This window comes from Streptomyces sp. NPDC085524, assembly GCF_044541755.1.
Lineage (GTDB): Bacteria > Actinomycetota > Actinomycetes > Streptomycetales > Streptomycetaceae > Streptomyces.
On record NZ_JBITTH010000029.1, the window covers coordinates 57,672 to 108,429 of the forward strand.

Annotated in this window: 45 protein-coding genes and 7 pseudogenes (1 of these 52 running past the window's edge); 21 read left to right on the forward strand and 31 right to left on the reverse strand. The window is 69.4% G+C overall.

The features are described 5' to 3' along the window. Positions 1 to 791, reverse strand: the start of a protein-coding gene (locus ACIGFK_RS34115; RefSeq protein ID WP_400054944.1) for a polymorphic toxin-type HINT domain-containing protein. It extends 6,817 nt beyond the left edge of the window; only the first 791 of its 7,608 coding nucleotides appear in the window; it begins with the start codon at positions 789 to 791; its stop codon lies off the left edge, out of view. Between the two features lie 571 nt (positions 792 to 1,362). Between ACIGFK_RS34115 and ACIGFK_RS34120 the strand changes: the two genes are divergently transcribed. Continuing rightward, complete coding sequence (locus tag ACIGFK_RS34120) at positions 1,363 to 4,386, forward strand: DNRLRE domain-containing protein (RefSeq protein WP_400054946.1); 3,024 nt, start codon at positions 1,363 to 1,365, stop codon at positions 4,384 to 4,386. 107 nt (positions 4,387 to 4,493) lie between these two features. On the opposite strand, the gene ACIGFK_RS34125 is transcribed toward ACIGFK_RS34120, so the two are convergent. Then, the gene (locus ACIGFK_RS34125) at positions 4,494 to 5,021 is read right to left on the reverse strand and encodes a hypothetical protein (RefSeq protein ID WP_376659042.1); all 528 of its coding nucleotides are present in this window, start codon (positions 5,019 to 5,021) and stop codon (positions 4,494 to 4,496) included. Between the two features lie 19 nt (positions 5,022 to 5,040). Then, entirely contained in the window at positions 5,041 to 6,213 is a 1,173-nt protein-coding gene (locus ACIGFK_RS34130) for a NucA/NucB deoxyribonuclease domain-containing protein (RefSeq protein ID WP_400054948.1), read from the reverse strand. A 96-nt stretch (positions 6,214 to 6,309) separates the two neighbouring features. Here ACIGFK_RS34130 and ACIGFK_RS34135 point away from each other — a divergent pair, with 96 nt between their 5' ends. Then, positions 6,310 to 7,143 (forward strand): hypothetical protein, encoded by an 834-nt coding sequence (locus ACIGFK_RS34135; RefSeq protein WP_400054950.1) that lies wholly within the window; start codon positions 6,310 to 6,312, stop codon positions 7,141 to 7,143. 155 nt (positions 7,144 to 7,298) lie between these two features. On the opposite strand, the gene ACIGFK_RS34140 is transcribed toward ACIGFK_RS34135, so the two are convergent. Beyond that, positions 7,299 to 8,228: an ADP-ribosylglycohydrolase family protein gene (locus ACIGFK_RS34140; RefSeq protein ID WP_400054951.1), complete on the reverse strand. Its 930-nt coding sequence runs from the start codon at positions 8,226 to 8,228 to the stop codon at positions 7,299 to 7,301. Between the two features lie 480 nt (positions 8,229 to 8,708). Here ACIGFK_RS34140 and ACIGFK_RS34145 point away from each other — a divergent pair, with 480 nt between their 5' ends. Both ACIGFK_RS34145 and ACIGFK_RS34150 read left to right on the forward strand, forming a co-directional pair. Next, positions 8,709 to 8,945 (forward strand): hypothetical protein, encoded by a 237-nt coding sequence (locus tag ACIGFK_RS34145; RefSeq protein ID WP_376659039.1) that lies wholly within the window; start codon positions 8,709 to 8,711, stop codon positions 8,943 to 8,945. 40 nt (positions 8,946 to 8,985) lie between these two features. After that, complete coding sequence (locus ACIGFK_RS34150) at positions 8,986 to 10,134, forward strand: NAD-dependent epimerase/dehydratase family protein (RefSeq protein ID WP_400054953.1); 1,149 nt, start codon at positions 8,986 to 8,988, stop codon at positions 10,132 to 10,134. On the opposite strand, the gene ACIGFK_RS34155 is transcribed toward ACIGFK_RS34150, so the two are convergent. Beyond that, positions 10,131 to 11,015: a glycosyltransferase family 2 protein gene (locus ACIGFK_RS34155; RefSeq protein WP_400054955.1), complete on the reverse strand. Its 885-nt coding sequence runs from the start codon at positions 11,013 to 11,015 to the stop codon at positions 10,131 to 10,133. The genes ACIGFK_RS34150 and ACIGFK_RS34155 overlap by 4 nt on opposite strands. Before the next feature lie 106 nt (positions 11,016 to 11,121). On the opposite strand from ACIGFK_RS34155, the gene ACIGFK_RS34160 reads away from it, so the two are divergent. Then, complete coding sequence (locus ACIGFK_RS34160; protein WP_376659036.1) at positions 11,122 to 11,370, forward strand: hypothetical protein; 249 nt, start codon at positions 11,122 to 11,124, stop codon at positions 11,368 to 11,370. Positions 11,371 to 11,512: 142 nt separating this feature from the next. Here the strand turns inward: ACIGFK_RS34160 and ACIGFK_RS34165 are convergent, their stop codons facing one another. Then, positions 11,513 to 12,343 carry an NAD(P)/FAD-dependent oxidoreductase gene (locus ACIGFK_RS34165; RefSeq protein ID WP_400054957.1) on the reverse strand — a complete coding sequence of 277 codons (831 nt, stop codon included), beginning with the start codon at positions 12,341 to 12,343 and terminating at the stop codon, positions 11,513 to 11,515. A 6-nt stretch (positions 12,344 to 12,349) separates the two neighbouring features. Further along, the gene (locus ACIGFK_RS34170; RefSeq protein ID WP_400054958.1) at positions 12,350 to 12,769 is read right to left on the reverse strand and encodes an arsenate reductase ArsC; all 420 of its coding nucleotides are present in this window, start codon (positions 12,767 to 12,769) and stop codon (positions 12,350 to 12,352) included. 78 nt (positions 12,770 to 12,847) lie between these two features. Here ACIGFK_RS34170 and ACIGFK_RS34175 point away from each other — a divergent pair, with 78 nt between their 5' ends. Genes ACIGFK_RS34175 through ACIGFK_RS34190 form a run of 4 tightly spaced genes read left to right on the forward strand, consistent with a single transcriptional unit; the run spans position 12,848 to position 15,618 of the window. Further along, on the forward strand, positions 12,848 to 13,162 hold the full coding sequence (locus ACIGFK_RS34175) for an ArsR/SmtB family transcription factor (protein ID WP_376661845.1): 315 nt from the start codon (positions 12,848 to 12,850) through the stop codon (positions 13,160 to 13,162). 51 nt (positions 13,163 to 13,213) lie between these two features. Continuing rightward, positions 13,214 to 13,999 (forward strand): aquaporin, encoded by a 786-nt coding sequence (locus ACIGFK_RS34180; protein ID WP_400054960.1) that lies wholly within the window; start codon positions 13,214 to 13,216, stop codon positions 13,997 to 13,999. Next, positions 13,996 to 15,036: an ArsO family NAD(P)H-dependent flavin-containing monooxygenase gene (locus ACIGFK_RS34185; protein ID WP_400054962.1), complete on the forward strand. Its 1,041-nt coding sequence runs from the start codon at positions 13,996 to 13,998 to the stop codon at positions 15,034 to 15,036. Before ACIGFK_RS34180 ends, ACIGFK_RS34185 begins: the two co-directional genes overlap by 4 nt. Positions 15,037 to 15,087: 51 nt before the next feature. Next, on the forward strand, positions 15,088 to 15,618 hold the full coding sequence (locus tag ACIGFK_RS34190; protein ID WP_400054964.1) for a DinB family protein: 531 nt from the start codon (positions 15,088 to 15,090) through the stop codon (positions 15,616 to 15,618). Here the strand turns inward: ACIGFK_RS34190 and ACIGFK_RS34195 are convergent. The 3 genes from ACIGFK_RS34195 to ACIGFK_RS34205 all read right to left on the reverse strand — a co-directional run bounded on the left by ACIGFK_RS34195 (position 15,611) and on the right by ACIGFK_RS34205 (position 16,859). Further along, entirely contained in the window at positions 15,611 to 16,111 is a 501-nt protein-coding gene (locus ACIGFK_RS34195) for a GNAT family N-acetyltransferase (RefSeq protein ID WP_376661841.1), read from the reverse strand. The two genes, ACIGFK_RS34190 and ACIGFK_RS34195, sit on opposite strands and share 8 nt — an antisense overlap. Continuing rightward, positions 16,101 to 16,412, reverse strand: a complete 312-nt coding sequence (locus tag ACIGFK_RS34200; RefSeq protein ID WP_386472140.1) for an ArsR/SmtB family transcription factor — start codon at positions 16,410 to 16,412, stop codon at positions 16,101 to 16,103. The genes ACIGFK_RS34195 and ACIGFK_RS34200 overlap by 11 nt, the downstream gene beginning before the upstream one ends. An 81-nt stretch (positions 16,413 to 16,493) precedes the next feature. Further along, positions 16,494 to 16,859, reverse strand: coding sequence for an ArsR/SmtB family transcription factor (locus ACIGFK_RS34205; RefSeq protein WP_400054966.1), 366 nt, complete (start codon positions 16,857 to 16,859; stop codon positions 16,494 to 16,496). 185 nt (positions 16,860 to 17,044) lie between these two features. Here ACIGFK_RS34205 and ACIGFK_RS34210 point away from each other — a divergent pair. Next, a pseudogene (locus ACIGFK_RS34210) lies at positions 17,045 to 17,341 on the forward strand (flavoprotein); the annotation flags it as partial. A 25-nt stretch (positions 17,342 to 17,366) separates the two neighbouring features. Further along, a complete protein-coding gene (locus ACIGFK_RS34215; protein WP_400054968.1) occupies positions 17,367 to 18,320 on the forward strand; it encodes an MFS transporter in 954 nt (317 codons plus the stop codon). A 603-nt stretch (positions 18,321 to 18,923) separates the two neighbouring features. Here the strand turns inward: ACIGFK_RS34215 and ACIGFK_RS34220 are convergent. Then, positions 18,924 to 19,325: a VOC family protein gene (locus ACIGFK_RS34220; RefSeq protein ID WP_386472133.1), complete on the reverse strand. Its 402-nt coding sequence runs from the start codon at positions 19,323 to 19,325 to the stop codon at positions 18,924 to 18,926. Positions 19,326 to 19,434: 109 nt separating this feature from the next. Here ACIGFK_RS34220 and ACIGFK_RS34225 point away from each other — a divergent pair, with 109 nt between their 5' ends. Next, positions 19,435 to 20,313 (forward strand): sigma-70 family RNA polymerase sigma factor, encoded by an 879-nt coding sequence (locus ACIGFK_RS34225; protein ID WP_400054970.1) that lies wholly within the window; start codon positions 19,435 to 19,437, stop codon positions 20,311 to 20,313. A 628-nt stretch (positions 20,314 to 20,941) separates the two neighbouring features. On the opposite strand, the gene ACIGFK_RS34230 is transcribed toward ACIGFK_RS34225, so the two are convergent. From ACIGFK_RS34230 to ACIGFK_RS34240, 3 genes and pseudogenes are all read right to left on the reverse strand, one after another. Beyond that, on the reverse strand, positions 20,942 to 21,103 hold the full coding sequence (locus tag ACIGFK_RS34230; RefSeq protein ID WP_376661419.1) for a hydrophobic protein: 162 nt from the start codon (positions 21,101 to 21,103) through the stop codon (positions 20,942 to 20,944). 155 nt (positions 21,104 to 21,258) lie between these two features. Further along, positions 21,259 to 22,089: pseudogene (locus ACIGFK_RS34235) on the reverse strand (IS256 family transposase); the annotation flags it as partial. A gap of 85 nt (positions 22,090 to 22,174) precedes the next feature. After that, positions 22,175 to 22,345 carry a hypothetical protein gene (locus ACIGFK_RS34240; RefSeq protein ID WP_400055004.1) on the reverse strand — a complete coding sequence of 57 codons (171 nt, stop codon included), beginning with the start codon at positions 22,343 to 22,345 and terminating at the stop codon, positions 22,175 to 22,177. An 86-nt stretch (positions 22,346 to 22,431) separates the two neighbouring features. On the opposite strand from ACIGFK_RS34240, the gene tpg reads away from it, so the two are divergent. Then, on the forward strand, positions 22,432 to 22,983 hold the full coding sequence (gene tpg / locus ACIGFK_RS34245) for a telomere-protecting terminal protein Tpg (RefSeq protein WP_400054972.1): 552 nt from the start codon (positions 22,432 to 22,434) through the stop codon (positions 22,981 to 22,983). A gap of 147 nt (positions 22,984 to 23,130) precedes the next feature. On the opposite strand, the gene ACIGFK_RS34250 is transcribed toward tpg, so the two are convergent. Continuing rightward, positions 23,131 to 23,949, reverse strand: a complete 819-nt coding sequence (locus ACIGFK_RS34250; RefSeq protein WP_400054973.1) for a class I SAM-dependent methyltransferase — start codon at positions 23,947 to 23,949, stop codon at positions 23,131 to 23,133. Positions 23,950 to 24,564: 615 nt separating this feature from the next. Between ACIGFK_RS34250 and ACIGFK_RS34255 the strand changes: the two genes are divergently transcribed. Beyond that, a complete protein-coding gene (locus ACIGFK_RS34255; RefSeq protein ID WP_400054975.1) occupies positions 24,565 to 24,909 on the forward strand; it encodes a S26 family signal peptidase in 345 nt (114 codons plus the stop codon). A gap of 1,069 nt (positions 24,910 to 25,978) precedes the next feature. On the opposite strand, the gene ACIGFK_RS34260 is transcribed toward ACIGFK_RS34255, so the two are convergent. The 8 genes and pseudogenes from ACIGFK_RS34260 to ACIGFK_RS34295 form a co-directional block, all read right to left on the reverse strand. After that, positions 25,979 to 27,088 carry an alpha/beta hydrolase gene (locus ACIGFK_RS34260; RefSeq protein ID WP_376661425.1) on the reverse strand — a complete coding sequence of 370 codons (1,110 nt, stop codon included), beginning with the start codon at positions 27,086 to 27,088 and terminating at the stop codon, positions 25,979 to 25,981. 509 nt (positions 27,089 to 27,597) lie between these two features. After that, positions 27,598 to 27,927, reverse strand: coding sequence for a hypothetical protein (locus tag ACIGFK_RS34265; RefSeq protein ID WP_400054977.1), 330 nt, complete (start codon positions 27,925 to 27,927; stop codon positions 27,598 to 27,600). Between the two features lie 501 nt (positions 27,928 to 28,428). Continuing rightward, positions 28,429 to 29,177 (reverse strand): annotated as a pseudogene (locus ACIGFK_RS34270) (transposase family protein). Between the two features lie 40 nt (positions 29,178 to 29,217). Further along, positions 29,218 to 29,910, reverse strand: a complete 693-nt coding sequence (locus tag ACIGFK_RS34275) for an SMI1/KNR4 family protein (RefSeq protein WP_400054979.1) — start codon at positions 29,908 to 29,910, stop codon at positions 29,218 to 29,220. A 523-nt stretch (positions 29,911 to 30,433) separates the two neighbouring features. Then, entirely contained in the window at positions 30,434 to 30,862 is a 429-nt protein-coding gene (locus ACIGFK_RS34280; protein ID WP_376662265.1) for a DUF4240 domain-containing protein, read from the reverse strand. Positions 30,863 to 30,906: 44 nt separating this feature from the next. Continuing rightward, positions 30,907 to 32,523, reverse strand: a complete 1,617-nt coding sequence (locus ACIGFK_RS34285) for an ISL3 family transposase (RefSeq protein ID WP_400054981.1) — start codon at positions 32,521 to 32,523, stop codon at positions 30,907 to 30,909. A 154-nt stretch (positions 32,524 to 32,677) separates the two neighbouring features. Continuing rightward, a complete protein-coding gene (locus ACIGFK_RS34290) occupies positions 32,678 to 32,977 on the reverse strand; it encodes a hypothetical protein (protein WP_400054983.1) in 300 nt (99 codons plus the stop codon). A gap of 422 nt (positions 32,978 to 33,399) precedes the next feature. Next, positions 33,400 to 33,891, reverse strand: a complete 492-nt coding sequence (locus ACIGFK_RS34295) for a hypothetical protein (protein ID WP_400054985.1) — start codon at positions 33,889 to 33,891, stop codon at positions 33,400 to 33,402. A 415-nt stretch (positions 33,892 to 34,306) separates the two neighbouring features. Here ACIGFK_RS34295 and ACIGFK_RS34300 point away from each other — a divergent pair. Beyond that, a pseudogene (locus ACIGFK_RS34300) lies at positions 34,307 to 34,636 on the forward strand (IS5/IS1182 family transposase); the annotation flags it as partial. 568 nt (positions 34,637 to 35,204) lie between these two features. Here ACIGFK_RS34300 and ACIGFK_RS34305 read toward each other — a convergent pair. The 3 genes and pseudogenes from ACIGFK_RS34305 to ACIGFK_RS34315 form a co-directional block, all read right to left on the reverse strand. After that, entirely contained in the window at positions 35,205 to 35,441 is a 237-nt protein-coding gene (locus ACIGFK_RS34305; protein ID WP_376660567.1) for a hypothetical protein, read from the reverse strand. 609 nt (positions 35,442 to 36,050) lie between these two features. Beyond that, a pseudogene (locus ACIGFK_RS34310) lies at positions 36,051 to 36,261 on the reverse strand (alkyl hydroperoxide reductase); the annotation flags it as partial. A gap of 441 nt (positions 36,262 to 36,702) precedes the next feature. Then, complete coding sequence (locus ACIGFK_RS34315) at positions 36,703 to 37,131, reverse strand: TraG/TraD/VirD4 family protein (RefSeq protein WP_386468399.1); 429 nt, start codon at positions 37,129 to 37,131, stop codon at positions 36,703 to 36,705. A gap of 154 nt (positions 37,132 to 37,285) precedes the next feature. Here ACIGFK_RS34315 and ACIGFK_RS34320 point away from each other — a divergent pair. From ACIGFK_RS34320 to ACIGFK_RS34335, 4 genes and pseudogenes are all read left to right on the forward strand, one after another. Then, positions 37,286 to 38,620 (forward strand): annotated as a pseudogene (locus tag ACIGFK_RS34320) (RHS repeat domain-containing protein); the annotation flags it as partial. 3 nt (positions 38,621 to 38,623) lie between these two features. Further along, the gene (locus ACIGFK_RS34325) at positions 38,624 to 39,145 is read left to right on the forward strand and encodes a hypothetical protein (RefSeq protein ID WP_400054987.1); all 522 of its coding nucleotides are present in this window, start codon (positions 38,624 to 38,626) and stop codon (positions 39,143 to 39,145) included. A gap of 803 nt (positions 39,146 to 39,948) precedes the next feature. Beyond that, on the forward strand, positions 39,949 to 43,284 hold the full coding sequence (locus ACIGFK_RS34330) for a DEAD/DEAH box helicase (RefSeq protein ID WP_400054989.1): 3,336 nt from the start codon (positions 39,949 to 39,951) through the stop codon (positions 43,282 to 43,284). 300 nt (positions 43,285 to 43,584) lie between these two features. After that, entirely contained in the window at positions 43,585 to 44,934 is a 1,350-nt protein-coding gene (locus ACIGFK_RS34335) for a hypothetical protein (RefSeq protein ID WP_400054991.1), read from the forward strand. 627 nt (positions 44,935 to 45,561) lie between these two features. Here the strand turns inward: ACIGFK_RS34335 and ACIGFK_RS34340 are convergent. Continuing rightward, a pseudogene (locus tag ACIGFK_RS34340) lies at positions 45,562 to 45,765 on the reverse strand (phosphoadenosine phosphosulfate reductase family protein); the annotation flags it as partial. Between the two features lie 256 nt (positions 45,766 to 46,021). Between ACIGFK_RS34340 and ACIGFK_RS34345 the strand changes: the two are divergent. Then, the gene (locus tag ACIGFK_RS34345) at positions 46,022 to 46,840 is read left to right on the forward strand and encodes a barstar family protein (RefSeq protein WP_376660562.1); all 819 of its coding nucleotides are present in this window, start codon (positions 46,022 to 46,024) and stop codon (positions 46,838 to 46,840) included. Between the two features lie 35 nt (positions 46,841 to 46,875). Here ACIGFK_RS34345 and ACIGFK_RS34350 read toward each other — a convergent pair whose 3' ends face one another. Further along, entirely contained in the window at positions 46,876 to 47,103 is a 228-nt protein-coding gene (locus ACIGFK_RS34350) for a recombinase (RefSeq protein WP_376660561.1), read from the reverse strand. Between the two features lie 101 nt (positions 47,104 to 47,204). Between ACIGFK_RS34350 and ACIGFK_RS34355 the strand changes: the two genes are divergently transcribed. After that, positions 47,205 to 47,762, forward strand: a complete 558-nt coding sequence (locus ACIGFK_RS34355; protein WP_400054994.1) for an SMI1/KNR4 family protein — start codon at positions 47,205 to 47,207, stop codon at positions 47,760 to 47,762. Positions 47,763 to 47,815: 53 nt separating this feature from the next. Here the strand turns inward: ACIGFK_RS34355 and ACIGFK_RS34360 are convergent, their stop codons facing one another. The 3 genes from ACIGFK_RS34360 to ACIGFK_RS34370 all read right to left on the reverse strand — a co-directional run bounded on the left by ACIGFK_RS34360 (position 47,816) and on the right by ACIGFK_RS34370 (position 50,655). Then, positions 47,816 to 49,093: a site-specific integrase gene (locus ACIGFK_RS34360; RefSeq protein ID WP_400054995.1), complete on the reverse strand. Its 1,278-nt coding sequence runs from the start codon at positions 49,091 to 49,093 to the stop codon at positions 47,816 to 47,818. Beyond that, entirely contained in the window at positions 49,093 to 49,623 is a 531-nt protein-coding gene (locus tag ACIGFK_RS34365) for a hypothetical protein (RefSeq protein WP_400054996.1), read from the reverse strand. The genes ACIGFK_RS34360 and ACIGFK_RS34365 overlap by 1 nt, the downstream gene beginning before the upstream one ends. A 72-nt stretch (positions 49,624 to 49,695) precedes the next feature. After that, positions 49,696 to 50,655 (reverse strand): tyrosine-type recombinase/integrase, encoded by a 960-nt coding sequence (locus ACIGFK_RS34370; RefSeq protein WP_400054998.1) that lies wholly within the window; start codon positions 50,653 to 50,655, stop codon positions 49,696 to 49,698. Positions 50,656 to 50,758 lie beyond the last annotated feature (103 nt).

The following is a 50,758-nucleotide window of genomic DNA, read 5'->3' on the forward strand; positions in this document are numbered from 1 at the left end:
CCAGCTCCCGACGCACCGTCGGAGGCAACCAGCACCGCCGGCCCGCTGCCGGCCGACATGGTGGTCATGCCCTGAACGGTCGCGGGAGCCGGAACGATGGTGGCGATGGCCCTCTTCTCGCCCGGAACGTTGGAGCTGGGAACGTCCTGGGAGACGGCACACTCAGGCGCAGTCGGAGTGTCGAGGAAGCAGGCGGGGAACTGGCGCAGCTTCAGGCGTGAGGACCACTGCGTGCCGTACAGGTCCTCGAACTTCGAGTAGTCCAGCGCGACGTCGACCGGATTTACTGCGTCGGCCGGAGGCGTGATCGTGATGATCGCACCGTCAATGCCTGCGGCCTCCGTCTTGGCGCGGTCCGAAACCGCTGCAGACCAGGTCCCTGACGGAGGAGTACCCGTGTCCTTGACCTTGCCGATGCTGACCGGCAGCGCACCGACCTGGGTGAACTCAACCCCGGAGGTAGCCGTCAGCGGCACGCTCTCGAAGCCGCCGGCGGGTGTCGCCACATAGGTCGGCTTGTAGGCCTCGAGCGGCGTTGGTGCCGCACCGTCCCAGCCGACCAGTTGGGCGGAGGCAGTCTTGTTGAGCTCTGCCTTCTCGTTGTCTTGAAGGTTGGGCAGGGTGACGCCTGAGCGGTCGCCTGGTGGCGCGGCCCAGGCTTGGACGGGAAGTAGAGATGCGACCAGCATCACGGAAAGCGTGATGCCGGTGCGCCCGGCGAGGCGCGCGCGTTTCGCACGCGCCTTTCTGGTTCCGGGCAGGCGGAAATTGTTCGCCGAGAACGGCGACATGTGGACCCCCCACGCTCTGCCGCCGCGGGCCGAAGGCGCACGGCCGGCAGGAAACTGACAATTAGCCAGCTGATTGTGCCGCCGAAACCACAGAAAACCTACGGTTCCGATATTCGGTGTGGTCTTTATCACTTTACTCGCTGCGTAGGGTGGGGCAATCAGTGCAAACCGTGGAGAACTGGCTGGTCAGAGCGTGGACGCCGGATCCGGCATGTCACTGGGATGGTTCATGCTCAACTGGCACCCGTGTGCGCGGAATCGCGTACGGGAGCGGGCTTTTCACGTCTTCCGGCCAGCGGCCGAAACTATTTGTGAGTACCGAGGGCTGCTCTAGCTGTATGCCCGAGGGGGGAGAAGTACGCCTGTGTCTGTCAGTGAATCCGTGGAAGAAAGCCCACCAACAGAAGCCTCTGAAAGAGAAGTTGCCGTTGTCCCGGCAGCGCGGTGGTTCAAACGGCGCCGGACACTGGGCGCCCTCGCCGTCCTTCTCGCAGTAGCCGTCGCTGTCCCGGTGGGCGTACATGTCATCGGCGGCGGGAAGCCGCAGGCCCGTCCGGGCGAGAAGGCCCCCGTGGCTGAGCGGGAGGCGCGGCGTCTGGCCGAGGAGTCCGGCAAGGAGGTCGAGGTCACCGCCGCGCGCAGCGCGAACACCACGACGTGGGCCCGACCTGACGGAACGTTCCGCAAGCAGATCTTCAGCGCGGCCTTCCGCGCCAAGGTCGACGGCCAGTGGAAGCCGATCGACACCACCCTGCACCGGGTGGAAGGCGGCTATGCGGCCAAGGCCGTCAACGGCCGCGTCGTCTTCAGCGCCGGAACGAAAAAGCAGGCCACCGGCGGCGGGGAGCGCTCCTCACGCTCCGTCACCCGGGTGGCGCTGAAGCAGGATGTGCCCGGTGAGGTGTGGACCGAGCTGGTCCGGCTGAACACCGATGGCCACGAGATGGTGGTCAGCTGGCCGGGCACCTTGCCGGAGCCGCTCATCGACGGGCCGCGCGCCCTGTACGAGAACGTGCGCCCGGGCATCGACCTGGTGATGACGGCTCAGGACGGCGGCTACTCGCACCTGCTGGTCGTGAAGGACAAGCAGGCCGCAGCCGACCCCCTGCTCGCCGAGCTGAAGTACCGTCTCGCATCCCCAGACCTGGCTTTCCAGCTCGATGCCGAGTCGGGCGCGGTCAGCGCCCGTGACGCGGCAGGTGAGGAAGTGGCCGGATCGCCCTCACCGCTGATGTGGGACTCCAGCGGCAAGGTCGCCACCACCGACGACGAGCCGGCCTGGAAGCCGAGCGAGGCTGCCACCAACCACCCGACGCTGGGGCTGGCCGGACTGGCGGGTGCCGAAGGCGCCCGGCTGAAGGTCGCCAAGGCTGCCCTGGCCGACAACACACTCTCTCTGACCCCGGACGGCTCCTGGCTCAACGCCGCGGACACGGCGTACCCGGTCTTCATCGACCCCTCGTTCAAGGGCCACAAGCGCTCCTGGACCCTGCTCTACAAGACCGAGGGCAACTCCAGCTTCTACAACGGGCAGAACTACAACGCGAGCGGCACGAACGAGGCCCGCGTCGGATACGAGTCCACCACCGGTGGCACATCCCGTTCCATCTTCAACTTCGACTTCGGCAGCGAACTCCACGGCACCGTCATCAACACAGCCACCGTCCGGGCGCTGCAGACCTACTCGTGGTCCTGCTCCCAGAAGGCGATGGACATCTACTCGACGCCGTACATCACCTCGTCGAGCACGTGGAACAACACGACCGACTACTGGAACCGCAAGGTCGCAACCGAGTACGCCGGGTACGGCTACAACAGCTCCTGCCCGGACAACTGGATCGCCACCGACATCAAGGGCATCGTCTCCGAGGCCGCGACCAACCGCTGGGGCGCCCTCTCCCTGGGCTTCGCCGCGCCGAACGAGTCGGACTCGTACTACTGGAAGAAGCTCATCGCCAACGGTGAGACCGCCCCGTACATCGAGATCACCTACAACACCCCGCCCGACACCCCCGTCGCGGCGAACATGCAGACGTTCCCCGGCGGCCCGTGCCTGACCACCAGCCCCGGCACCAGCATCGGCAAAACCAACGTCACCTTCCAGGTCAAGGGCACCGACCGCGACAGCAACCTCAAGCAGATCCGCGTCGAAGTCTCGGACGCAGCGACCGGGCAGCTCGTCTACCACGAATGGCTCGACGTCAACAGTGACGGGGTGATCAACAAGGAGATCCCCTGGGACTACTTCACGTCCGGCAAGAAGTACTACTGGCTCGCCAAGACCGTCGACTGGGACGGCGCGGCATCTCCCGGCAGCGGGCCCATGGACTCCGGAGGCGGCGGCTGGTGCACCTTCACCGTCGACCACACCGTCCCGCCCAACCCCACCGTCAGCTCGAAGGACTTCCCGGCACCCGGCCCCAACTACTCCGACTGGAGCGTGAAGGAAGCCAGTACACCCGGCCAGGCGATCAACATCAGCGGCAACGGCGCCAATGCCACGGACATCCGCGAGTACCAGTGGAGCCTGAACCGCCCCACCTACGACCAGAAGGCCGTCCCCTCCAGCGGTGACCAGGCCACCATCAGCCTCCAGGTCGACATCTCCGGCCCCAACGTCCTCTACGCCCGCACCGTCAACAAAGCCGGCAACATCTCCACCGCCACCGAATACCCCTTCTACGTCCGCCCTCGTACCGGCCTCGACACGCCCGGTGACGTCACGGGCGACGGACACCCCGACATCCTCGCCATCGACAAGGACGGCAACCTGCGCACCTACGCAGGCGATGCCACCGGCGACACCGACGCCTTCATCCCCGGCGCGGTCAGGGACGGCGTTCCCGTGGAACCCGGCTACTGGAAGGCCCCGGCGGGCGGAATGCCCGCGCTCATCGGACACTCCACCGACTGGTTCCCCGGCGACGGCCTCACCGACCTCATCGCCCGCATGCCCGACGGGAAGATGTACGTCTACCCGGGCACCGGCACCGGCCAGTTCGACGTCGGCCGCCGCATGGAAATCCTGCTGCCCGCAGGCGCCCCCGACCCGTCGAGGCTGACACAGATCGTGGTCACCGAAGACGTCACCGGGGACGGGCTGCCCGAGATGTTCGCGCTCGTGGACGACGGCGCAACGTTCTGGGCGTTCACCGGCTACACCGGAGCCAGCTTCACCAGCATCAAGAAGGTCGGCTACACCGGATGGGCCAAGCGTGACCTCGTCGGAATCCGCGACATCTCCGGCGACGGGACCCCCGACCTGATCTTCCGCGACGACTCCATGCCCAGCCGCGGCCTCGCCCTGCGCAAGGGCAAGCCGGACCCCAACGGAGGCCTGGACATCGACTCCCTCGCCACGGCAGCCGCGTCCAACGGCGGCGTGGACATCACCTACGCCACCACCTACTGGAGCCGAGCCGAACTCCCCAAGGTCCTCGGTACACCCGACGCGAACGGAGACGGCATCCCCGACATCTGGACCGTGAGCGCCAACGGAAACCAGTACCTGTTCCCGGGCACGGCCACTTCGATGCCCGGCATGCCTTCCGGCGTCGACGAAGACAGCTGGAACACCTTCCTCACCATCGGATAGCACACACGAGACAAAGAGCCGGCGCTCGGCGGGGAACCTCCCCGCCGGGCGCCGGCCGTTGAAGCTGAAGCCACGGGCCCGTCTGGTCCGGTGGCGCGGCCCAAGGACTATTCGTCGTCGTCCTCCGGCTCGGATTCCCTGACGAACCACAGGTCGAGGGTGTACTGCTCAGCAGCGGGGCACTGCTCCCAGGACTCGCCGATCCGCTCCGGGCTCCATTGCTCCTCGGCGGCACGCCGGATGGACGTGGCGTGGTAGGCGGCTGTTGCCGTTCGCCCGGTCCAGGCGGCGTGGCCCTCGTAGACGCCGGGGCGCGGCAGATTCATCTCTCCAGCCGGCCCGTAGGTGAGCTGGTTGACGACGAGCAGCCCGGTCTCCGACTCCAAGGACACCGCAGTGGTGCCTTCGGCTTCTGCCGGGGGCTCCTGCGGGGTGTCCCAGATCCTGAGGGTGACGCGTACCTCGATGTCGCTCTGGAGGCTGTGGAGGTAGAGGTGGTAGCCGTTTCCGGCTACCACCCGGGTCCTCGACTCCAGCAGCGCATCGTCGTCGCCGAGGTAGGCGTCGGAGTCGTACACCTCCACGATCCCGCGATCCGGTTGGGCCATGGTGCTGTACTCGGCGATGAGAGGCATGGGTGGTCTCCGTCGTTGGTCAGGGGTTGATCTTCACGTAGAAGGCGTCACCGTCGAGGACGCGGTTCAGGGTGAACATGTCGTTGAGACGATTGCCGCCCGTCTCGTTGTCGGTTCCCTCGATGAGCCGGGCGGAGAATCGTTTGCCCGGGGCGGCAGCGCCTTCCTTGGTCGAGGCGAAGGGGTACTCATCGCATTGGAGCTTCGTCCCGCTGTAGTCCCCCCAGACGTCGTTGCACGTGGCGATCGCGTTCTTGCGGTTCTTCTTCTGCTCGGCCTTGTCGACGAGGCGGTGCAGGGGTTCGGTGGCTCCGGGCACGGTCTTGCCGGCCCAGGAGGGGAAGGTGCGCTCGGGAAGCTGCTGGGCGTCGAGGATGTGCCGGGCGCTCTGGTCGACGGCAGGGTCCTTGAGACTCATCACGAGTTCGACACGGGCTTCGGTGAACACGGTGCCCTTGTGCTTGCCGGCGGTCGGCCCGGCGTAGTCGAAACGCACGCTGGAGTAGGCCATGACGGGATCCGTCCAGGGCACTGCGGTGGGTGAGGACACCCGCATGTCCAGGCTGATCATCCCGGAGACGATCTGAGTGTTGACCGGATCGAGCTTCCCGGTGTCGGGCGAGGTGTAGTTGAGCTGCCAGAACGGTTTGGCAGTCCACTGCGCGATGTTCTCGCTGCGGGTGGTGACGGCCGGTTTGGCCATCTGAGGGTTGGGGCCGCTGGCCGAGGCATTGATCGTATGGCTGAAGTTCTGCTCGATCATCCACGTCGTGGGGTTCTCACCGGCGACGGCTTTGGTGCGGATGTTCTCGATGCTGCTGGTGTAGTCGACACGGCGGGATCCGTCGTAGGAGAAGCCGAGGATCCACAGGTCGAACCAGAGTTCGCCTTTCAGGCGGCGCTTGTCGTCCACGAGCTTGAGGTACACGGGCTGGTGGACGCACGTCTCGAAGCGGCTTGACCCAGCCCTGCGCATGTTCGCCTCCGGGCGCACGGCGCACTCCGTGCGCAGGTCCTTCTCCTGCTGCACGACTGCGGCCCTGGCGGTCAGACCGACGAGCAGAATCGTTTCTGCGTTGACTGGACCGGCTGTTCCGAGGCCGGCTGCAAGCATGAGCACGGTGGACAGGATCACCGTCGCGGTGCGGCGCCGACGAGGTCGGCCGGGCAGGGGCGGCCGAACGTCAGGCACGAATGGCTCCTCGGCTATGGGCGGAGCGGCGGTGGTCAGGATCGGCACAGCTGCCCCCAGCAGGCGTCGCGGAGTCGGCCGGTGCCGGCCGAGTAGGTGGCACGGAAGCCTGGAAGGTCAGACCGCGCCAAGGCCTACGACGACCTGGCCGAGGCGATCACGGGCGCGCAGCGGGACCTGAACAGCGCCCTGGACTACGCCCGCGGCCGCGACCTGAAGGTCGACAACAGCGGCCGGGTCCAGCTGTCCCACCCCGTCATGGTGCCGCAGGGCAGTACCGAGCACCTCGAACCGGCCAACCACGCACAGGGGATCATCGCCGACGCCCTGCGCAAGGCCACCCAGGCCGACACAAACACAGCGCGCACCCTGCGCACGATCGAGGGCCTGACCGCCGTCTCCGACCCGAAGCTGGCCGAGGAGGCCCTGACGCCCGGGTCCCCGCTCGCCGTCGCCCTGGCTCTGGCGGGCGGTACGGACGACCCCCTGAGCGGCTGCGGTCAGGCCGGGGGCGACCGGGGCCCGAAACCGTTGACGCCGATGCCGAGCCAGGTACCGGCCGGTCCCGAATACGCGACGGTCGACGACGTGGTCGCCGCCCTGGCCAAGGGCGGCTTCGACTGCAAGGTGACGGTGCGCAACGTGGACGCGTACGGGTCGAACGCCACCTGCGAGGTGCAGCACCGCGGAGCGACCGTCTCCAACCAGATCTCGCTGCTGAGCACGGCCCGCTTCAGCAGGGACGAGGTCGGCGACGGCATCGCGGTGGCGCGCCGGACGTACGGCCAGACCATCGTCGCCGCCGGCAACTGGTTCATCTGGGTGCGGCTCGCGGTCTACGCCCACGGCATGGCCGCGGCGCTGCCGGGTTCCGTGGTTCTGGAGCCACTCGGGGATCCGGCGCAGGGGGCAGGCCGGGCGGGACCGTAGCGGTCGGATCACCGGCCGCTGCCTGCCCCAGCCGTGTCCTGGGACCACCAGCCGTACGTCCGGCGCGCCACCGCGATGCCATCGCTGACGTCGTCGACGGAGAACGGACCGGTCTCGGCGCAATCGCCGAGCGACCGGCGCCGCCGAGACCCGGTTCAGCCTCCGAGGCGGTGTGCAAGGTAGAGGAGATCTGCCAGGTACAGCACCCGTCCCTCGAATCCCGGGAGCGGGACGTGCAGAGGCACGGTCCAATGGGCGGGGATTGCGTCCAGCCCGTAGTACGCGCCCGCAAGTCCTCCGGTCACCGCAGCGACGGTGTCCGTGTCACCGCCGAGGTCGATCGCCAGGCGTATCGCGTCCTCGAAGCTGTGCGTGGTACGCAGGGCCCAGACGGCGGAGCCCAGACAGGGCCAGACGGCGCCGTTGAACTCGGTCGCCTGATCGGGGTGCCAGTCGGGCGCGAGGACCGTGGCGTAGCGATCGCGGTGGTCGGGATGGACCAGGGCCAAGATGTCCGGGAGCGCGGAGAGGGGGTCAGTGTCCTGGAGCGTGACACGGATGAGTTCGTGGAAGATCGCGGTGCCCTCCCAGGCCGCGCGGTCGCCGTGGGTGAGGGCGGCGATGCGGCGGGCCGCGTCCATGGTGGCTTCCTGGCCGACGGACGCGAAGTGGACCGCGGAGGTCGATGCCCGCATCAAGGAGCCATTTCCCGCTGCTCGCTGATTGACCTGGAAATGGACCACGGCGGCGAGGTCCCAGGGCATGCCGTTGGTCAGGACGTCTTCGGTCTGCAAGCCGATGTCCTTGGGTTCTGATGCCGCCCACCGCTGGAAGCGCGCGAAGATGTCCGGCAGGTCCAGTCCGCCCCGCTCCAGAAGGGACTCGGCGACCAGGACGGCCATCTGCGTGTCGTCAGTGGCCTCGCCGGGATCCCAGCCACCGCCTCCGCACATCTCACCACCGGCACCGGGCGCGGGAAACCGCGCGGAGAACGCTCCCTGAGGCCCGAACTCGAAGGGGCCGCCCAGGGCGTCACCCACCGCCGAGCCGACTACCGCGCCGGCGACCCGCTGAATCCGCTTCATTCGCTCAGGCTATCCGTGCCCCGACCACCAGCGCGCGGCACTATTCCTCTGCAGCTCACCGAACCATCGGCAGCGAACCGTCTCTGCGCCGCGCATCGCCCCCTGGGACCGTCCCCGCGTGCGCGGGGAAGCAGCGCGATAGGTCCGCTCCTCGCGACCGACGCGGGGGACCGTCCCCGCGTGCGCGGGGAGCAGGCTTTGTGACCTGGGACTCTAGCCGGGCTGCAGACTGTTTCCGAGCACTTCCATGGAATCCGGCATTCCAGATAAATCCCTCAGGCGGGACACCACGAGTGAGCAAGGCCCGCGTCCCGGACCGCACAACACTCAAGACCACTGTCCATCTACGCTGCCGAGCGCCATCCTGAAGCACCCACCCTTCCTGCACGGCTTCCGCCCCACCGACGCCACCATTTGGCAGCCCGTCGGCAGGAACGGGACCGGCACCACCGGCCGGACCGGCGCCGGGGACCACCGGCCATGAACACATCCGAAGACGCAGCCATTTGCTTCGGCCCCGAAGCACATCCGCTGCTGGGCCGCCTGGTCCGCGACATCGCTTCCGGCACCGAGGGGCGGCTGATGGCCGTCGTCCTCGAGGAAGTCGCCACCCACTCGGGCCCGCGGTGGACCCGCCGCGCCTACGTCCGCCCCGCAGTCGGCGGCATCGAGCTCGCGACCGCCGTGGCCAACGTCCGGCCCGACGCTGCCGCCTGAGTCGTTCCGCACGCGGGAGGACGAGCGCCGAACCCCCGCAGTGCAGAGCCCACTGCCGCCCAACCCCTCCCCCGGAGGCATCGAGTACGACCGTTCCCCCCTCGCCGCCCTGACCGGCTCCACCGTGCTCGTCACCGGCGGCGCGGGGCTCATCGGCTCCCGCATCACCGCCCGGCTGCGCGCGCTCGGCGCCCGCCCCATCTCCCTGTGCAGCATGGACGCGTACCCCGCGCACGTGTACGCCGACTTCTTCGACGTCGACCCCACCGACCCCGACGTGGTCACCGGCGACATCCGCGACGCGCCGCTCGTCCGCAAGCTCGTCGCGGAGTGCGACTACGTCGTCCACGCGGCGGCCCTCGCGGACGTTGCGGCCTGCACCCGCGAGCCACTCGCCGCCATCGACACCAACATCGCCGGCACCCAGGCGGTCCTGGACACCGTCGCCGCCAGTACCCGGATCCGCCGTCTGGTGTTCGTGTCGTCGGCCAGCGTCTACGGCGACGGCAGCCCCGAGGAGGCCCACAGCCAGGAGCTGCTGACCATGCGCCAGCTGCTGGAGGCCGTCCATGGACGCATCCCGCCCCAGTTCCGCGAGGACGACCGCATGCGGCCGGTGTCGGTGTACGGGAACACCAAGGCCTGGGGCGAGGAGCAGACCGCGCTCGTCCTGGGCCAGGCGGGCGTCTCGTACGGCATCGTCCGGTACTTCTCCGTCTACGGGGAGCCGCAGACCGTCAAGCCGAACAGCCACTCGTGGGTGGTGGCCTGGTTCGCCGCCCGCGCCGCCCTCGGGCTGCCTCTGCACCTGAACGGGGGCGGCCGCCAGGTCCGCGACCTCACCCACGTCGACGACATCGCCGAAGGCACGCTGCGCGCCCTGACCAGCCCCCGGGCGCACACCGAGACCCTCAACATCGGTACCGGCGTGGGCACCAGCATCCGCGACGTCGCCGAGCTGGTCCGCGCCCACTATCCCGACACGCCGCTGCTGGAGACGCCGCTGCCGGCCGGGGACCCGCTCGGCGGGTACGCCTCGACCCGCCGGATGGAGAACGTACTGGGCTGGAAGCCGCGGGTGGCCATCGCCGACGGGGTGGCCCGTTACGTGGAGTGGCTCCGGAACACCCCGCACGCCGCACCATCCTGGCTGGCGGCGCAGGCGCAGGCCACCGCCACGCAGGCCTAGATGACGGGAGGCCTGCCCAGCGCGGCCATCCGTACGACGGTCCGCCACCGCATCGGCCTGCGGGGTCCGGCATCGACCCGCACCCCTTCGGCGAACCCGCCGAACCAGGCGCGCAGCCCGGCCGCCGATCGCGTCCGGGCGACGGTCAGCAGGGTCCAGACGCCGAGGTAGACGGGGACGAGGGGTGCGGGCAGATGGCGCTTGGCGAGCCAGACCCGGTTGCGGGCGGTCATCCGGTAGTAGACCGCGTGCCGGGCGGGCGAGGTCTTGGGGTGCTGGAGCACGAGTGCGGGCTCGTAGAGGATCTCCCACCCGGCGTCGAGCGCCCGCCAGGCGAGGTCGGTCTCCTCATGGGTGAAGAAGAACGCGTCGGGCCAGCCGCCCGTCTGCTCCAGCATCGGCATCGACAGGGCATGGCCGCCGCCGAGGAACGTGGTGACCAGTCCGCGCCTCATCGGGTCCTTCGCCCGCAGCCGCGGAATGTGCCGCCGCTGCGTTTCGCCCGTCTCGTCGGCGATCCGGAAGCTGACGATGCCCAGCCGCCCCGCCCCGGCCTCGTAGAGGTCGGCGATCCGCCGCACGACACCGGCGTCGACGAGCAGCCCGTCGTCGTCCAGATCCACCAGTACGTCGACGTCCCCGAACTCCCGCAGCCGCCGCCAGGCGACGTTGCGGCCGCCCGAGACGCCGAGGTTCTCGTCGAGCTCCACCCCGACCACACCGTCCGGCAGACCGGGCAGCGCGCATCCATTTCCGACCACGACGATCCGTACGGCGGCCTCGTCCTGCTTGGCCACCGAATCCAGCAGGGCCCGCAGCTCGGGCATCCGGTCGCCCATCGTCAGTACGGCCACGCCCACGCGCGGTCGGGTCACACCCATCACGTCCTTCCCACCACCAGGTAAACGGCGAGCGTACCGCCGCCCCGCCCGCTCCCGGCCCAGCCGAGAGGCCCACCCCATGCCCCGAACACCGACACAGCCACAGATGCCGGCACGGCCCCGGACGCAGACACCACTCCTGCTCGGCGACTACATCTCGGCCCCTACCCGCGGCCCGATCTCCAGCACCCCGTACGGCAGCCTCGACACCCACGACCTCGCCGACTTCCTCGCCCGCTGGCCCGAACTCCACCGCCAGGCGCTCGCCGCCCTCGGGGGAGCCGGCCGTATCCACCCGACGGCGTTCGTCCACCCCCAGGCCCTCGTCGGGGATGACGTCACCCCTGGAACGTGAGGAGCTTTTCGACACCCTGGACTTCTCGGCGGACGAAGCGCAGACGGCTGCCGGGTGCGACCTGTCCGCCGCTCGCGCGGCGCTGATCGAAGGCGTGGACTCCAGCCGCGGTCGGTGACGCCGCCTCCTGACCTGCGGTCCGCTACGAGGCGACCGTCCTCGTCGACGGCATCAATGAAGGGTTGCGACCGGGGCCTTCACGACTCATAGGGGCCACCCCGGAAATACATGCTCCTTTGCGCTCGTGGGCGGTCACCACGCCCGTGCGCGCAATCGGAGCGGTCGGCAGGGGCCGTCCGTCGCCGGAGAGCATGCCGTTCGTTTCCTTGATCTCGGCGATTTCGCTGTCGAAGGCGAAGGAGATCTTGTCGTCGGTGAAGGCCCGCTCCTGCATCACCTTGGAGGCGCGCAGGGTGGAGCGGCGGTGGACGATGGTGACCGAGCGGGCGAAGCGGGTGAGGAAGGTGGCCTCTTCCATGGCGGTGTCGCCGCCGCCGACCGCGACGATGTCGCGGTCACGGAACAAGAACCCGTCGCAGGTGGCGCACCACGAGACCCCGCGGCCGGACAGTTCTTCTTCCTTGGGGAGGCCGAGCTTGCGGTAGCCGGAGCCGGTCGCGATGATCACCGTCTTCGCGCGGTGGACGGTGCCTTCGGAGGCGGTGACTTCCTTGATGGCGCCGGTGAGGTTCACGGAGACGATGTCGTCGTCGATCATCTCGGCACCGAACTTCTCGGCCTGGGCCCGCATGTTGACCATGAGGTCCGGGCCGTCGATCCCGTCGGGGAAGCCGGGGAAGTTCTCCACCTCGGTGGTGGTGGTCAGGGAGCCGCCGACGAAGATCGAGCTGCCGAACAGCAGCGGCTTGAGCTGCGCGCGGGCGGTGTAGAGGACGGCGGTGTATCCGGCGGGGCCGGATCCTATGACGATGACGTCGCGTACGTCGTCCGCCGTGACGGTCGTCTCGGTCACGTCGCTTCAGCCCTTGGCCTTGGCGTCGATCTCGGCGATCAGGCCCTCGATGAGGCCCTTGATCTCGTCGCGGATGGGGCGGACGGCCTCGACTCCCTGGCCGGCCGGGTCTTCGAGCTGCCAGTCGAGGTAGGTCTTGACGGGGAAGTAGGGGCAGGCATCCCCGCAGCCCATGGTGATGATGTAGTCCGACGCCTGCGCGGCCTCGGGGGTGAGGACCTTCGGCGTCTGGTCGGAGATGTCGATGCCCAGCTCGGCCATGGCGGCTACGGCGGAGGGGTTGATCTGCTCACCGGGCATGGAGCCGGCGGAGCGGACCTCGACCCGGTCACCGGCGAGGTGGCGCAGGAATCCGGCTGCCATCTGGGAGCGGCCGGCATTGTGGATGCAGACGAAGAGGACGGACGCGGCAGGCGTGGAGGACATCGTTCTTCCTGGGTGACGAGGAGCCGGCAGATCAGCTCAGGCTGGTGTCAGGCCCGGCTGATGTGACAGTATCAGTACATGATGACGTCATTCGACACTGATCTGATCCGGGTTCTGGCCGACCCGCTCAGGCTCCAGATCGTGACCCTCCTTGCCCGCGAAACGCTCTGCACCACCCACCTCGTGGAGGAGACGGGCGCGAAGCAGACGAACCTCTCCAACCACCTGAAGGTGCTCAGAGAGGCCGGGGTCGTGGAGACGGACCCTTGCGGCCGGTTCACCTACTACCGCTTGCGCCCGGAAGTCATCGAAGCTCTCGCCGGTCAGTTCGCCGACCTCGCTCGGACCGCGCGTGCCACCGCCGAGGCGAACCTCAAGCGATCCTGCCCATAAGTCCTGGCGTCCCCGCCCGCCGCTGCCTTACCTGCCCGAGGAGAACCTGCCTTGACCGCCACCGAGCCCGCCGCGAGCAACGCCATAGCCACCCCCGAGTCGTCGCCGCAGCCCGCGCCCGGCGCGGCCCCGCCCCGTACCCCGCTAATCGCCCGCGCGGCCGCCGAGCTGGTCGGCACCGCCGCCCTGGTCGCCATCGTGGTCGGCTCGGGCATCCAGGCCACTGAGCTGACCGACGACGTCGCGCTGCAGCTGCTGGCGAACTCCACGGCCACGGTCTTCGGCCTCGGCGTGCTGATCGCCCTCCTCGGCCCGGTTTCCGGCGCCCACTTCAACCCGGCTGTCACCCTGGCCGAGTGGTGGACTGCCCGTCGCGGCGGGGGCGGCGTGAACGCCCGTGAGCTGGCCGTGTACGTACCCTCGCAGATCGCCGGTGCGATCGCGGGCGCGATCCTGGCGGACGCGATGTTCGGCGAGCCGCTGGTCAAGTGGTCGGCCCACGACCGCTCTGCCGGCAACCTCCTCCTCGGCGAAGTGGTCGCCACTGCGGGCCTGATCATGCTGATCTTCGGCCTCGCCCGCACCGACCGCCTGCGCTTCGCGCCCGTCGCGGTCGCCTCGTACATCGGCGCCGCCTACTGGTTCACCTCCTCCACCTCCTTCGCCAACCCAGCAGTCACCATCGGCCGCGCGTTCACCGACACCTTCGCGGGCATCGCTCCCGCCTCGGTGCCTGCGTTCGTGGTCGCGCAGCTGGCGGGTGCGGTCGTGGGCCTGGCGCTGGTGGCGGTCATCTTCATGCGCGGCAAGACCGAGACCGGGCAGCCGGCCGCATGACGCGGCACGCGGATGTGGTGGTGGTCGGCGGCGGCCAGGCAGGGCTGGCCACCGGCTACTACCTGCGCCGGGCAGGCATCGACTTCACCATCCTCGACGCCCAGGCCACCCCGGGCGGGGCCTGGCAGCACGCCTGGGACTCGCTGCACCTCTTCTCCCCGGCCGCCCACTCCTCCCTGCCCGGCCGGCTCATGCCTCAGCAGGAGGGCAAGACGTTCCCGGACGTCGCACATGTGCTGGAGTACCTTGCCGACTACGAGAAGCGGTACGAACTCCCCATCGAACGGGGCGTCCGCGTCGAGTCCGTCCGTGACGATGCTCCTCTCCTGCGCGTCGAAACGGACTCCGGCGCCTTCACGGCCCGGGTCGTGATCAGTGCGACCGGCACGTGGTGGCGTCCCTTCCTGCCTGCCGTCCCCGGCCGCGAGCAGTTCCAGGGCCGCCAGCACCACACGGTCGAGTACCGCAACCCTTGGGACTACGCGGGACAGCGCGTGATCGTGGTGGGCGGCGGCAATTCCGGCGCCCAGATCGCCGCCGACCTCGCCCCGCACGCCACCGTCCGCTGGGTCACCCAGCGCCCGGCCCGCTACCTCCCGGACGAGATCGACGGCAGCGCCCTCTTCACCCTCGCCACCCAGCGCGTCCAGGCCGGCGGCCCCCGCATCTCCGACCTCGGCGACATCGTCGCCGTCCCGCCCGTACGAGCCGCCCGCGACGCCGGACTCATCCCGGACCACCGGATCTTCGACAGCCTGACGGCCGACGGAGCCCGCTGGGCCGACGGCAGCACCTGGCCCTGCGACGCGATCATCTGGTGCACGGGCTTCCGCCCCACGCTCTCTCACCTGTCCCCGCTGGGCCTGCGCACCGAGGCCGGCCGCATCCCCACCGAAGGCACCCGAGCCGTCGCCGACCCGCGCATCCACCTCCTCGGCTACGGCGACTGGACCGGCCCCGCCTCCGCCACCCTCATCGGCGTCGGCCGTACGGCACGCGGAGCCGCACGCGAGATCGCGGAATTCCTCGGCGCCTGAAACCGCCCGGGGACGGGAATCATCGCGGTGGACGGGCGAGGGGTGAGCGAGATGGCGATCGACCAGGAGGCCGTGTTCGCGGAGTACGAGCGTGCCCGGCAGTCCTTCCACGCCCTGCTCGACAACGCCACGAAAGCCGGCCTGGCCCGCCCCACCATCGGGACCCGGTGGACCAACGAGCAGTTGCTGTGGCACATGTTCTTCGGCTACCTGGTCGTGCGGGTGCTGCTGGTCCTCGTCCGCGTCTTCGCGCGCCTGCCCCGCAGCGCCAGCAGGGCTTTCGCCAGGGCGCTGAACGCCGCGACCGCGCCGTTCGACTGGGTCAACTACATCGGCCCGTGCGGGGCGGTGAAGGTCTTCGGGCCACGTCTCACGGGCGCCGCGTTCGACCGGGTCATCGGCTCCCTGCACCGCCGGCTCGCGGCGGAATCCGATGCCGGCCTGGCCCGCGGCATGCACTTTCCCGTCCGCTGGGACCCGTTCTTCCAGGACTTCATGACCCTTGCCGACCTCTACCGCTATCCGACCCGGCACTTCGATTTCCACCGCCGCCAGCTCACCCTGGACGGCGAGATCAGCTGATCCGCGGGCTCCGGCGCTCCAGCAGGACCACGTCGCGCCACACGCCGTGGTGGCGGCCGATGCGCTCACGGGTGCCGATGACACGGAAGCCGGCCCGCTCGTGGACGGCGAGGCTGGCGGCGTTTTCGGGGAAGATCCCGGACTGGATCGTCCAGATCCCCGCGGCCTCGGTCGACTCGACCAGGGCCGCGAGGAGCCGGCCCGCGATGCCGCGGCCGCGGGCGGCGGGGTGGACGTAGACGGAGTGCTCGACCACGCCCGCGTACGCGCACCGGTCGGAGACCGCGCTCGCTGCGACCCAGCCCAGCACCCGCAGGTCGTCGTCGAGGGCGACGAACCGGTGCGCGGGCAGTTTCCCGGCGTAGAAGACGTCCCAGGCCGGTGCCTGGGTCTCGAAGGTGGCGTTGCCCTCCTCGATTCCGGCCCGGTAGATCGCCAGCACCTGCTGGGCGTGCGCCGCCGTCATCGCCGCGATGCGGATCTCAGCAGCCATCGGCGGGCGCCTCCTCGCCGAGGATCGCGGCCACGGCGCGGGGGAAGACGCTCTGGCAGGTGCGGTTGACCGTGTAGAGGGTGGACGCGCCCTGGCGCTCGGCCAGGACGAACCGCACCTCGGCCAGGATCTTGAGGTGGTGGGAGACCGTCGACTGGCCCACCTCGGCCCGCTCCACGATCTCGCCCACGCTCATCGCCCGGCCCTCGCCGGCCACCAGGTGCAGCAGGCGCACGCGGGTGGGGTCGGCCAGGGCCTTGAACCAGCCCGCATACACACGGGCGTCATCGTCGCTGAGCACGAACAGAGCCTCCTTCATCGTTCATCGACGATAGTCGATGAACGATGAAGGAGGCCACCCCCTGCCCAGCCGGGAGGAGTTCTACGCCTTCTGGGCGGCACCGTTCAAAAGTGCACCCATGGCGGCGAGGACGGAGGGCTCGACCCGGTAGTACACCCACGCGCCCCGGCGCTCGGAGGACAGCAGCCCGGCCTCCTTGAGCTTCTTCAGGTGGTGGGAGACGGTCGGCTGGGACACCCCGACGTCGGAGATGTCGCACACGCACGCCTCTCCGCCCTCGTGGGAGGCGACGGCGGAGAACAGACGCAGGCGGACGGGGTCACCGAGCGCCTTGAACATCTTGGCGGCGGTCTCGGCCTCGTTGGCGGAGATGGGGCGCTCGGTCAGCGGCGGGCAGCACGCGACGACGTCGGGCTCCAGGAGCGGCAGAACCTTCGCATTCGACATACGTCTATGTTGACACATGTCGAATCAGCCGGGTAGTGCGGGTCTTACCGCGGGGCCGGATGTGCGGAGAGGCGGCGGGCGGCCCGGCCTGCGTCCCGGCCCACGCCGCGCAGGCTGTTGGAGGACAGGCTGCGCTGCCACTCCAGACCTACGAACGCGAGCCCCAAGTGAGCGGGGGAGGCGCCGTCGCGGCGCTCTCCCACCCGGAGAAGGACGTCTACCTCGTCGGCATGAAGTCCTACGGCCGCGCCCCCACCTTCCTCGCCATGACCGGCTACGAGCAGGTCCGCTCCATCGCCGCCCACCTCGCCGGCGACCAGGAAGCGGCCGAGCGCGTCGAACTCACCCTCCCCGAAACCGGGGTGTGCGGAGGGGCGGGCCTGTTCGACGAGCCGGAGGCCGCCGAGCAGCGCGGTGGCGGGTGCTGCGCGACCCCGACTGTTCTCACCATCGGGGCCCCCACCACGTCGGGCGGCTGCTGACCGGCATGCCGAACACAAGGCCAGCGTGGCCGCGACCGGGACGGGGGTCCAGTCGCGGCCACGCGCCGTGCTGCCCGCCCTATGCGTTACGCAGATCACCAGCTGGGGCATCGTCTACTACGCCTTCCTCGTCCTCAACCCGGCCATCACCGACGACACCGGCTGGAGCACGGGAGCAACAACCGCCGCGTTCTCCGCCGCGCTCATCGTTTCGGCCGTCGCCGGCATCTACGTCGGGCGGGTTCTGGACCACCGCGGTCCCCGCATCGTGATGACCGCGGGCTCCGTCCTTGGCGTGCTGAGCCTGCTGGTGATGGCCGCCGCCCCCAACCTGGCCGTCTTCTTCGCCGGTTGGCTGCTCGCGGGAGCGGCGATGGCCGAGATCCTCTGCCAGCCCGCCTTCGCCGCCCTCACCCGCTGGTGGGCCCCCGACCACGTCCGCGCACCGACCATCGTCACCCTGGCCGGCGGGCTCGCTTCCACGGTCTTCGCACCCTTGACGGCAGTTCTCGCGGACCACATGTCCTGGCGCGCCACGTACGTGGTCCTCGCCGGCATCCTCGCAGTGCTGACCGTCCCGGCCCACGCGTTTGTTCTGAAAGCCCCCTGGCCGCCGCCCCCGCCGAACCCGGCGCACGTCACCGGCGGCCACGAACAGGTCGTGCGCAGCCGGGCGTTTGGGAAGCTGGCCGTCACCTTCACCCTGTCCGCGTTCGCGATGTACGCGGTCGTCATCGGACTCGTCCCCCTCCTGATCGAGCGCGGTTACACCACCACCGCCGTCACCGACCGCTGGGGCACCACCCACTACGGCCGACTCTCCGGACTCCTCAGTGCGCCGGCCCACGCGACCGCCGCCCTAGCCCCCTTCGCCGGAGCGGTCCTCGCCGGGCCCCTCGGCGGCTACCCCGCACTGTTCGCACTGCTCTCTGTCCTCTCGGCGGCAGCCGCCGTCATCGCCCTCCGGGCACGCCCGTAACCGGCCGGAGCAGCGCCTCACCCGAACCGGCGATAGCGCCACACCTGTTGCAACGCCTCCCGTGAGTGCTTCGCGCGCTGAGCTGCACAGACTCTCCGTCCACCACCTCGCGCCACACCTGCTCCCCCAGAGAACTCGCCGTGTACGTCATGCAAGGCCGCGCGGCAGGCGCAGTACGGGCGCTGAGCATGTCCATCCTGCCTCCCGACCTCCCCCGGCCTCGACGACTGACCACCCGGCAGCCGACCGCGCCCCGCAACTCCCCCAGCGCCACCGACCGCCGACCGCCGGCCGCCGGGCCCGTCTCGCAGCCGAGCCCGCCGAAGTGGCCGAAGCGGCACCCGCGAGCACACCCCGCTCCCGAGGCCGACGCACCCTGGGCACAGGCACAGACGCCCCCGGATGCTGACCTCCCGGCACGGCGCGGGCCGCCAGTGTGCTTGGGGCGGCCCGGCGGTACTGCTGCCACCAGAGCACTCTGGGCGACGCCGGGCCTCACCCACGCACGCCATATCGGCGCGGGCTGCCGCCGTCATGACTCCGGCCGGTGGGCAAGCCCTGCCCGTAGCCGGGCCTGACCATTGGGGCAGGGTCCATGGATGGTCAGCCGTCGTCACGGCCTGCGCGGGTTCGCTCGCGCAGGGAGATGCGGTTGCCGTCCGGGTCCGCCGTCTCGATGCGGACGCCGAAGCCGTAGTCCACTGGCTCCGGCTCGTCGAAGGTCACGCCGCGGTCTCGGAACACCCTGAAGTCCGCGCGCAGGTCGTCCGATTCGAGAATGACCGGTCCGGGCGTCGCACCTGGCTCGGCCGGCTGGCCGGCGGCCGGGGCGTGCGCCCACAGCAGGAGCTCGACGGGAGTGCCTGGGACGCCCACGGTGAGGAAACGGCCACCGGGGTTGGGGAAGTCGATGCGCTTTTCCAGGCCGAGCTGTTCGGTGTAGAACCTGAGTGCGCGGTCCTGGTCGGTGACGTACAGCGTCACGTACATGACATTGGTCAGCATGGGTGGTCCCTTCGTCTGTCGGTCTGCGTTACCGCAGAGGGATCGGTTACCTGAGCCCCTTCGGGCCCGTCATCACCCATGACGGAGCGGATCCGAGGAAGGTAACAACATGTCCGACAGCAGCACCCTGGCCCCGATAGCCGCGGCGTTCGAGTCCCAGCGCGACCGGCTGCGTGCGGTCGCCTACCGGATGCTCGGCTCGCACGCCGACGCCGAAGACGTCGTCCAGGAGGCGTGGCTGCGGCTCTCGCGTCAGGGGCCGGCGGCCATCGACAACCTCGCCGGCTGGCTGACCACGGTGGTCGGCCGGATCAGCCTCGACGTCCTGCGCTCGCGCCAGGCCCGTCCCTTGGCGTCCTGCCAGGACCGGCTACCAGAACTCGTGGTGACGCTCGACGACGGCCCCGCCCCGGAGGAGGACGCGGTACTCGCCGACTCGGTCGGCCTCGCGCTCCTCGTCGTCCTCGAATCGCTCCGGCCCAGCGAGCGGCTGGCGTTCGTGCTGCACGACCTGTTCGCCGTCCCATTCGACGAGATCGGCACGGTCCTCGGGAAGTCCACCGCCGCCGCCAAGATGCTCGCCAGCCGCGCCCGCGGAAAGGTCCGGGCGGCCGAACGGCCGGCAGGGCTCAAAGCAGGGCAACGGGAGGTGGTCCAGGCCTTCCTGGCGGCGGCCCGCGGCGGCGACTTCGAGCAACTGCTCCGGTTGCTCGACCCGGACGTGAAACTGGCCGTCGACTCTCCCGGCGGGGAGATCGTGGTCCTCGGCGCCACCCGGGTCGCCGCCGGCGCGCAGCTGGCCGCCGGTACGGCCGCACGGGGACGTGCGGCGCTCGTGGGTGACCGCCCCGGCGTCATCTCCTGGCACGAGGACGGCTTCCCGCGCTCCCTCCTCGCCTTCACCGTCACCAACGGCCGGATCACGCACATCACCGCGGTCACCGACCCCGCGAAGCTCGCACTCATGGACCTGCCGCGCCCGGCGTGAGGATCTCGGTACGCGTGCCGATCGAGCACCAGGTCCTCCGCGACACCATGCTCGTCTCCCTCTCGCAGAGGCCGGCCGCCGCAGCAGGGACGGGCCAGGACGTCACGCGACCCCCACCACGTCGCGGAACCGTACCGCCGCCCCACAGGTGGCCCGGGCCGGCTGCCTACACATACTGTGACCTGGCTGGCATGGTGCGGGCGCAGCGGGACCGTGCAGCCGACCACAGGCAGCTGGCCCGTCCCGTCGTGGCGGGCCGAGGAGGAGCTGCGGGTGGGCAAGGGTGCGGGTAGCCGCGCGGATGCCAGGTGCGGCAATAGAGCAACCCCAACTTCGCCGCGCTCACCGCGTGCACGCCCGCTGCAGGTCCGCCGCCAGGGGCACGGCCCCGGGTCACCGGCCCGGGGCGTCAAGACCGGGACGGCCGCCGATCTTTGGAGGTGAGCAGGTCCCTGCTGCGTCACGACGACCGGCCCGGCTGACCCGCACCTACCCCCAGCGACACACCTCACCCACGTCCGCGGCTTCGGTAGAGCCGGGCCGGCTGGAGGACTACACACGGCGGTGGGCCGCTCCCCGCATGAGGGAAGCGGCCCAGCATGGCATGGCGCCGAGCGGTGTCGTCCGGCTACCAGCGATACCAGCGGCCGCTGCTGTTCTTGGGCCGGGCCACGAACCCGATGAGCCACAGCACCAGCACCGCGATCGCGATCCACCACAGGATCTTCACCGCGAAACCGACGCCGAACAGGATCAGAATCAGCAGGAGAACGAGAAGCAGGGGAACCATGGTTATCAACCTCCGAAGCCTCGGCTGCCCGCCTCCGCGACGGTCATGCACCTGACTTTTACCCGGTTCATACGCGCGCAGCCGGGTAGGAGCGGCAGCCCGCCGTCGAGTGCCGTACGCGGTTCGCCCGGTCGGCGGCGGAAGGTGTTTGCGGTCGCTGATCGGGGGCAGTTCGTGACGTTGCGGGCTTTGTGAACCCAGCACCTCTGCGGCCTGGCTGTCGGGAACACCTCCGCCAGCGCCCGCCAAAGGCCCATGGCGCCGTCGCCGATGACCAGTTCGGGGTCGCGCATGCCGCGTCGGCGGCAGTCGCGCAGCAGGTCGGCCCACGATTCGGTGGACTCGCGCAGGCCTTCGGCCGGGGCGATGAGCTCCTTCGTGCCGTCCAGGCGGACGCCGAGGAGGACCAGGACGCACGAGTGGGCCTGGCCGAGCCGGACCTTCGGGTGCACGCCGTCCGCCCACAGGTAGACGAAGTCGCGGTCAGACAGGTCGCGGCTCTGGAAGGAGGCGTGGTCGTCGCTCCACTGCCTGGTCAGCCGGGTCACGGTCGCGGGTGACAGGCCAGCCGTGCCGCAGAGGAACTGCTCCAGTGCCGGGACGAAGTCGCCGGAGGACAGCCCGTGCAGGTAGAGCAGCGGGAGCACCTCGGAGATCTTCGGGGACTTGCGGCACCACGGCGGAAGGATCTTCAGGGAGAACCGCTTGCGCTCGCCGGTCTCGTTGTCGACACGGCGGTCGTTGATCCGCGGGGCCCTGACCTCGACCGGTCCCGCGGCGGGGACTACGGTCCTGGCCTTGTGGTGGCCGTTTCGGACCACGAGGCGTCGGCCGTTCTCGTCGGTCTCGGCCGACAACTCGGCTATGTACTGGTTGACTTCTGCCTCCAGGGCGGCGGCCGGCATCCGGCGAGCGCCCTCGCGGACGATCTCGTCGATCAGGGAGACGGACTGGGTGGAGCCGTCGTCGGTGACTACGCTGAGCACGGACGCGCCTTCCCGACCCTCGCTGCAACGCGGGCCCACTCGGAGACCTTAAGGATCATTCGGGAAGGTACGCCCTCCGCGTGCCCTACCGGGAACCGGTCCACAAGTCCTGAGCATTGCTCGCGATGACTCGCCGACCGTGGAACTCGGCGAGTTCGGTGGGGTGTCCGTCGAACGTACGGGCCATCAGGAAGCCGGGTGGGGCCGCGTCGGCGCAGTCGCTGGCCCGTGCCTCTACCGCATCTCGGCGCCTCATGGCAGGAGGATCGGTATTCCATCCGCCCGGCGCCACGATGCGTGGGAGACGCGTCATGACGGCTGCTCGGCGGGTGGAGGGTCATAGTGATCGGGGCGGGGCTCGAAAGGCTGCTGTACACGCGGCCGGTACCGGAGACCACGGAGCAGCAGCCGGCCTCGCTCCTCAGGTGGGCGAAGGGTTCCAAGCAGGCGGTGGCGCGGGAGTTGGGCGTGTCCCTGCGGACGATCCAGCGGTGGACCGCTCGCAGGGCAGCGGCACGGGCCAAGCCTTCTGCCCTGCGAGCGGCACTGATCGACACACGGCTACGGGCTCGGTGGCAGCCAGTGGTGCGTGCGCGGCGCAGGGCCGCCGCGGAGCGTCAGGGGCTGGTGGTGCACACCCGGGCGCGGTTCGGGTTCTCGGCAGGGGCCCGCGGCTCGCACGACCCGCGGCACCGGCTCCTGACGGCGCTGGTGCCCGGCCAGGTAGCCCGGGAACTCTTCTCCGCCTGGGAGGCAGCTGCCCCGGACCGGCAGTACCTGATGATCCTGGGCCGGGAGCTGGGACACGTTTACCTCCGGGCAGCGGGCAGGCGGGCAGATGCCCTCCAGGTGAAGCTCAGGGAGGTCGACTTCATCGAGTTCGGACTCGCGTAGTGGGTGTGCCGCCAGCGAGCGGCGAAGCAGGAGAGCGCACAGGCTTCTAGCCCAGTGCCTCGCGCTGCTCCCGCCAGTCCCAGACGACCGGCCCCCGTCGCTCCCTGCGGGTGCTGGACGACTTCGCGCAGTACCTCTGAACACCGCTCACCGCGCCCGGGTGAGGAAGAGGTCGCTGAACAGGGCCATGCCGATGCCGCCGCCGTGGGCGTCCAGGACCTGCGCGGTCTCGGCGAGAACCCGCTCCCGCCGGCCGGAGGGCAGGACGCGGTAGCGCGAGAGCGAGGCCAGGTATCCCACGTAGCGGCCGGTGTCGTAGTGCTGGTCCTGCCGGTACCGGACGGCACGCAGATCCGTGAAGCGGCCGTCGAGCCGGCACTCCTCCTCGGGCCATCCGGGCTGTCCGGCCCAGCTCCCGGGCACCTCGCCATAGGCGGAGGCCGGCTCGGCGTGCGGCGCACCCTCCATCCCGTGGCGGCGGTCGACCGCCGCCAGGGCGGCGTGCAGTTCCCCATCGCGGACGCCCTGCGGGTTCCAGAACAGCGCCACCGCGCCGCCCGGCGCGAGGGCGGCGTGCACCAGGTCCCAGCGCCGCTCCGGATCGGTCCAGTGCCAGGACGTGGCGGCGAAAACCAGCCCGAAGCGGCGGCCGCCTGGCCGCCAGTCCTCGAACGCGCCCGCGTGGACCCGCACCTCGGGATGGTGCACGGTGTTGCGGCGCAGCACCTCCGCCATGCGCGGGTCCGGCTCGACGCACACCAGCGGCGTGCCCGCGACGGCGAAGGGCACCGTGGCCTTGCCGGTCCCCGCTCCGATCTCCACCGCCGCCCGGTCGCCCAGGGCCGCATACGCCAGCACCTCCGCGACCAGGGCATCCGCATACCCGGGCCGAGCAGCGTCGTAGAGCTCGGCCACCTCACCGAACACCTGACTGCGCGCCAGGTCCACTTCACCCTGCATGGTCATCCGCCTCCCCGATCGGCAAACCGCCGCCAACACCTGCCGAAGGAGATATCACCGACGGCTCAGCTCCGCCGAGACCGTGTTGCCGATCAGCCGGTCCCGGCCCCCCACCCGACGGCGACGGCCTCGACGATCCGCAGCCCGTAGCCGTCCTCGGCCTGGTAGACGTGCGGCCGCACCGTCGGCCTCCTGTCCCCCCGCGCGTCGGACACCTCGACGCGGAGAACGCCTTCCAGCAGCACCATCCGCAGCTCGAAGTGAGCGCCGCCACGTGTGCTGCGGACGCCCTGGCCGGTTCACGCTGGCGGTGCCACGGGACCGCAACGGCGAGTTCGAACCGAGGCTGCAGCCCGGGGCACAGACGGGGAATCTGGGGAATCGTACTGGTGGTGTTCGGCGTGGTGATGGCCTTCGTCGGGCTGGTGGCCATCGGCCGGTTCATGGCACCGGGCGGGTACGACGCCCTGAGCATGGCCGACAACTCCATGGCCCCGTCCTCCCCTCGCGGCGCGGCAGTCTGGTATGAGCTGTGCGGTGCTGACCGGGTTCACCGCGGTGATGTCGTCGTGCTCTCCGCCGGGCCGCCGGCCAGCACGGTCCAGTGTGGGAGGGCGCGTTGTGGCGGTCGGCGGAGACCGGCTCTCGTACCAGGTCGGCGACCGCACACTGATGCTCAACGGGAACCCTCTGGCCGAACCGTACCTGGCGCCCGGGAGCCAGCCCTCGGTCGTGGCCTTCGATGTCCGAGTTCCCGAGGACCGGATCGTGGCCCTCGGCGACAACCGAGCCGTGTCATACGAGATTGACTTCCCAAAGGGCCGGCCCGGCACGTTCGACACCGCGGACATCCGGGGAAAGGCCGTCCCCAAGCCGAACTGGCTTCTGGTGGTGGCCGGGGCGATCGCACTGGGCGCGCTGCTCACCCTCGTCGGGGGTTGCCTGGGCCTGCGAGCACCTCACTGAGCCCACAATCGGCCCGGCGTCGGGGCGTGCCCTGCGGTGACCAGTAGGTCGCTGACCGGGCGGTCAACTGCGGCCCGGGGCCTGCAGGCGAGTGCCAGTGGACGTCACGGTCCAGGCAGGTTGATGAGGTACCCGCCGCGGGAGTCCCCACGCATGGAACGCGCCAGCTCGGAGACGTGTTCTGCCTGAGTGGCGGACAGCCGGCGCGCCTCCCACAGCAGCGCCGCGGCATCCACGGCATCCGGCCGGAGGCCGTGGCACCTCACTCAGCAAGACACCCGTCAGCGCGCCCAGTTCGAGGGCGTCGATGCCCAGCAGGGCCGCGAAGTCCGTCACCAAGCGGGGCGTCAGTTCCTTGCGGCCAGCGCCGGTCACACCGTAAGTGGCCGCCGACAGGTAGGTGGGCGTCACGACCGCCAGGGTCTTCGCCATGCCCATCCAGTCCAGATTGCGGTACCGGAGCATACGGATGATCCAATCGCCCGGACCGCCGGTGAGGGGTCCGAACCGCTTCGGGGCAAAACGGGAACTCCGCTCCTCCTGCGGCAGTGCCCGTATGAGCTGCAGGAGTTCACGCCATCCCGCCGCCGGCAGGTGCACCGCATCCATCACGACGTACGGCACCCACCGCCCGGCCGCGGCATCCAACGGCGCCATATCGTCCGGCACCGCCAGCCCCGCGAGACCAGGGACCATGCGAGGCCGTCGGAGTCGACGTCCCCGGGGCCGACCCGCTCAGGTGGGCAACGATGCTGTCGCCCCTGACGTCGGCTGTCTCGCCATCGTTCATACACCGGAGGCTGCCCCAAGCCTTGGCCGCCGCGCGCCTTCACGTACGGACGCAGCCGGGGACCAGGCACTGCGGGGGCGGTAGACGCGCACCGTGCGCTCGGCGACGGCCAGGCGGCCGCCCGCCAGAATCATCGTGCGGGTGCCGCCGTGGCGGTAGCGCAGATCGGTGATGGCGACCAGGCGGCCGCCGGCCAGGACCTGGTCCCCGACGCGCAGTGGGCACGTGTCCCATCCTCTTTGATGGCTCACATTCGGGCGGCAGAGACGTCGGAACGGTTCACTTCGCGGCGACCGGGCCGCGCATCCGGTCGCTCATCCACTTCAGGTCACCGTTGAACAGGGTGTCCGTGTACTTGTAGCCGTCGTGGCCGCCCTCGAAGGAGGTCACCTTGGTCTCGATCGGGCCCTTGGTGATCTCCTGGCGGAGCTTGTCCAGCGCCGCGACCTCCGCCTTGGGCTCCTTCGTGCCCATCAGGAAGGAGATCGACACCTTGTAGCCGGTGGTGGGACCGGTCGCCGCCGAGGGCGCGGGGCTGTTGTTGGGCTTGGGGCCGGCCTTCGCGTCGGCCTTGGCGCTGCTGGACGGGCTGTTCGAGGGACCGCCCGCGCCGCCGCTCTTCTTGATCAGCTGCTCGGCGAGCCAGGCCGGGCTGTTCTCCTGCTTCTCCTTCGGGTGGCCGTTCCACAGCGGGGAGTCGGGGGCCGCATCGGGCCCGCCGGCGATCGCCACGCTGAACCGCTCGGGGTACTGGAGCACCATCTTCATGCCCACGTAGCCGCCGGAGGAGGAGCCGAAGAAGCCCCAGCCCTTCGGGTCGGCGTAGGTGCGGAAGTTCTCCCGCACCAGGTCCGGGACGTCGTCCGAGATCCAGGTGCCCATCTTGGGCTGCCCCGGTATGTCGCTGCCGTCGTAGTAGGTGTCCTTGTTGGCGTTCAGGACCGGCATGATCACGATGAAGGGCAGGCTCTCGCCCTTGTCGGCGGCCTCCCCTATCCGCTCCTGAAGGCGGAACTCCTTGGAGAAGAAGTAGTTCGTCGGGTAGCCCACGGCACCCGGCAGCGCCATCAGGACCGGGAATGCGCTGTTCTTGTACTCGGGCCGGTCGTACTGTTTCGGGACCCAGGCCCACACCCGGCCGGTGAAGCCGGACTTCGGCCCCTTCAGGTCGACGTGCACCACCCGCGTCCCGTCCGCCAGCGTCCTCTGCGGGTCCCACGTACGCGGGTTGGTCGGCATCCGTACGTCACTGGCGACCTTGGTCTCCCCCGGCTTCGCCGACTCCTTCGGGGCAAAGGAGACGGGATCTCCGTCGCTGGAGCAGCCGGACAGCGCGGCGACGGCGGACAGGACGAAGGCCACGCAGAGCGTGGCGGAACGGTGTTTCACTCGGACTCCGGCGCAGACTGAAGGATCTCGAACACGGTCTCGAACGGACCTCGCAGGTAAAGATCGATACGGCCGCATTTCGGTTCCATCGAAGCGCCATGAGGTTCGTCAGGGCGCGACCCGCTGCAGAACGGTGCGGGTGGCCGGGCCATAGGGGCCCGGGGGACGGCGGCGACGGCCGCCGCAACGGTGGACCGGCCGAGAGGATCGGACACCGGAGATGAGCAAGAGCATGAGCGACCCGGCTGGATCCGTGATCACCGTGCCCCCGCTGATCGTCGATCCGGAACTCCCCGCCGACGTCCGCCACCAGCTCCACCACGCTGACTTGGCAGTCCTGCGGAACCCGGCCGCGTACGAGCGTCCCGCGCAACGGGCCCGTCGCGGTGTCGCGGCGCTGCGCGTAGTCCCGGCAGCGGGGCCAGACCCTCCCCCTGTCCGGGCCCGTACCCCCACGAAGACGCCCCCTGGTCACGCGCACCGCACGGACGGTGCGCGATCGCGCCGGCTCACCTGCCGAACATGAAGAAGCGGGCGGGGACGAACACCTCGTGGCCCGTGGTGAAGCGGACGCGGACTCCGTCCTGCGTCCATGTCGTGGACTCGATGCCCTTCTCCGCCACGGCGGTGTCGACGTCCAGCCAATGTCCGTAGGAGGCACCGGTGTACCGGCCGGCCACGATCCGGTAGCTGTCCCGCCCGGACGGGGTGTACCGGTGGACCAGTTCCAGGTAGTGCTGCACCTCGTCGGCGTAGACCACCGAGGAGGGCGCGGCGCTGCGGTACGTCACCTCGGTCCGGGGCCACCACACCACGGTCAGGAACACGGCGGTGAGCACAACGCCCTCCACCACGCCCAACAGGACCAGGACGACCCCGGCCGGCCGCGGGTTCCGACCCGTGCGCTCGTCGGTGAACGTGTCGATGATGCCCTCCAGGCCGTCGTCGCTCCGCGGAAAAGGACGCGAATCCGGCCCGACCGGTTGAGCCGGCCCAACGGGCGTGTGAATGTGCGGGCTGATGGCAGCCGATCTCCCAGCACCCGGTCACTCCATGACAGCAGCCTGGTCACCCCACGACAGCCAGGATCCGAAGCCCTACAGGGCGCAGCCAGGCCCAACGGCCTCAAGTAGGTTGACGCTCACCTGCTGCCACCGGCACCCATTCACACCGAGAACCAGCCCGGCCTGCTCTCAGAAGACGACGCCCCAGAAGGTGGATCAAGCGGCAGGCCAACACGTGGGCACGGCTGTCACCAGAGCAGCGACACCTCGCCCTGCTAAAGGGTGTTGCAGAAGGTCCGTCTTGGGCAGGGCTGAGTGGGTCGTTGACCTGCTGTTTCACCCGGTGAGGGCGAGATTGTGCATGGTGGCGACGGCCTGGACGGCGTGGTGGAGGCCGTCGCCCCTCTGACGGCAGTCGCGGAGGATCTTCCAGGTCTTAATGCGGGTGAAGGTGTGCTCGACGCGGGCACGGACACGCCGGTGTTCGGCGTTGTCCTCCTCCTGCCCACGCAGCAGCGGGCGGCCCGCCCTCTTGCGGTGCGGGACGATCAGGCCGGTGCCCAGGTAGGCGCCGTCGGCGATCACCGTCGTCCCGGCGGCCGCGGCCGCCGGGACGACTACTTGTTCCCGGGCGCCGGCAGGGCCGAGGCGATCACCAGGCGGGTGTCGGCGTCGATGATGACCTGCACGTTCGCCGAGAACCGGTAGTTCCGCGACGAGGCACCGACCGTGCGGTCACGGACCGGAATGAGGGTGCCGTCCACGATCCACAACAGGTCCACGTCGGCGACCGGCCGCGGTGCCGATCCCAGCGCCAGCAGCGGACGCACTCGCTGGATGACCCGGCAGACGGTGGCCGGGGAGATCCCGAAGAGCGGGGCGAGCTGGCGCATCGTGAGGTCCGTTCGGTAGTACACAGCCACCAGCAGCACCCGGTCCGCCAGAGGCAGGCACCACGGCCGGCCACCACCAGGCCCGTTCCCGCCCCGCTCCCGCACCACCTTCACCAGCTTCGCGAACCGCTCCGTCCGCAAGTCCGTGAACGTCTCCACCCACACCGGCTCAGCCCGCAACACCCCACCCATACAGGCAAAATGCCCAAGTCTCATCCTTCTGCAACACCCTTTAGAGCGTTTCCCCTTGGTGGGATGGTGCAGCTGTGAAAGCGAGCTGCTGCTCGGTCCGCTCGAGCCAACTCCGGTACCAGTACGCAAAGTAATGCCCGGTCGGCACGATCCCACCGTCCACCGGTCTCCGGTCATCCCAGATGGCACCTCGGTGCGGCCCCGCCATCACCATCACCGACGTAAAGCCGCATCCCTGCTCGCTGAGAAAAACCGCACCCGCCTCCCGAGCGTCGTCCAGCTCCCCGTAGCGCGCATCCCAGGCCGCGTACGCGCGACGGAACTCGTCATCGTCCGCAAAGGCCTCCTGCGCGGGCTCCCGTGTCTCAAGCGCGGCGAGCTCCCGCTGCAGCACCTCGGCCACGAACGGCCGCCCGGCGAACTCCGCGGTAGTGGGCTGAGCAGCGCAACGAAGCCCAATCCCGAGCCACTGCCACCCACCCTCACCCAAGACCGATGTCATCAGACCGTAGTACGGGCCCGCTCCCCCGCCCCCGACACGAAGCAGAAAACTCCGATACTGCTCAGGCAGACCAACGCCCAAGTCCGCTTCCAGCGCCCGGATCTGCTCCTCACCCATGACCGGACCAAGGCGAAAGCCATGGCCCCGCGCCCCAAAGACCTTGTCCGCCCTGGGGTGTTCGGCAAGCCGGAGCACCCGCTCCCGCACCCTGACCCATGTGTCCGCACTCATGGGCACACGCTAGTGAGCCGCCCACCACACCGACATGAGATTTTCCCTCAGAGCATGGGCGCCCAGCGCACGCTGCCTCTGCCATAGCCGCTGTCGGGGATCAGTGAAACTGCGCAGTGCTCAACCAACCTGCGCAACCGCACACGGGCTGACAACACCGCAGGTCAGACGACTAGCGGAGCCCAGATTCTGCGCAGATTCAATGAGCCAACCCATCGCGAAACCCGCTCACGCAAACTACACAACCCCAGGTCAGCAGCATGACGACTGCTCAGTTTCGTCGAGCCGGCGACATCGAAGCCCTCACCGCACTCGGCATCGACTGCGCACGGTCGTGACTTCGGTACGCCGGTGGACCACGGCAGACCGTGGTCCACCGGCGCCCAGCAGCGAACACGACGGCAGCTCGGCCAGCGGCTCCCGATTCCACCGCTGAAGTGGCTCTCAAACAAGGGTTCAGGCACGGATTCCGTGAAGTGAATCAAAAGCTCTGGAACTCGTCACCATTCGCAGACCCGGGCGTTCAATCAGCCCAGCCCTCGGTGTTCGAGCACGACTCGTAGGAGTAGCGCGTGTCGCGGTCCCACTCCTCCCCGGTGATGCGTCTGTATGCACGGTCCGGTGTGTAGAGCAGGCGCTCGGCCCAGATGAGGTCGGTGGCGTAAGGAGTGAAAGCCGCAGGATCTTCGAGGACGCTGTCGAATACGGTTCGGCCAGCGGCGACCACCGCGGCACGGGTGTAGAGGAAGGCGTCTCCGCCCAGGTCGTGTCCGTACTCCTTGCGGTCCAGCCGGTAGAGCGCCCATGACAATTGTTCGGCAAAGCCGATGACCTGCGACAACGGGGACTGGGCGAGCCGCTCGGTCAGGGTGTCTGCAAGGAGGTCGGCATCAGGGTCAGGTGCCGTGGACCTGCAGTCCTCGATGAGCTGCCAGAAGGCATCTTCGTTCACACCGGCGACCATGCCGCAGGGGTCTGACAGTCTTGACTCCCGGGTCACCTGTTTGCTGCCGCTGCCAGAAGGACGCGTTTGCGGAGCAGAGGGAGCGTGGCCCGTCCGAACATCTGGCGTTTGATCATCCTGATGTGATTGACGCGGCCTTCGACGGGGCCGGAGGACCATTCAGTGCTCATGCCGAAGACGACGGCGTCGAGGTCGGTGATCAGCCCGGCGGCGAAGGAGGCCAGGCCGCACTGCTGGTCGGCGCAGACATCGGCGATCCATCCGCGCAGTTGGTCACCCTCGCGGTTGGTCATGATGGTCGCGAACGTCCGGACGTGGGTGGTGGCGGCCGTGAGCTCGGGTGAGCGGGCCAGCAGCGTCTCGAGCTGCAGTTGGTCGTCGTCGCGTAGGTGGTCGGGGTGGCTCATGATCCAGCGGGTGGCTTCGCGGGGCGAGGGCGGCCGGGCCATCGGCGGACGGTTGGCTGCGCGGCGTCCGGGACGCAGTGGATGGACGTAGTCGCGCAGGGTGCTGTAGGCGCAGCGGGCTCCACGTTCTTGCAGCTCTCGGTGGAGGATCGACAGGTTCGTGCAGCCCTCGGCGATCCGTTGCTCCAGGTAGGGCCGGTAGCGGTCGAGTTTGCTGGTCCGGTCTTGCCACTGGCCGTGCAGCATCGCCTCCGGGCTGGCCGCGCGAGCGTATTTGCGCACCGTGTTGCGGCCCAGTCCGAGCCGGCGGGCGACTTCGCGCAGGCTCAGGACCTGCTCGACCTGGGCGCGGACCGCGGCGTGGGTGTCGCGGAGCCGGTCGAGGAACTTCCCCGCCGGGTAGGACTCTGGCGGCTCCAGACCGGCGGAGGCCGGCACGGGCCCCGGTTCGCGTTCGGGCGAAGGTTCCGGCTCGACGAGGTCGCGGAGGAGAGCGCGGTGGTGGGAGACCAGGGGTTCGACCGCTTCGCCGAGGTTGTGCCAGACATGCCATTTGTCTGCGCAGTGCTGGGCCTGCGGGGCGCCGGTGCGGGCGCCGTCGGCGAAGAACGCCGCGCGGTCGCGGCAGACGATCTCGACGCCGGGGTGCTCGCGCAGCCATGCGGCCAGGGTCTTGGCCTCGCGGTCGGGCAGCAGGTCCAGGGGCTGGTGGGTCTCGCAGTCGATCAGGATGGTGCCGTACCGGCGTCCCTTCCTCGTCGCGAACTCATCCACTCCCAGCACCCGCGGCACCGCCCAGGCCGGCTCCGGCAGCGCCATCACCACGCGCAGCACGGTCATCCGGCTGACCACGATGCCCAGCACCCGCCCCGGCCGGGCCACGGCACGAGCGGCCAGGACGACACCAAGAGCACCGACGACCCGCTGCAGGACCGGCGTTCGCCGACCATAGCGGCTGGTCAGCCCCTCGACCTGCTCGGCGAAGGTCGCCCTCGCGCAGTCACTGTTGTCGCAGAACAGCCGGCGCACCGACAACTCGATGAGCACCGGCCGGGCGGCGACCGGCGCATCGGCGATCCGGCGCCCGTAGCGGCTGTGTACCCGTGTCGACAACGTTCCGCACCCCGGACAGACGGCCGCCGTCCCGTCTTTCGTACTCGCCGCGATCCGCAGCACGCCGCTCTCTACCACAACGCGTTCCACCAGCACCGTCACCAGGTGGGGGAACACCAACTCCAGCAAGGTCTCACACGACCGAAGGATGATGCCCCAGATGACGGAGCGTCACCGGCGCACGGCAGCACGATCCACTTCACGGAATCCGTGCCTGAACCGGGTGAAACTGCCCGCTGTTCTCGCCAACGACAGCAGCTTCGTGCAGCCCGGCAGGCGGAATTCAGCGGTAGACGTTCCAGCCACCGAACCTGGCCAGCAGAGCACGGGTGGCGTCGACGGCCAGACCCAGCTTGGCGGCGACCGCCTCCGGCTCCCGCTCCGCGGCCTTCTGCGCCGGCCAATGCGCGGTCCGCAGGGCGATGACCTCCAGTTTCCGGGAGGCCTTCACTGCAGCGGTCGGGGAATCGTCAGCCAGCTTCTCGATCGCCGCGGACACCTGCTCCAGCAGCGTCTCCAACGCCGCGGGAAGTGGGACGGTATTCTCGCCGACATCGACGATGTGCCGGTCCCAGTCGTCCATACACGCGTCGGCGACCCTCAGTTCCGGCTTCCCGCGCTGGGCCGGCATCGCCCGCCGCACGGTGCGTCCCGGTCCACCCGCACGCACACACCGCACGCAGCTGTGCCGCCGCGGGACGGTCGCCGGCAGACCCGAGCACTGCACCTGTACGACGGCGCCGCGGGGTGGTCAGCCGCCGGCGGCCGGGCGCGGCATCTGGTGCGGCACCGTGCCCGCCGCGTCCCTCTGGCCGGCGGGGTCGGCGTCCAGGAGAGCCTGGCCCGGGCCGTGTCCACCACGTCCAGGGCCACCGGCACCAGCCGCCCGGAGTGTTCGGCCGCGCACTCCGTGAGGACCTCGGGCCGGCGACGACAACGGTGTCATCGGCCGCGAGTGCCGCGTCGGCGAGGGTACCGCCGAACCGTCCCCTCGCCCTGGTCAGGTCAGGGGAAGACCCCCTCGGTCACCTGCACCGTGGTGCTGGCCTCGACGTGGGACTCGGCCCCGCGGGCCGTGTAGGTGTGGGCGCCGAGCGTCGTGATGTCGCCGATGTCCTGGGCGAACCCGCCCCGCTCGTCGGCCGTGAAGACATGCTTCTGGGCGCCGTCGCGGCTGAAGTAGATCTTCTCGCCCGGTTTGAAGTTCGAGCCCTGGAAGCTGCACGTGAGGCCCCGCTTGACGGTTCCGCAACCAGTCAGAGTGGCGGGCCCCTTCTGCTTCCAGGGCGAGTCCTTGGGGCTCGGGCTGGTGGGTCCCGGGTCCGTGGGGCCGGTCGGCCGGGGGTCCGGTGTGCCCGGGCCCTTGGACGGACCCTTGGACGGGTGCTTGGAGGCGGTCGGCTTGGTCGGGGCCGGGTCGTCCGGGAGCGCGTCGTTGCAGCCGGTCAGACCCAGCACCGCGGCCGCGACGATGGCGACGAGGTGTCGTCGATTCATGGCTTCCACGGTGGCGCGCACGCGGCGGCCGAGGCAACTGGCTTGGCGCCGAAGCGGGCACGTAGCCGCCGACGGACATCGTCCTGCGTTACTGCGGCATACTGCCCTGGTCTGAGACGAACTGGTCGGCGGCGAACTCGTCGCGTGAGGCCGGGAGTTCTCCCGGCGCCTGCAGATCGGCCGGGTCCGACGCGCGTACGAACGGGCGGCCGTCAGCCGGACGAGGCCGAGGCCCGTGAAGGCCGGGCCGCCGAAGGCCGTGAGCCAGAGGATGTCGGCGACGCTGCTGCCCAGCTGCGGATCGGGCCGCGGGGCCGGGAGCACGTCGGCCGCGACGAGCGCAGCGTAGGTCAGCAGGAGCAACCCGTACGCGGAAAGGCCGAGGGCCGTCAGCCAGGCGGGGGCCGTGGCAACAGGCGCGGTCCGGCTCGACCAGGCCGCCGAGCGGTGCGGGATGCGCCTGGAGAAGGTGCTGGTGGACCAGGGCTTCAAGGAAGCGGTCATCGCTCACGGCGCGCTGTTGGGCATCGACGTCGAGGTCGTCCGCCGCAACCCCGCCGACCAGGGCGAAGGGTTCGTCCCCAGCCGAAGCGGTGGCTGGTCGAGCAGACGAACGACACGCTGATGCTCCACGGGCGCCTGGCCCGTGAGTCACCGGCCCGACACCTCCGCCTCGCGCGTCTACTGGGCCTCCACCGCCAATATGGCTCGATGGCTCACGACGCCCACGCCGGCCTGGCGCGAACACAGTCGGGCTGGCCGCGTGGACGTCACCGAACCCCTGGTAGACCTTCACCTCCGGGAGAACGAGGCCACGGCCCGGGCGGACGAACTACGGCACCGGATCGCGCACTTGACCGCCGCCCTCACCGAGACCGAAGCCCACCTTGCGGACTTCGCCGCCACCCGCAAGATCATCACCGAACTCGCACCTACCGGGACCGAACCCGATCCACCCGAGTCGAGCACCGCCTACCAGGCCATCGTGGACGCCTTCAACCAACACCCCGACCAGGCGTTCCCGGCCCGCGAGCTGCACGACCCTCGACATGCCCACCGGCGAGGCATCCGTCAACATCGCCCGCAGCCGCCTCGGACGCCTCACCCGCCAAGGCTTCCCCAGCCAACCCGGACGAGCCCACTACCCGGCGATGCGGGACGCAGTCATGCTGCTGGACCGGGATCCGCAGGTGGTGGGCATCGCCTGTCGGCGTAACGCGACGAAATAGGCGGGGGCGGGCCGCTGAGGCCGCAAGGCCGCGCCGCCCGCCGGGCGGGCGGCGCGGCCTTCGACCGGGCGGGCCGAAATGCCATCACGGTGAGCAATAGGCAATGGCGTTCGCGGGGAAGTCATTGGCCACGTTGACGTTCTGAAACGCGACGTACCAGGTGTCACCCGGGCCATTGACGCTGGTCTGGAAAGAGGCGACCGGGTAGACGAAGGTGGCGGCGCGGAATCCGCCGGAGACCGCCTTTTGGCCGGGTGGACATGTTGCGATGTCAAAAGCCGTGGGGCCGTTCGCGACGACTGTGACTCCTGGTCCTTCCACCGCCGTGAGGGTGATGGGCCCGGTCGCGCCGGTCGCCCCGGTGGCGCCCGTAGCCCCGGTCGCGCCCGTAGCCCCGGTCGCGCCCGTAGCGCCAGTGGCGCCCGTCGCGCCAGTGGCACCAGTAGCTCCGGCAGGGCCCGCGGCACCGTCCGTTCCCGTGGGACCGGTCGGTCCCACGGCGCCTGTAGGTCCCGTCGGGCCGGTCGCCCCGGTGGCACCGGGAGGACCCGTCGGCCCCGTCGGGCCGATCGTGCCGTTCCCGTCCCCCTGGTAGCACCTGTAGTCCCACGGCTTGCAGTGACCGGGCTCGGGATTCGCCTGGCTCACCGCGACCGTCGGCTGGTACTGGGCCATCGCGAGCGCAGGGCTGCCGAGGCCCAGCAATACGAGGGCGAGCGACGACATCGCTCCGCCCGCGACCCATGTGTTCCTTCCAGGAAGTGGACCCAGCGTCGTTGACCGATGCCCGTACTCAGGGCTCATATGCAGCTCCTCGAGAACCCGGAACGAGCGACGCTCCGGAAGGGAATTCCATTCCCCCGGCAGCATCGGCCTGAAGATGCACCACCTTGAGCACCTCGCTATGTGATCAACCTATTGGCGCATCGTCTATTCGTCCATGCCGGCGAGGACCAGGGGCAGGCGGGTCGCGCCCGTGGGGGTGACCAGGACCGGTACCCCCAGTCCTGCTGGTGGACGTGGCAGGCGGGGTACTCGTTCTCCGGGTCGTCGTCGCACGAGGCGGTCATCGCGGAGACGTGCAGACCCCCTCGGTGACCTCCGGGTTCAGCACGAGCTTGCGGAACAGGTCGGTCCCGGCATGACCAAGCACCATGGGCTTCCACGAATGGTGTTGTGGCTGTTGGCCGCGCTGGCACCGACGATGAGGGGCAGTCCCTTTACGTCGACAGGACATGCATCTTGGTACCCGGCTTGCCTCGGCCTACGGAGCTCGAACCTGTGAGACCGGGGCGATGGCGATGGGGTGGTCGGTCCACCGGTGGCACCAGCGGGCGTCGGCGGAGGCCTCGGCCAGGTACCCGGGAACGAGCTCTTCGGGGTGTGGGCCAGCGGGCTGAGTAAGCGACTTGACCTGGGCTGTCAGGGCTCGGAGCTGCGCTTTTAGGTCCTCGATGTCTTCGGTGAGGCCGTCCGGCAGGAGGCAATCGGCCACTGCGTGCTACCTTTCGTGCCTCGTGGGCTGCGATGGCGCGCTTGGTGATGGCGAGCTCCTCGTAGTCCTTCTCGGGTCCGATGTGCTTCATGCTGTCCTCCAGGTACCAGGGGCGGAGCCGGATTTGAGCGTTGGGGATGCCGGTGGACAGCAGCAGCGCCGACCCCTGGGCGTCGCGCGGATGTCTGCGGCTTCGAGGATCTGTTCGCGCTGCTCGCTCCAGGACTGCGAGCCGCCGTCGCGGCTCTTGGAGTAGCTGCCGCGCTGGACGCTGTGCTGGCCGATGAGGGTGGCGATGTCGGAGATGAACCGCGGGTCGTCGACGCCGGCGCCGATCAATTTTTTGGTGGCCGCGCCCCACATGGCGTCCATGCCGACCTCGCGGGCGGCCACACCCTGGCGGTAGCTCTGGAGGATCACGTACGGGTTGATGCCGCGGTATCCGAGGTGGCTGAAGAGGTCGGGGAGGTCCTTGATCCGGCAGATGTTCGCGGCCTCGTCCAGGACCGCGCGCAGAGGCCGTTGTCTTTCCGAGAGTGATGGGTGCGTTTCTGCTGTTCAGGCATGGGGGGAGGCTTCCAGTGGCAGGGACGAGATGTTGTGTCGTCTCTTCGGTGGAGGTGCCGGATGCCGTCGGTGATGAGGTTGTTGGAGGCGCGTGAACGTGCCGCTCGGCAGCCGCGGCTACAGCTACCGCGCAGACGGCGCCCTCACCTCGATCGACGAAGCCCTCGCGGGCCCGCGCACCTTCACCCTGGACACAGGAGCCCGGGTCACCTCCGTCGAAGCCACCAACTGGTCGGAGCGCTACGCCTACGACGAAGCCGGCAACCAGACATCTGCCTCCTGGCCGACCCGCCACCCAGGCGCCGAGTCCCAAGGCGAGCGCTCGTACCAGGGCACCCGCATCACCCGCGCCGGCTCGATCCGCTACGAACACGACACCCTCGGCCGAACCGTCCTCCGCCAGAAAACCCGGCTCTCCCGCAAGCCGGACACCTGGCACTACACATGGGACGCGGAAGACCGCATGTCCGGGGTCGCCACCCCCGACGGCACCCACTGGCGCTACCGCTACGACGCCCTGTCCCGCCGCACGGCCAAACAACGCCTCACACCCACCGGCGAGGTGGTGGAAGAAACCCTCTTCACCTGGGACGGCACCACTCTCTGCGAGGAGTCCGCCGGCCCGGTCACCCTCACCTGGACCCACAACGGCCTGCACCCCCTGACCCAGGCGGAGCACGTCCTCGGCACCACCGACGACCGCTTCTTCGCCATCGTCACCGACCTCATCGGCACTCCACGCGAACTGGTAGACGAATCAGGCGACATCGCCTGGCGCGCCCGCTCCACCCTCTGGGGCTCCACCACCTGGACCCGCAACGCCACCGCCTACACCCCCCTCCGATTCCCGGGCCAGTACTTTGACCCCGAGTCGGGCCTCCACCACAACTACTTCCGCACATACGACCCCGAAACAGCCCGCTACCTCACCCCGGACCCCCTGGGCCTGGCCCCAGCTCCCAACCCGGCGACATACGTCCACAACCCTCATACGTGGTCCGACCCGCTCGGCTTGGCCCCCAAGGGCTGTCCTGAGCTCCGCCCCGGGTACACCTCTCAACCTGCATTCGACGACCCGTATAACCCAGACGTCGTCGACAGGCGCCTCAACGACATGCGGGACGCGTACGGCATCCCCAGAGAAGCCGCACCGCCTGCCCCACCGTCAAATATGATCGGAGCAAACGGAACCAGGATATTCAGCTCAACCCTCTGGGAGCACGGGCCTTTCCGAATCGATGTGGAGAACCCCGACCCAGGAGGGAGGATGGGCCAACTGCATTTCCAGGACGTAAGAAATCCGGAGGCAAAGTACCAATTTAATTTCGAAACCGGCGAATTCAGCGACCTGCCGCGGTCAATTCACCGATCAGTGAAGGACGTTCCCGGATATTTGGCAGGCATCAAGAAGGGACTGCGTTATCTTGGAGAGGACTGAACCATGGAGATGAACCGCGCCATGGCGCGCCTACTGAGTCGGATCAACCTGGAGGACATCACACCGGACGAAGTGCCGTCGGGGTTCATCCGGGTCGCAGAGGCCGGCTGGGAGATCCGTCCCAGCGGTGCACACGTTTTGTCGGCACTCAAGTCCTCACCAGCCGGACCATTCACAGACGTAGTCCACGAGGAATATTCGGTAAACGGCCGCGGAATGATGGATTACGACCTCCCAGCTTTCGGCCCCGAGAGGGAATCAAAGCTACTGAGGCGCTGCGTGGCATACGCAATTAGCTGCTTGCAGCATGCGAACGAGTTGCACTCAGCGGTGGAAATCTCGGCGTACATCTCACTCTCATACGGCGGACTCAACGACGACCACCTCACGGCAAACGTCACCTTCTGCGGAAACCATCCAGGCGTGAGGCCATATGCGGCCGACCTGGAGGACTTCGCAATTGAGTCCATTCTCAAATTTCAGCACCCCGGTGAACCACCTTGGAGTTTCAAGAGAAGCGTTTGAAACATGCCCGGCTTACGGCAGGGCCAGAAGTACTGCGGGCGGCAGCGGGTCTGCGGGGCAGCAGACCCGCTCGGCGTTTCGAGGGTCATCCAAGCGCTCACGGCGTTCGCGGACGGACGTCCGCTGCCGCCGCCGTTCAACGACGTGGACCGGAATGAGGGAGACCCGCGCTCCGAACCTGCCGTCGGCGCTTCGCCGGTGGTGACTTGACCGCGGAGCCCGGGGACTGGGCTCACGAGCGACAAGACACTCGAACTGACCCTCGGGCGAACCGACCCCTCCACCTGTCCCCCCGGGGTCTGCCCCTTGTGGTCATCCCCGCGAATGCGGAAGAGCAATCGGCGACTCTGTCCTCGCCGGGCAGCTAGGCGAGTTCATCCCTGCAAGCGCAGGAAGCGGGCGAAGCCAAAGTGGCCCACGCCGATCCGCCGAGCATCCCCTCCCCTCGTGCGCGGGGAGCAGCCGTAGGCAGCCATCTGGAGGGCGACATCCGGAGGGTCATCCCCGCATATGCGGGAAGCAGAGCGTACTCGGCACGCCCGTGCCTACGTGCAGAGGGGCATCCCCGCGGACGTGGGAAGCAGTCTTCCTGAACCGGGACTTTAGGCGGGCCGAGGTGCGTTCGTGAGTGCTTTCGCCGAATGCGGTGACCGCCGTGGCTACCGCCCGACCGCAACCTACACGGCACGTACGCACCGACCGGGGGGTACGGCGACCGACATCCTTACCGCACAACGACCTGCTCCGCTCCATCGGGCCGCCATAGGGTGCCCGTAGAGATCATCGAGGACGGGGGTACGCGCATGGGCGGAGCAGGAGACGAGCGTCGGCGGCGCAGTGGGGTCGTGGGGTATTGGCGGGCGGTCGAGTTGTTCAGTCCGCAGAAGGTGCCGGCCCTGTCCGCGCGGGAGCGCGTGTACACCGTCGCGCTGGACCGGCCCCTGCCCTGGGAGGCCGGGCACCCCCTGAGGTCCGTTCCCCTGGAGCCGGGGTACGGCTGGCAGCACGTCGTCTACGGCGGTACGTACGCCCTCCGCGCCGTACGCGACACCCTGCTCCGCGTCTTCGGGGAGAGCGAGGAGGACCACGACGGCCGGATGGACGGCGAAAGCGCGCTGTTCGCGTTGACCGTCACGGACGAGGGTCGGCTGCTGCTGGACTCCCCCGTCTTCTCCTCCTGCGCCTGGGCCACCGGCCGGGCCGTCGCTCCCGGCCCCGGCAGCGGTGGTTGGCTCGACGGGTTCGAGGAGGAGGCCGAAACCTGGACCGCACGGGCCGGTGAACTCGGTGAACTCGGTGAGCTCGGCAAGTCAGCCGACCCTGGCGGGGAGCTCGGACCCGACGGCGAGGACGACGAGGCCTCCCCCGTCGGGACCGGAACGGTCAGTGCCAAGCATCTGCTGGAGTTCACCGGAGAGCTGGCCGACGCCTGGGGTGTGGCGGTCGCGCTGGCGCCGGCCGAGGTGCGCGTGTGCAGCGTGCCCGTACGGCTGGACCGGGCCGGCGACGGCGCCGACCAGCAGGACTTCCTCAACAGCTTCATCGCCGCCGACCTGGACCGGGTGGCCCGCGAGCTCGCCGCGCGCGATCCCGGCCCGGGGCTCGCCGCGTACCTCACCCCCGAGGCCGCCTTCGACGCGTCGCGCCGGGTCGATGTACGCGCGCACCCTTCCTTCGCGCTCTCCGGAGTCGCGCCGGCCCGGACCCCGCTCGGCCGCTGGCCCGCCGACGCCGCGCACCCGCTCGCGCTCAGCCAGCAGTTCGCGGTCAACGCCATCCACACCGAGTTGGCCCCCGCCTCCGGGATCTTCGCCGTCAACGGTCCGCCCGGCACGGGCAAGACCACGATGCTCCGCGACTGCTTCGCCGCGGCCGTCGTCGAGCGGGCCCGCCGCCTCGCCGCGCTCCGGCTGCCCTCGCAGGCCTTCGTCGAGCAGGCCCCGTACGTCTGGAAGAGCGGGGACTACACCCGTAGGGTCACGCCGCTGCGCCCGGAATTCACCGGCTTCGAGATGGTGGTCGCCTCGGCCAACAACGGCGCCGTGGAGAACATCTCCACCGAGATCCCCGCCCGCGCCGCACTCGGCACGCAGTGGCGCGCAGACGCCGACTACTTCGCCGAACAGGCCACCCGCCTGCTCAAGGGCCAGGCCGCGTGGGGCTCGGTCGCCGCCCGCCTGGGAAACAAGAGGAACCGCCTGGAGTTCGTGAACCGCTTCTGGCACGGCAAGTACCGCCGGACCGACGCGGGCGGCGAGGCCGCTGCCGCACCGCCCCTTCCCGCACAGGCCGCCGGCACCCGGCAGACCCGTAACGCCTGGATCGACAGCGGCCGCGGCCTGGCCCATCTGCTGCGGGAGTGGCGCGATACCCCGCAGAGCGGCGTATGGCGCGACGCCAAGCAGCGGTTCGAGGCGGCGCTGGCCGAGGCCGAGCGGCTGAGCGCGGAGCGGGCGGCGGCCGCCGAAGCGTTCACCGTGCTGCCACTGGCACACGAGGCCGTGCGCCAGGGCCGGGCACGCGAGGAGCGGGAGGCGGCGGAGCTGGCGCGCGTACGGGAGACCCTGCCGCCCGCCGAGGGTGCACTGGAACAGGCCCTGCACGCCTTGGCACAGGCCGAGCACGCACACCAGGCGCACCTGGTCCGGCGCCCCGGTTTCACGGTCAGCCTCTTCACGCTGGGCCGCGCGGCCCGCTCCTGGCACGCGGAGGAGGCCGAGGCCGCGGGCCTGGTCGCCGTCGCGCGTCGGGCGCGCGACGCGGCGCAGGCTCAGCGGGACGGCGTACGGAGCGCGGTGGGCGCGGCCGCGGACCGCCTGAGCAAGCGGCGCAAGGCACTGGAGGCGGCGGTCGCCGCCGCCGAGGAGGCCGGGCGGACGGTCGCAGAGGCCCGCGGCCGCTGGGAGGAGTTCGTACCGCAGGAATCGTGGCTGACGGACGATCAGGCACGCGAACTGGCTGCGCCGTGGTCCGACCCCGAGGTCACGCAGGCCCGTACGGAGGTGTTCCTCGCGGGGCTCGAACTCCACCGGGCCTTCCTGCGGTGCACCGCCCGGACGATGTACGCCAACCTGATGGCAGCGATGGACGCGGTCACCGGGGCGGTACCGAGGTCCGTACCCGAGGCGCACCTGCGGGCGGCCTGGCAGAGCCTGTTCCTGGTGGTCCCCGTCGTGTCGACGACCTTCGCCTCGCTGGACCGGGTCTTCGGACGGCTCGGCCCGGAGGCGCTGGGCTGGCTGTTCGTCGACGAGGCCGGACAGGCGACCCCGCAGATGGCGGTGGGCGGTATGTGGCGGGCGCAGAGGACGGTGGTCGTCGGCGACCCGCTGCAGCTGGAGCCCGTGGCGGTCCTCCCGTGGACGGCGCAGCGGGCACTGCGTGAGGACTTCGGCGCCGCGGAGGAATGGGCGCCCGGGCGGACGTCGGTGCAGCAACTCGCCGACCGCGCGAACCGCTACGGGACCGTGCTGCCGGCCGAACTCCCCGACGGCCGGCACGAGGTGTGGGTCGGCTCGCCCCTACGGGTGCACCGGCGGTGCGACGACCCGATGTTCTCCGTCAGCAACGCCATCGCATACGACGGCCTGATGGTGCAGGGCATCGGCGCGGGCGACCGTGAACCGTACGCCTACCGGCCGGCCAGCAGCTGGGTGGACGTGGCCTCCACACAGGCGGACGGGCACTGGATCCCCGAGGAGGGGCGCGCTCTGCGGCGCGTGCTGGAACGGCTGCGCGACGAGGGTGGTGTGGACCTGGCCGAGGACGTGTTCGTGATCAGTCCCTTCAGGCAGGTCGTGGCCGGTGCGAAACGCGCGTGCCGGGACCTGCTGCCGGCCGAGCGGGTCGGTACGGTGCACACCACGCAGGGCAAGGAGGCGGACGTCGTCATCCTGGTCCTGGGCACAGACCCACGCCGCCCGGGCGCCCGCGCCTGGGCGGCGTCCCGCCCGAACCTCCTCAACGTCGCCGTCAGCCGCGCCAAGCGCCGCCTGTTCGTCATCGGCAACCGCGAGTCATGGCGCGACCAGCGGTTCTTCACGACGCTGGCGAATTCCCTTCCGGCCCATACGTGGACCCCGCCTGGGCACGACCCGGCCATGCCCAGGCCGACGCACCCGGGGCCACGCACGGGGTGAGCCCCGCGTGCGCGGGGAGCAGGCTTTCCGGCCTGGGACTCTAGCCGGGTTGGAGACTATTTTCGAGCACTTGCATCGAATCCGGCTTCCAGACAAACCCCGCATAGCCAAGACGAGGCATGCCTGTATCTGCAGAAGCCGCCCTGCCGGCCTGCGGAGAGGCATGTAGCCAGCCCTCAGAGCCACCCCGCGTGAGTGCGTCTGCTGACCTTCACTCACTAGAACAGGTTCCATGCGGTCGCGGACCCGGTGCGTGTAAGACTCAGCGGTCATCTCGCCCAGGCAGAAGGGTCGCTCCCCATGTCGGACACACCATCGAAGCCGGTCCGCTTCGACACGGTGCTGGAGGGCCTGGCGCAGAACCCCGCTCTACCGCACGAGTTCGTACGCCGTCTGTTCCCGCACCGCAAGGGCATGGGCACAGTCGCGAAGCGCCCGGACCGCAACGATGGCGTGATCGCCGAGATCATCGCCATCGACAATCACTGGCTCACACACTCACTCGCCCTCAACCGCAGCCTCCCGCCCGCCTTCCAGATGACGCTCGCAGAACATCCGGACCCGGGTATACGCGCGGCCGTCGCGAGCAGGGCGGGCGCCGCCACACCGCGAGAGGTGTACGAGCGTCTGGTGGACGACACCGACATACGAGTACGCGAGTACTTGGCCCAGAACGACCACACGCCGACCGACCTGCTCAGCAGACTCGCCTACGACCCCGACCCCAAGATCCGGGTGACCCTTGCCGAGTGGTGGACACAGGCCCCGGAGCCGGTGCGTCGGATTCTCCTCACCGACCCGGACAAGACCGTACGCGCGGCAGCCTGTGCCACCTACTTCCGAGGGCTCCCCCACCCCATCCCGCCGGCCGACCTGGTTCCCGCGCTGCTGGCCGACCCGGTCACGCGCGCAGGCGCAGTCCGCCACTGCACGCTGGACTCCGCCACCGCCCATCGGCTGGCTGCCGACCCGGACGACGACGTACGCACGGAACTGGCGGAACACCCCGACCTGCCACCCTCGCTGCGCGACGTCCTCGCCGACGACCCCAGCGCGCGGGTCGCCCTCGGGATATTCGCCCGCGAGAACACCCCCGAGCCGATCCGTGCCGCGATCCACGCGCGGATCATCTCCGACGCGCCCTCGTTCGACTGGCTCTCCGACGCCGATGCCATGGACGATGTCAAGGTCGAGCGGGCCATCATGCACGACTTCGCCCGCATGGAGCTTCGGACACTGAGCCTGCCGTGGGTAACCGCCGACCCCTTGCTGCACGTAGACTCGCCCTACGCCTGCTTCCGCATTTCGGCTGCGATCTCCGGCTCCCTACCGACGCCGGTCGTGGCCCGGCTCCTCGCCGACGAGGACAGCGGCGTCCGCACGGCGATGGCACGGATGGCCCGCGACGAGATCGACCAGGCCACCGCCGTACACATCGACCGCACCTACCGTCCCGTCAAAAGGACCCGCTGGCGTCCGGCCGACGACCTCCCGCTCACCGCGGACACCCTGCGGCGCCTGGCCACCGACCCCGACCCCAGGATGAGACAGTTGGCCCCACGCGACCCCGACCTGCCGATCGAGCATGCACGCAGGGAAAGGCCGCTGGCGGCGGCGACGTCGAACTCGGTCATCGTGGGGCGTCTCTGAGGGATCATCGTTCTCTCTCCTGATGGTTCGGCTCCACCCTGCCCTACATCCGTGGGGTGTCGCGGCAGAGCAGTCATAGGGGTCCGGCCCGGTGTTCCCGCGGTGTCTCCGCTGCCCCGCGACCGGGGGGGGCGGGCTGGGTGCGCACCTGGGTGCAGTTAGTCGGGCCGGGTGGCGCCCGGTACGGGGGCTGTGGTCCTGGTGCGTGACGGGGCAGCGGCCCAAGGCAGTCGTCGCGTCCCTCCGCAACCGGGGCCCGGCCGACCGGGCCGCTGCGTGCGTACGGGCGCTGTTCAGCGAGCCGAGTGGCGCTTGGCGGCCGGCTGGAACTTCTTGGTGCGCGATCCGCTGCGGGCCTGGGTCGACCGTCGCGTCCCGCCGCTTCGTGACAGATGGTCGGTGGGTAGGGGCTGTGTTGCCATTTGGGGTCATCTCGGCTGCGGCGGGGGTCGCCGCAGCCGATGGCGGCCGGGTCAGTCCTGAGCCCGCTCGATGATCTCCCTGAGTCTGATGGCTCTTCTTGAAGGGCTTGCCCATCTCCTTCTCGGCCTGGGCGTACTCAGCGAAGAGGGCGGGGTTGAGCTGGGCCGAGCGGATCAGATCCTCAGTCTTCGCTAGCGGGCAGGCACGGCAGCTGAGGCGTCGCATTCCCATGTCGTAGGCCGGGTGCCGCACGATCCCGTGGTCCTGGTGAAGCTGCCATAGCTCGTCGGTGGTGAGGTGGTGGATCGGGAGCCACGTCGTCACCCGCCGGAGAGTGCCCCTCCCTGTCATGCGGTGCAGCTCGATGACCGGCTTCTTCGCACGTGCGGAAGATTCCTCGGCCCACATGCCCGTCGCGTATCCGGCACGGTAGGGACGGCCAAGGTTCAACTGGGCGCCGGTCTCGTCGGCGAAGTCGCGGCCGACGGCCGTCTTGAGGTCCGAGGTGCTTCTCTGCACTTCACTCTCATGGGTGAACGGGGCTATGTGGCTCGTCAATGGGCCTCCGAGATAGACGGGGTGGGGTCAGGGATGGGCACAGCGCCGACGACTGCCCGGTGAGTTGTCGGGCGTCGGTAAGATCAGCGCTCTCATTGGGGGTGCGATGCGAACATCAGGGCGGGCCGGCGACGGGCAGAAGTACGCGCTGACCTCGGACGAGGACGACAGTGACTTCTGGGGCTTTACTCACGAGGCCGAGGGGCTCTTCACGCCTCTGCCGGATGAGGAGGGCGCACGCCGAGTGCACCTCGAAGGGTGTCTCCCGCAGGGTGGCCTACTGAAGAGCCTCGATCATGTCGGTAGTCGTCGCACCATGGCGGGGAACGCATGGCTCGCCCTTCTCGACGGCGACGGTGCCACCATGGGGTCCTACTTCGTCAACGAGGTCACCGTCGTCGACGCCAAGCCTTCCACCCTTGGAACCGGCCTCGTCGACGTCACAGTGACGCTGTGGTGCGAGAACGCCCTGCCCGGAGCGGAACGAGCGTGGGAGCTGGTCCGCACGGGTCAACTGGACCGCACCGGCATGTGGCACGAACTCGCACCCGAGGATCGACACGCGTGGCTGTCGGTAGCCCTGTGGTCCCAGGAGTACCAACGCCAGGGGAAATCCGATGCGCCTGCAGGCCAGGTGTTCGCCTTGGACGGCCGGCACATGGTCGACGAAGACAGCTTCTACTGTGCAATCGGTGAGGCCATCAACGGACCCGGCGGATACTTCGGCTGGAACCTTGACGCTCTGGACGACTGCCTTTGCGGCGGGTGGGGCGCCACTGCTCCATTCACCTTGCACTGGGATTCCTCGGCCGAGGCTCGGGAACGGTTGGTAGAGCGCGTGCCCGCCGGTGACCGCGAGCTTGTGCTGTTCGACCTCCTCCTGGAGATCTTCGAGGAACGGGGCGTGAACGTCATCCTTCGGTGACGGCTGGTCGCTTCCAGGCATTGGTCCTGGGAGGGTCATTCGGACTCCTGGGGACGGCGGCGTGCGGGGGTGCCGAGGTGGACAGCCGGTCGCTGGGTTCGGCGTTGGGTCTCGTCGCGCTTCGCGCGGAGGAAAGTGAGGGTGAGGTCGATGCCCTCGATCTCACCGATCCAGCCTTCGGCCTCGGCCCGCGTCTTGCGTTGCAGGAGATCGGCTTCGAGCTCGGAGAGCCGGGCGAGCATCTTGGGATTGACGTGGAGCATCGGGCAGCGGATGCAGGCTTCTCTGAACTTCCTGTCGCCTACCTGTCCGCCCGGCGGCCCTGGGCGCCGACATGTCAGTGGGCTCTGGCAGCATCACGGCCATGACCGACATAGATGACCTCGTGCGACGCGTTGCCACCCGGGCCGCATCGGACAGCAAGGACCTTCCCGCGCCTGTCGACAATGCCCAGATTGCGGCGGCCAAGAGGCAACTGGGCTTCGCGCTGCATCCCCTACTTGTGCGCCTGTATCGCGAGGTTGCTGACGGTGGCTTCGGCCCTGACTACCGGCTGCTGCCACTGCTTGGTCCGGGCTCCAGCGTCGTTGGCGAATACCTGACGCGACGTGAGGCGTCGGTTGGAGTAGAGCACCCGGAGTGGCCCGAAGGCGTCGTACCGATCCTGACCTGGGGCTGTGGTATGTATGCAGGCGTTGATTGTCTCAGTGAGGACGGTCAGGTCCTGCTCTTCGAGCCGAACCCGTATAGCGGCGGATCGTGGGATGAGTGTTGGTTCCTCGACTCCGCCAGCCTCGCAGCGTGGCTGGAGACATGGCTCGCGGGGACGGGCTGGTTCGAGGAGGACGCCTTCGACGGGGGCGACGTGGTCGAGCCTCAGCCATGGGAGCAGGCCGCGGGTCGGCTGTCGTCTGGCGCATAGCGAAACGGCAACGCTTCGTCCCGTTTGTTCAGGCGCCGTCGTCCCGGGCATGCTCACGGTTCCGTTCGGAGTGTGGGCATCGCGAGGGTGACCAAAGCACTGGCTGCGCGTCTGGTGATCTGCGCGAGTTTGTCTTCCGCTCCGGCCAGGCTGACACGGACCCCTTCAACCTCTCCCAGCCAGCCTTCTCGCTCGACCTCGGCCATGCGGGCAATGAGGTTGTCGCGGATCTCCTCCAACCGGCCGAGCTGGGCCGGGTCTGGCCGCAGGAGCGAGCAACGAACGCAAGCATGTTCATGGACACAAGGGCTTGAAAAGGCGCGAGCGCAGGTGCCGATGGAGACCTTCCGCTTCTCGAAGTGCGCGAGGAATGCGTCCCATTCCTCCTCAGTGGGGGTTCGATACTCTTCGCTGGGCCGGGTCGCCCTGCGGCGGGCGATGAAGGCGCGATGGGCCTCGATGGTCTCGGCCGGGTAGATCGCCTTGTAGCCCATCGTCGTGTCAAGGCTCCGATGCCCGCAGATCACTTGGGCGATGTGCGGTGGCAGGCCGTTCATGATGGCGTCTGTCACGAAGATCCTGCGGAAGTCGTATGGGAAGAAGACGAGCGGTTCGCCGCCGGCATCGGTCAGGCAGGTGACGGCCAGCGCGTTGATCAGAAGCTTGCGGAGCGCGGTCGGGGTGAAAGCGCGGTGTTCGGTGCCGATGTCGCGCTGGAACAGCAGCGGCATCGGCGGGTTCCAGACTCGCTCGTGGACGTCGTAGGAGGCCACCAGCGGGATCGCGCCGTTGCCTCCTCGCAGGCGGCGGATGATGGTGGAGAGGACGTCCGCCAGTTCCTGGCTGACCAGCAGGAGCCGTTCGCTGTCGGTCTGGCACGGTGCGACCTGCAGCAGGGGCACGACTTCGCCTGTGCTGGGGAGCCGGTACTCGGTGATGCTGTGGTGCGTCAGCTCCAGGAGCTCCTCGTTGCGGATGCCGGTCAGGCGCAGAACCTCGATCGCGGCGAAGGCCCAGAAGGCTTCGGTCTCCTCGAAGGTGAGGCTCCGCCGCCGCCCGGTCGAGGTCTCCTCGGCCCAGGTCAGGTGCCATGCGGTCTTGGGCGCGACGGCTCTGCGCAAGGTTCCGGCGGTGTCGGGGATCAGATCTCCGGGCCGGGTGTGTTCGGCGGCAGCCAGTAGTTCGGCTGCGGTGCGTCGCCTGCGGTCGACGGTCTCGATCAGCACCGGCGGGAGGGGAAGCCGTTCGCGGGTGCGCTGGTCCATCCGGGCCTTGCGGTGTGTGCGGTCCTTGGCCTTGCTGATCTCCTCATCGCTGATCGGGCAGGGCACTACCCACGGCGCCCAGCGGCCCGGCTCTTCCGCAGCCCAATGGGCGATGTCCAGATAGATGTCCGCGACACCGCGTCCAGGCTGGTATAGTCCAACGCGGGCTGCCGTTCGCGCAGATAGTCCACGATCAGGTCGCGGACCGCGCGGCACCGGATCGGATAGCGATCCACGAGTTCTTCAATGCTCAGTCGGCCGACGGCAAGCCCGAACGCCCGGATCGTGGCCGGAGCGTCATCAGGGAAGACACCCAAGGCTTGCAGCCGAAGGTAGAAATCGACTTTGCGCTGACCGCCGCGGACATGGACGCGGCGCAAGGTGTCGACCAGCTCCACGCAGTCCCCGACGGTGATGCTCGCGATCGACCCGCCTTTGCAGGTCAGGAGCATCGCGATCCGGGTCGCCGCCATGGTGGCCTCGCCTCGGGCACTGGCCGGCCCGGACTCGGCCAGCTGAGCCAGCCTGGTGAACCCCTCGGGGTCGCGGACCTCGGCCATGACCGGGGCCAGGTGCTTGTGGGTGCGGGTGAGCATCCAGGCCAGGTCAACACGCTCATACGACGGCGACGGCCCACTCTGGCGCAAGAAGCGCAGCGGGAGATCTGTTCAGTCCGCGCCAGGGATCCCCTCGGCGCGGCTGGTCTTCCAACGCTGCTGCCAGGTCTCCCCTGGGAGGCTGGACAGCCAGCGCAGAAGTTTTGCGACCCCGCGCCGTCGCCCGGCCCGGGTGGCGTTGGCCGCTGGCAAGAACGGTGGCGACGTGAGCCGCCGCAGTACCTCATCCGCCGACTGCGCTGTCGCCGGCCACTGCGCCTCCGCGGAGCGAGGCGGGAATAGTTCCCGCAGTACGTTGTTCCGTGCCCGGGCCTGCTCGGCTGTTGCATTCGCGGTCTGCAGCTGCCGGCGCGTCAAAAGCTTCGTGGTGATGGTCAGGAAGATCGCCCGAAGAGTACGTCCATGGCTTCCGGGTCGTAGCCGGGTGCCGGAGGCGGCGGCACCGGCTCGGCATGTCGGTCTGCCTGCCGGGCGTGGTGGGCCCTCGGCCACGACCTCGTCCTGGCGCAGCGCGAGGTAGATCTCGGTCGTGGTCAGATGCGCGTGTCCGAGGACCCACTGCACGTCGGTCAGCGTCAGTGCCGGGTCGCGGACCATGCGGGCGGCGGCGCTGTGCCGAAGGTCGTGAAGGGTCCAGTCCGTGCCGATGGTGGCGTTTACCCGCTCTAACATGCAATGGGCGCCGTGGTAGGTCAGCGGCTGAAAAAATGGACGCCGCAGCGTCCACCGCACTGGCTGTGTCCGGCCTCGCGACACCAGCCCGTGCAGATCCTGCTGGTAGAGCCGCAGCCATACGAACGCATCTGCCGAGGCAGGCACCTGCTGCCGTGCTCGGGAGCCTTTCCGCACAACGCTGATCAGCTGCTGTCCCGGGTCGACGTCGCACTGCCGGACGCCGATCAGCTCCGAGGCCCGGACTCCGCTGGAGATCCAAAAGGCGATCACGGCCCTGTCCCGGTTCGACGGCAGCGCCGCGAACAGCGTGTTGAACCACTCGTTGTCGGCGTACAACCTCGGCTGGCCCTGGCAAGATTTTCGTGAAGCTGGGGTGTGCCACCGTGCGCCGGTGACGCTCCGTCATTCATGGGGGGACTGTCGTCGAGTGTGATGACCT

What these genes read in the sequence shown, in the direction of transcription:
- ACIGFK_RS34125 (WP_376659042.1), bottom strand. Translation starts at nt 5,021, where the DNA reads ATGCCTCTCATCGCCGAGTACAGCACCATGGCCCAACCGGATCGCGGG.
- ACIGFK_RS34140 (WP_400054951.1), bottom strand. Translation starts at nt 8,228, where the DNA reads ATGAAGCGGATTCAGCGGGTCGCCGGCGCGGTAGTCGGCTCGGCGGTG.
- ACIGFK_RS34145 (WP_376659039.1), top strand. Translation starts at nt 8,709, where the DNA reads ATGAACACATCCGAAGACGCAGCCATTTGCTTCGGCCCCGAAGCACAT.
- ACIGFK_RS34155 (WP_400054955.1), bottom strand. Translation starts at nt 11,015, where the DNA reads ATGGGTGTGACCCGACCGCGCGTGGGCGTGGCCGTACTGACGATGGGC.
- ACIGFK_RS34160 (WP_376659036.1), top strand. Translation starts at nt 11,122, where the DNA reads ATGCCGGCACGGCCCCGGACGCAGACACCACTCCTGCTCGGCGACTAC.
- ACIGFK_RS34170 (WP_400054958.1), bottom strand. Translation starts at nt 12,769, where the DNA reads ATGTCCTCCACGCCTGCCGCGTCCGTCCTCTTCGTCTGCATCCACAAT.
- ACIGFK_RS34175 (WP_376661845.1), top strand. Translation starts at nt 12,848, where the DNA reads ATGATGACGTCATTCGACACTGATCTGATCCGGGTTCTGGCCGACCCG.
- ACIGFK_RS34185 (WP_400054962.1), top strand. Translation starts at nt 13,996, where the DNA reads ATGACGCGGCACGCGGATGTGGTGGTGGTCGGCGGCGGCCAGGCAGGG.
- ACIGFK_RS34190 (WP_400054964.1), top strand. Translation starts at nt 15,088, where the DNA reads ATGGCGATCGACCAGGAGGCCGTGTTCGCGGAGTACGAGCGTGCCCGG.
- ACIGFK_RS34195 (WP_376661841.1), bottom strand. Translation starts at nt 16,111, where the DNA reads ATGGCTGCTGAGATCCGCATCGCGGCGATGACGGCGGCGCACGCCCAG.
- ACIGFK_RS34205 (WP_400054966.1), bottom strand. Translation starts at nt 16,859, where the DNA reads ATGTCGAATGCGAAGGTTCTGCCGCTCCTGGAGCCCGACGTCGTCGCG.
- ACIGFK_RS34220 (WP_386472133.1), bottom strand. Translation starts at nt 19,325, where the DNA reads ATGCTGACCAATGTCATGTACGTGACGCTGTACGTCACCGACCAGGAC.
- ACIGFK_RS34225 (WP_400054970.1), top strand. Translation starts at nt 19,435, where the DNA reads ATGTCCGACAGCAGCACCCTGGCCCCGATAGCCGCGGCGTTCGAGTCC.
- ACIGFK_RS34230 (WP_376661419.1), bottom strand. Translation starts at nt 21,103, where the DNA reads ATGGTTCCCCTGCTTCTCGTTCTCCTGCTGATTCTGATCCTGTTCGGC.
- ACIGFK_RS34240 (WP_400055004.1), bottom strand. Translation starts at nt 22,345, where the DNA reads ATGAGGCGCCGAGATGCGGTAGAGGCACGGGCCAGCGACTGCGCCGAC.
- ACIGFK_RS34250 (WP_400054973.1), bottom strand. Translation starts at nt 23,949, where the DNA reads ATGACCATGCAGGGTGAAGTGGACCTGGCGCGCAGTCAGGTGTTCGGT.
- ACIGFK_RS34275 (WP_400054979.1), bottom strand. Translation starts at nt 29,910, where the DNA reads ATGAGTGCGGACACATGGGTCAGGGTGCGGGAGCGGGTGCTCCGGCTT.
- ACIGFK_RS34290 (WP_400054983.1), bottom strand. Translation starts at nt 32,977, where the DNA reads ATGGACGACTGGGACCGGCACATCGTCGATGTCGGCGAGAATACCGTC.
- ACIGFK_RS34295 (WP_400054985.1), bottom strand. Translation starts at nt 33,891, where the DNA reads ATGAATCGACGACACCTCGTCGCCATCGTCGCGGCCGCGGTGCTGGGT.
- ACIGFK_RS34325 (WP_400054987.1), top strand. Translation starts at nt 38,624, where the DNA reads ATGGAGATGAACCGCGCCATGGCGCGCCTACTGAGTCGGATCAACCTG.
- ACIGFK_RS34330 (WP_400054989.1), top strand. Translation starts at nt 39,949, where the DNA reads ATGGGCGGAGCAGGAGACGAGCGTCGGCGGCGCAGTGGGGTCGTGGGG.
- ACIGFK_RS34335 (WP_400054991.1), top strand. Translation starts at nt 43,585, where the DNA reads ATGTCGGACACACCATCGAAGCCGGTCCGCTTCGACACGGTGCTGGAG.
- ACIGFK_RS34345 (WP_376660562.1), top strand. Translation starts at nt 46,022, where the DNA reads ATGCGAACATCAGGGCGGGCCGGCGACGGGCAGAAGTACGCGCTGACC.
- ACIGFK_RS34350 (WP_376660561.1), bottom strand. Translation starts at nt 47,103, where the DNA reads ATGCTCCACGTCAATCCCAAGATGCTCGCCCGGCTCTCCGAGCTCGAA.
- ACIGFK_RS34355 (WP_400054994.1), top strand. Translation starts at nt 47,205, where the DNA reads ATGACCGACATAGATGACCTCGTGCGACGCGTTGCCACCCGGGCCGCA.
- ACIGFK_RS34365 (WP_400054996.1), bottom strand. Translation starts at nt 49,623, where the DNA reads ATGCTCACCCGCACCCACAAGCACCTGGCCCCGGTCATGGCCGAGGTC.